We start from the raw sequence: 57671 nt of genomic DNA, 5'->3' as shown, positions 1-57671 counted from the left end.
ACCATACGTCCTGCGACATACATGGCGAAGGAAAAGGTAATGAATTTCTCCAGCTCGCCCAGTCCGCCGAATTGCCCCAGCATCAGCTCACCGAAGATCACCTCGCCAAGAGCCGCGCCAAGGGCAGCAATCATGGGGTGGAACAAAATGCAAAGTGTCAGCGGAATGAAGGCGAAGTACTCAACAGACAATTCAATCGGTCCAAGCTGGAGCTTGGGAATAAGCTCTGTGAACATGTTGGACAAGCCGTACAGTGACATGGAAAGCACAAACACCATCATTTTCTGTGAAGACGTCAGCGTGTAACGCTCAGTCATCTTCTTCATCGATACATACCTCCCTGAAAGTTGGTGATCATCATAGCCACAGTCTAGGGGCAGAGTATTAACGGGAAGGAGGACATTTGTAAATCGAATGTAATTTTTATTACACAATATAAATTTAATGAAAAAAATATTACATACATAAACGACTTCCTCTTCGTTCAACTGATATACTGAGTGCAGAGCGAGAAAAGGAGTGCATACGGAATGAATTTGTTTACTCATAAGGAACAGCTGTCACCCGGCCATCTAAAAATTGCTGATTTTGTTGAACGTAATCCGGAAGAGATTCTCTTCATGACAGAACAGGAGATTGCTGACAGGCTGGGGGTCAGTATTGCGACCGTATCCCGTTTCTGGCGTGCGGTTGGATATGATAATGCCAAATCATTCAAAATCAAGCTTCGTACATCCGAAGACACCACTCCTGCCCTAAAATTAAATAAAACCATATCCCGCATGGATACGGAAAGCCTTCCCGTTCAATTACTAGAGGCCTCGGTCAGCCATTTGCAGGAGACATTGTCCCATATGAAGCAGGGGGATCTGGAGCACGCAGCAACCATCTTTGCAGAAGCACGAAGAGTATACGTATATGCTCCAGGACCCTCCGCTGGTGTGGCGGAATTACTGTCCTTTCGGCTGTCCCGATTCGGATTGACGGTCGTCCACCTCGCCGGAGGTGGTCATGAATTATTGGAATCGCTGATGCACATGCAGCAGGAGGATGTTGTGCTGCTGATGTGTTTCACAAGACTCTTGCCTGAAGCAGAGGTCATTCTGGATTATGCCAGAGATACAGGCAGCAAAGCCGTACTTGTAACAGATCGGGAAGACCTGTTATATGGATTGGGGACGGAGTTATCTTTTTACGTCAGCAGAGGTGAGCTTGGAGAATTTCATTCCATGGTTACTCCGCTCCTGTTAATGGAGCAGCTGGTGCTGGCAGTGGGATTGATGCAGAAGGAACATGCGCTGTCCAAGCTGGAGCGGCTGGCTGATCTGCGTAGTCGTTATGCCGACAAGCTGCCGCGAGGTTAATCCAGGATAGCTAGGCGGAAGGAATGTTTGGAGCGGTGGCCGATAGGCCCCGCTTTTTTGGTGTGCAAAAATCGGGAATTATTGTGAGAAAGTAGGGAAACAATACACAGGGATACCAGGAAAGTCTAGATAACGGGGTGAGACAGATGTGGCAGAAAATATTCTCTTATATGCCGGAGTGGTCTACTTGGGGACAGGCCTTTTTATTATTTTTGATACCAATCTTGTTCTTGAAAGGATTCCAGTGGTTGCGTTCATCCGTAAAGAAAGGGACCTTTTCGAATAAAGATCAACAAAATCGGGATGCTGACTCCAATCCTTCTACGGGCGAAGAGACAGGGAGTTACGCAAATATAAGGCTTACCGGGAAGTATGCTACGGATCTGATTAGTGTAAAAGAAACGTTTGGTCAAAATGCAGACGTACATATACGGGAGTTTACGATAAGGGGAACCAATACGTCCGCGGCTGTCATGTACGTGGATGGATTGGTAGATCATGATCTGATCGATACGCACCTCTTCACACCCCTTATGACTGAGGGGATTCCCGAAACAGAGCGGGAAACATTTCAACACCCCGAAAATGCAAATGAACTCAAAGCTTATATAAGCAGTCAGCTGCTGCCTGTTAGTGAAGTTCAGGAAGCGGAGACGTTGCAACAAGCGGCACGGGCAGTTCTTATTGGCAAAAATGTATTGTTGATTGACGGGATGCCAGGAGCTATCCTTGTCGGATCAGCAAAGGGGAAAACCCGCAGCCTGGAAGAGCCGCTATCTGAAGCACTGCTTCGCGGGCCAAGAATCGGCTTCACCGAACGGCTGAGTGAAAATACCGGCATACTACGGCTATTCGGAGGTAACGAGGCTTTGTTTATGACCAAGCATCGGGTTGGTACCCGGATCAAAAAGGATCTCGTCATTGCGTATATCCAAGATATTGCAAGTTCCGATCTTGTCACTGAGGTTGAGAAAAGAATCCAAAGCCTGGACATGGATATGATGATGGAATCAGGTTATGTGGAACAGTTGATTGAAGACGATGAACTGAGCCCATTTCAACAGGTTCAGAATACAGAGAGACCCGACCGTGTAATCAGCGGGTTATTGGAAGGACGCGTAGCCATCTTACTGGATGGAACACCCTTTGCATTAATTGTACCGTCGACCTTCAGCATGCTGCTTCAATCCCCCGAAGACTATTACGAGCGCTGGATTCCGGGGACGTTTCTGCGTATGCTTCGTTTCCTTGCGGCCATGCTTGCCCTGTTCGCGCCTGCATTGTATATCTCCTTTATCTCTTATCATCCGGGTCTGATTCCAACGAAGCTGGCTCTAACCATTATTCAAACCAGACAGGGGGTGCCTTTTCCCTCCATTATTGAGGCGCTGATTATGGAAGTCTCCATTGAAATTTTGCGGGAAGCGGGAATTCGACTTCCGAAGCCGATCGGACCTGCGATGGGCATCGTTGGCGGTTTGATTATTGGGGAGGCCGCGGTGAAGGCCGGAATGGTCAGTCCATTTCTGGTTATAGTTGTGGCCGTCACTGCGATTTCTTCGTTCTCAATCCCCTCATATAGTGCGGGGATTACACTGCGTATATTACGTTTTTTTGGAATGTTCAGTGCGGCTGTCTATGGATTGTTTGGGGTAGTTATGTTTTTCTTGCTGCTCTGCAGTCATCTGGTTCGGTTGAAAAGCTTTGGAGTTCCTTACGTCACCCCGGCTGTGCCGTTCAGCCTGTCGGATTGGAAGGATTTCTTTATTCGGGTACCCTTACGAATGATGAGGCAGCGCCCAGGCATGATGAATCCGAAAGACCCTGATCGCAAAAAGTAGGCATATCCGATATTCAGGAGGTGGATCATGAATCCTAAAAAGGACCAGCTGACGACAGTTCAAGCCGCAGTCTTTATCATCAATTACATGCTCGGTGCAGGAATACTTACACTTCCCCGAACTACGGTAACGGCGGTCAAAACGCCTGATGTGTGGATTTCAATTATATTGTCCGGTCTGTTGGCTATGCTGCTGGGTATAATCCTGGTGACCTTGTGCCGAAGATTCCCAGGGAAGACCGTTTTTCAATTCACTGAGGAAATCACAGGGAAGTGGATTGCTTATATTTTGGGAGCTGCGATCATCCTGTATTTCCTTGTCATCTCTGCCTTTGAAATCAGGGTGATGGCTGAAGTCACCCGGTTATATTTATTGGAGGGAACCCCGGTGTGGGCCATTGTCATGGTGTTTATGTGGATCGGCTTTTATTTGATCTCAGGAGGGATCAACTCCATGGCGCGTTTGTATGAGATCATTTTACCCATTACGCTTATTCTTTTTGTACTGGCCATTTTTCTGAGCAGCAGTCTGTTTGAGATCAATAATTTGAGACCTGTGCTGGGAGAGGGGATCATGCCGGTGTTTAAAGGGCTGAAATCTTCGGTGCTTGCCTATACGGGTTATGAAGTCATGTTTGTGGTGATGGCATTTATGAAAAATCCAGAGAAGGGCAAGAAAGCCATGGTCTGGGGAATCCTTATCCCTATGGTGATCTACCTCATCACATTAGTTATGGTTGTGGGCAGTTTATCTATTGAAGGCATGAAAACAAGAACGTGGCCAACCCTTGATTTGATGCGCAGCTTTGAGATCGAGGGGTTGTTCTTTGAACGGTTCGAATCCCTGCTGCTGGTTATTTGGATTATGCAAATTTTCTCTACGTCTACGATCACGCATTATGGCGCTTCTCTTGGATGTTCGCAATTGTTCAAGAAAAAAATGCTGCCTTTTCTGATCATTCTGCTCCCGATCAGTTACATCACTGCTATGCTTCCGCAGAACGTGGACGAAACGTTCAAACTCGGAGATGCTTTGGGGAATACATCCATTTATTTGTTTGGTGTTTTGCCGCTATTACTTCTGTTGTTGAGCATGTTCCGAAAGAAAGGAGGCAAGTACAATTGAGCAGGATCAGAAGGCAATTAACCCTTTTGTCAACGGCGCTGCTGGTTTTTGTCTCAGGCTGCTGGAGCAGCAAAGAGATCGAGGATTTAAGTGTCTATGTGGGTCTGGGGCTGGACGTCGCTGAGGAAACGAAATTAGAACAGGACATTAATAAACAAGGAGGTCATTATCCCAAAAACAACGTATTTACAGCTACCGTACAGATTGTCCCACGAGTTGGGGGAAAACAGGAAAATCAAAGCAGTTCCAGTGGTTCTTCCGGCGGACAAACCTTTTTGAATGAACAGTTGACCGGAGATTCCCTTTTTCAGATCTTTCGTCAGTTTGCTCTAAGAAGAGACCGTCCGCTCATTGGTCATCATTTAAAGGTTATTGTCGTTTCCCAAGAGTTGTCGAAGAAATACAGCATGGAGCAGCTGCTTGATTTTGTTTTGCGGGACAATGATATCCGACCCAGTTCCCTTGTTTTGGTAAGCAAAGGACGTGCTTTAGATGCCCTTAGCTCCAAGGAGCCGGGAGAAATCCCAGTCTTTTATTTGAGGGGGTTGGTGAATAATGCATATCGTACCAATAAAATTCTTCCTCCTGTATCCCTCGCGAAACTTGATGGCAAAATGCAGTCAGGATCAAGCTTTTTGCTGCAAAATGTCCTTACTGCTGATGGGGAGCATAAATTCTCAGGCGCAGGCGTCTATAAAGGGAAAACGAAAAAGTGGATCGGCACCTTAAATCAGGTGGACCTTCAAGGATTGTCCTGGATCACTGGGGAGGCTAAGGGAGGGGCCTTAAAATCGTATGCACCGAAAAAGGGACATACGATAGTCTATGAAATCAAGTCTACTAAGAGCAAAATTGTGCCAAAAGTCCACGGAGATGACATTTCTTTTCATGTAAAAGTTGAATCAGAAGGTCAACTCATGGAAGATTGGAGTTCTCCGGAAATTCCTGCGACGGAAGAGTACATTGATGAATTGGAGGCTCAGTTCGCTAGTGCAGCCAAAGAACAAATGCAGCAGGTTATGAACAAAATGCAGCACACCTATCGGGTGGAAGTGGCCGGATTTGGAGAGCAGTTGCGGATCAAATACCCGAAAGTATGGAAAAAGGTCAAAAAAAATTGGGATGAAACCTTTAGTCAGATTCCCGTGACCTATGATGTGAAAATGAAAATCACAGATTATGGATCATCGACGGATTAAAGATGAGGGTGGAGATATTCCTTTATCCACAAATGGATGATGATATTTAATTGTTGACACAACCATGATAGATCGCTATATTTATAAAAAATCATTTTCTTATCCAGAGAGGTGGAGGGACTGGCCCTTAGAAGCCTCAGCAACAGATCTGAAGGATACTGTGCTAATTCCAGCGGGTGAACAGCCTGATAGATAGGAGCGTTTGTCTTTATTTGTCAGTTATGGCGCACTCTTCGGGAAGGGTGGGTCTTTTTGTTGTTCTGGATGAAGAAGTAGGGGAGCAGGCATGGATAACAACAAAGATACAGGGCATTTTCAGCGCAAAATGCAGGCACGGCATGTAGTCATGCTCTCACTTGGAGGAGTTATTGGTACAGGTTTATTTCTTAGCTCAGGTTATACCATTCAGCAGGCAGGGCCGATCGGGACTATTCTGTCTTACCTGATAGGAGCGATTGTCGTTTATCTGGTTATGCTTTGTTTAGGTGAACTGTCCGTTCATATGCCGGAGACTGGGGCATTTCATAGCTATGCGGCAAAATACATTGGGCCGGCAACAGGATACACTGTAGCCTGGTTGTATTGGCTAACCTGGACGGTTGCCCTCGGTTCCGAATTTACAGCAGCGGGACTGCTGATGCAACGCTGGTTTCCTTCCGTGAATGTATGGATCTGGAGTGCGCTCTTTGCGCTCATGATCTTCCTGTTCAACGCGCTGACGGTCAAATTTTTTGCAGAATCGGAATTCTGGTTCTCTTCGGTTAAAGTACTTACGATTTTGGTCTTTATTATTCTCGGTGCGGCAGCCATGTTCGGTATTATTCCAATGGCAGACTCGGAAACCGCCCCTTTTCTATCCAATATTACAGCGTCAGGCTGGTTCCCGAATGGCGCTTCTGCGATACTGATGACGATGCTTGCCGTAAACTTTGCGTTCTCGGGCACAGAATTAATCGGAATTGCTGCCGGGGAGACGGAGAATCCGGAAAAGACGATTCCGAAAGCGATCCATACCACGTTATGGCGCTTAATTATCTTTTTTATCGGAACCATTGTTATTCTCTCTGCGCTATTACCCATGTCGGATGCTAGTGTTCTCGAAAGTCCATTTGTAGCTGTAATGGAGCGAATTGGTGTTCCGTATGCAGCAGATATTATGAACTTTGTTATTCTGACGGCGATTCTCTCTGCTGCCAACTCGGGCCTATATGCTTCTTCGCGGATGCTGTGGTCTCTGGCAGATAAAAAGACGATCTCTCCATGGTTTGCCAAATTGACGAAACGCGGTGTACCGCTGAATGCCCTCCTGATCAGCATGGTTGGTGGCGCTTTGGCTTTGCTCTCGAGCATCATTGCACCAGGTACCGTGTATATTACGCTGGTCTCCATCTCTGGCCTTGCCGTTGTTGCCGTATGGATGAGCATCAGTGCTTCGCAGTATATGTTTCGCAGACAGTATCTTCGGGAAGGGCATGCGGTTGAGGAGCTGGTCTACCGGACGCCGCTGTACCCGGCAGTACCGATTATTTCATTTATATTATGTCTGGCTTCATGCATAGGCATTGCTTTTGACCCGACACAGCGCATAGCGTTGTACTGCGGTATTCCTTTTATTGTATTATGTTACGCAACGTATTATCTGACAGAACGTGTGAATAAGAAAAGAGGACTAGAACATGACGCAACCAAAACGCATTAATCCGTTGGAACAGATCCTGCGGGAACATCCGGTTATGATTCTCGATGGGGCACTGGCAACCGAACTTGAGCAGCAGGGGTGTGATCTGGATGATCCATTATGGTCAGCACGTGTCCTGCTGGAGAATCCGGAAGTTATCGTTCAGGTGCATGCGGATTACTTCCGTGCAGGAGCGGACTGCGCGATCACATCCAGTTATCAGGCAACAGTGGATGGCTTCGGCAAGAGGGGCATCGGAGAACAGGAGTCGCTGAAGCTGATTCGCAAGACAGTAGAGCTGGCGGCTCAGGCGCGTGATGACGTGTGGCAAGAAATCCAAGGTGGAGTCGCAGAGAATGTAATTGGGAATGAGTCAAAAGGTGAGAAACGACCTGCAGTTGCGATAGGGAAAGCGGCATCGGCTCGTCCACGTCCAATTGTTGCTGCATCCGTCGGGCCTTATGGTGCTTATCTGGCGGATGGTTCAGAATATGTTGGTCATTATGGTGTCTCGGATGAGAAGTTAACCGCTTTTCATCGTCCGCGGATCGCAGCACTGCTGGAAGCAGGGGCGGATATTCTGGCTTTTGAGACAATCCCATCCTTGCAGGAAGCACAGGTATTGGTCGCTTTATTAAAAGAGTTTCCTGACGCTTATGCATGGCTGTCTTTCTCATTACAGGATGGCAAAACGATCAGTGAGGGGACGCTCTTGGAAGAGTGTGCACGACAATTTGGCTCCGAGCCGCAGATTGCTGCGATTGGCCTGAACTGTGCTCCCATGGAAGTGGTGACGGAAGCGGTAGGTGTGCTGAGCCGTGCAAGCGACAAACCTGTCATTGTCTATCCGAACTCGGGGGAGATTTATGACGCTGAGACCAAAACGTGGAGCGGTCAAGGGTCATGCGGCAGCATGAGCGATGCATCGGAGCAGTGGGTTGCTGCGGGTGCCAAGCTGATTGGCGGCTGCTGCCGGACTACACCTCATCAGATTGGTGAACTGGCGAAGAAGTGGCGTAAGTAAGACCTGCTGCGTAAGCGCGTGGATTTCCACCAGCATGTAAAAAAGGTACATGAACAGCCCTTTCGTCCCCATGCATTGGGGGACGGGAGAGCTGTTTTATTTCTTTTGGCTATCGAAAATAATTAGTCAGGCTACAGAGCAGATACTCTTTCGTATTGTTATTCTTTCGCCCAGGTTATTCTATGACCAGCATACGAGGGGATGCTTCGCCAATAACCCGTGATGAGAACCAAGAGCCAAGAGCTGCAGCGCCAATGCTTAAGCAGGCGAACAGAATAATTCCACCCCAATTCAAAATTAATGGAAGCTGTACGATACCATATCCGGAGAGGATCATCTCCAGTAACACGGGGAGCACATATACCCCTATCACGCTTCCCAGTACTGCCCCAATGACAGATAGTACTGTCACTCCCATGGCAACCGATAATCGAATCCGACGAGATGTCATGCCTATGGATTTGTAGATGCCATAGGTTTTGTTTTCTTTGCGGATACTGATCCGGCAGGTACTGAAAATAATGATGAATGTAGCCAGAATAAACAACAGCCCAATCAGACTCATAGGATAGATCAGGATGTCAGCGGCTTCTGCATAAACCGAATCGAGCAGCGTTTTTTGGGTTACCACCGAAGCGGAAGACTTAAATCGCTCATTCAATTCATTGGCAACTGTATTCGCTTGCGTTGGGTCATTCACATTGATGAAAATGGCATCGAAATCACCGTATGCCGGGTTCACAGTTCTCACGGCATCCATGGTAATTCGACCTGATACGGACATGTTGGCGATGGCCTGATAGATACCAGTTATGATGAATGTGCGCTTTTCTCCTTGAATGTAGAGATCTATGAGGTCACCCCGATCCTTATTTAAGGTTTTGGCTACACTTACACCAACGGCAATTTCATTCTCTTGCTGAGGATTATTTCCTCGCAGGTTCTCAAACCCAAGCTCCTGATAACTTCCATCCAGTACACTCAAATATAGACTGATGGTTTGACCATGCATTTCTGAGGAAGATTCCGGACTGAATACTCCGGTAATGTTTCCTTGCCAGCCCACATATCTAATCCTTGAATCTTCTGCTAGCCCCTGCTTAAATTCATCCTTAGGAAATGTACTTTTGTTAACAACCACAGCTGCAATATTGGCATTATCATAACCCCACTTGGCGGCTGTCTGATAGATTCCGGTAATGCTAGTCAGCAAAACATACCCCAGGACGAGCACGGAAGAAGCCACGGTAGTCAGCAGGAACATCAGAATAGAACTTTTACTGTTCTTGATTAGATTGCGGATGCCAATAACCGCGAATACGGGCATTCGCCCAAAACCGATCCAGTTACCCAGTGGTGAGTGGATTCGGTTGGACATGCGGGTATGATCACTCTCTGACATTCCATAGCGGATTGCCTGTACCGGTTGAATGCTGCGTGCTTTTTTGGCATAGAGTACAACGAATAATATTACCAGGGCAAACAGGGAGACGCCGACCAGAATGGCCGCACTGATTCCTTTGATTGCAATATCACTGCTGCCTACCCGAAGGGAAGATACGGAGATATTAATGATGAATTTCGATACTAACACGCTCAGTGCGATTCCTGGGAGAATGGCGACCACGGATAGTAACGAGTATTGAATAACATATGTGCCTATGGTTCTGTTTGAGGTGAGTCCCAGTGATTTGAGAATGCCTATGGTTTGGTAGTTTGCAAGTATGGCATCCGAGATAGTGAATCCGATTGTGATCAGGGCAATCATCATCATCACGACACCAAGGAAAATCATGATGAATCCAACGATCTGACTAATGATCAGATAGAATGAGGCGATACTCTCAAACTCCATCTTGGTTTCCAGAAACGGAGCACCTGTCTCGCTGGCATAATGATCCCAGTAGTCAGAATTCATGCTGTAATCATTAAAATGAATGCCCATCATGTAAGTATCTTTACCTCCGAGTGAAGGGAAATCAGCTTGATAATCAGCAGGATTCATCCACACTCGTGCTGTATTGGTGAAGGGCGCTCCGTATGGAATGTCGACCACAATGCCGGATACCTTCAGATCAAGTGTGCTGGACCCGGTCTTAAAGCCTATCGTATCTCCTGCCGAGATCGTGTATGCATTCGCCATAGATGTGGGAATCCAGACCGAACCTTGTTCAGGCACAGCGCTCTGCAAACCACTGGAAAAAACAAGCTCATCTACCTTCCACGGTAGTCCAGGTGTATCCATCATGTATAGGTACAGGTTCGGGATATCGAGATCATTGAAAGCGATGCCTGATAGTGTACGATACCTCAGCAGTGTGGACACTTCGACCCCGTCTTGGGAAGCCCACCAGTCATACACGGCTTTGGGATCATTCAGTCCTTTGTCGAACGTCAGAATCTGATGCGAGCCATGGGTGCGCTCATGCATTTCCTTAAACTGATTGTCTGTGTTGGCTAGAATGATGACTGCTGTGGATACAAGGAGTGCAGAGAGTAGAATCAGCAGAGCAATCAACAGATTTTGTATTTTACTTCTGCTCAGGTAGGACAGGCTAAGTTTCAACATGGCAGCCATCGGTTACTCCTTCCCTGATACAAAAGCAAAGATCATTGATTCCCGATCCTGGATATGATGTTCGTTATATTTCTCAAACTCCAGAACACCGTCAACTTTGCCGTCCCGGATGAAAATAAGACGATCCGCCCGACAGGCTGCCTTGATATCATGTGTTACCATAACAACGGATTGCCCTTTCCGATTGATATTCGTCAGAATATCCAATACGGCTTTACCATGTTCGTAGTTCAAGCTTCCTGTAGGCTCATCGGCAAAGATGATGTCCGGTGAATTGATCAGTGCGCGTGCAATAGCCGCTCGTTGCTGCTGGCCCCCCGATGTTTGAGATGGAAGGCGTTTGCTTTGTCCGTCAATATCCATGGCAGCCATCAGTTGTGCGGCCCTTGCTGTTACCTCAGTTTTTTTGCCTCCAGCAATATATCCCGGCAAAGCAATGTTCTCTTTGATCGAGAGATCCGGCACCAGATTGATGCTCTGATAAATATAGCCGATCCTGTGAATACGGAATTGAGACATTTCATGTTCGCTGTAGGCATCAATTCGCTGGTTGTGAAAATAAACTTCGCCAGCTGTCACATGATCCAGCCCGCTCAGCAAATACAGCAAGGTTGATTTGCCAGAGCCGGAATTACCCATGATAACCGTAAAATCTCCTTCATAAATATCGAGATCGACATTGCGTATGGCATGATATTGTTCACTGCCTGTATTGTACGTCTTGCATAGGTTTTGAACACGGATGATGGATGTTTTGGTCAAGCGGATCACTCCCGATTCCAGTATAAGGTTCATTCTAAGGAAGGGATGTTGAAGAAGTCTTATCAAATTATGAATAAAGTATTACAGCCCTTGGGCAATGGATTGAGATGAAAAGAAGGTTGGAAATTAACTTCAATGCTCAGCTAATGGGGAGAGTGAACTGAAACAGGGTGCCCTGGCCCTCTTTGCTTGAAAAGGAGATATGTCCTCCGTGCGCTTCAATAATGCCTTTGCAGATGGAGAGACCCAGGCCTGTACCTTCAAGAGTATTGTCTGTGCGGGAAGTCTGGCCTCTGAAATAACGTTCAAATACAAAAGGCATGTCCTCTACTCGAATCCCCTGACCCGAATCGACAATGGTAACTTTGAAAAGCGCGTTTTCCAGTTCCGTGTTGATATGAATGGTGTCTCCCGGCGCAGTATGCTTAAGGGCGTTTGAGACGAGGTTGGACAGAACCTGTTCAATTCGTATGGGGTCCATTCGGATAAGGACATTGGGAATGTGCTCCGGCTCCCTATACTTCAGGCCGTTCATTTGTACGCTATGTCCGATGGGTTTCAACATCGTATTAATGGCGGAACGGCTATAGACCTCACGCGGCTCCACCGATATCTGGCCCAGTTCTTGCAGGGCATGTACAAGCAGGTCCTCGACAAGACGGGCAGTTTTGTCCGTATGGGTACGCATGATCTCCATATATTCCATCAATGTCTCCTCATCCGAGCACAACCCTTCAAGAATGGCTTCTATGTATGCTTTTATGGTCGTAATTGGAGTTTTAATGTCGTGAGATAGATTCGTAATCAGCTCTTTCTCTGCCTTTTCCTGTCTAATCCGCTGCTCACTCAAATGCATGATTTCGGATCGCATCAGATCCAGCATAGCGTACAGTTCACCCATCTCATCCGTCCGGTTATACTGAATCTGCTTATCATACTGTCCTTTGAGAATAGATTCCGTATGTTCCTTCAACTGATGAATGGGAGACAGCATCCGTTTTCTGATTTTGCGCTTCATGAATATGAGAAAAATAGCAAGGATCAGGGAGCTAACCAAGAGTACACCCAAAATAATATAAAGGGATGTCAACGTTTCATGAACAATAATCATAGACGTTGGAACCGTGAAGACCGCATTGCCGATCTGCCTTCCTTCAGGACCATCCATGACGGGAAAGGCGAAATTAAGCGAATCTTCTCCGTTTGTATTTTTCACGGTGTGGTTCAGATCATAATGCAGGACTGATCGCAAGTTGACTTGTTTTCCTTCAGTTGCAGGAGAGGAGGACAGTAAAACAACTCCATCCAACCCGATGTAGGATAGTTCGATCCTATTCTCCTTGGCGATGTTAAGCAGATGTTCTCGAATTCCGGGATCCTGCAGATGTTGATTGTTCTGCTCCAGATCAAGCAGAAGGGGATTGATCATAAGGCGTACCTTCTGGATGGATGGATTGGATCCGCTCGACTGCCTGTTTGTGCTCAGTTCATGAAATAACATCAGGCTGCATCCGATCAGAATAAGCAGGAGGATGAATGAAGTTCTTAGCCATCGTGTGGACCAGGTGTTCAGTGACATGTTGCCTCCTCCAATCTTGATTATTCATGATTGAATTTGTAGCCCACTCCCCATACCGTCTTCAGGATAGAAGGATGGGAAGGGTCTGCCTCGATTTTCTCTCTCAATCTGCGTATGTATACGGTAACGGTATTTTCATCTCCATAGGCTGCATATCCCCAGATCGCATCAAGCAACTGGGATTTAGAAAAAACCTGATTTTTGTGGCTTGCCAGATGAAATAGCAGCTCAAATTCCTTGGCGGAGAGAGAAACCTCATTTCCGTCAAGGGTAACCCTATAGGCTTTCTTGTCAATTTGGAGATTACCTAGACGCAATAGATGGGGGTGTTCTTGTTCTGCTGTCACGCTGTCATAACGTCTGAAATGAGCATTTATTCGGGCCAGTAATTCGCTCAGAGAGAAAGGTTTGGTCATATAGTCATCCGCGCCAAATCCCAGGCCGAGGACTTTGTCCGTATCATTTCCCCTTGCGCTCAGAATGAGAATGGGGATGTTATTTCGTCTCCGAATTTCGCGGCATACATCAATGCCGTCCATATCCGGAAGCATGATGTCCAGAATGATATAATCCGGTTGAAGCATGTCCATCATCTGCAACCCGTCCTGACCATTAACGGCTATTGCTGCTTCATACTGATTCTTCACCAAGTAGTCTCGCAGAATGCGCGAAATATCGTGTTCATCTTCGATAATAAGAATTTTGCGTGGATTAGCTTGCATATGTATCGCTCCAATACTATTAATGAAATCCATTTACCTGGATGAATTTGCAAGAAAGGCATTCCATATCAATTGTACAGATTTATAATGGCAGAGTCATGGGTGAATTTGGTAAAAAAAGATGGGACTGAGGAAGGGATGGAACTAAAAAACGCCGCAGTACCAAAGAGTGTACAAGCTACATTCTCTCGCAAGGCGGCGTTTCTTGTTATTGCTTGACTGTATTGAACTTGTGTATGGTTTGTTCGTTCGAGTTGACAGTTTTTTGTCGCATTAACAAGGGTATTATTGTTTCTGAGTGAGGGGGCTTATATTGAATCTCACACATGCTCCAGGTCAATAGATTGATGAGATTGGGATTTGAGATATTCTACTGGAGATGCGCCGAAGTGTGCCCGGAACACCCGATGGAAATAAGAGTAGCTTGCAAAGCCGCAAGTTTCGGAAATATGCTCAAGCGTCATATCGCTATATTTCATACGCTCCAGTGCAGCATTCAGGCGGATTTCAATCGCATACTGGATCATCGTTTTGCCATAATGCTCCTTGAACAGACGAACCGCACGGGACAGACTGAGTCCTGCATAACGTGCCGCTTCTTCGAGCTTGAAGGTAACCGTAGCATGCTCTTCAATGAATCGTTTCAGCTTCAGTGTCGAGGAAACCGACCGATCCGTCTGGATATTCTCCTTGATGGCCCGATCGATATACAGGCACAAACCGCGCAGCAATGCGTCACTCAGTTCTATATTTTCCTCCAGCGGCCCGCGCCGTTTCTCCAGAAGCATATTACGCCACAGATTAATCAATTTGTCATCCAGGCCGATGCGACTTACAGTGGACCGATGCTGCCGTTTCCACCAATTCTCAATCCATGTCCCTTCACAGAACACATAATAGTCTCCGCTCGACAATCTGCCCTCCTTGTGAGGTTCTTCGACCACGAGATGATAATCGTCTCCCGGCTTTAACAGCAGCAGGTCCCCGCCAGTCATTTTGAATTCTTCATCCTGTACATATACCTTGCAAGAGCCCTCCGTTTGCAGACGGAACAAATAAGTCTGCAACTCGCCCTTCATATTATGGTTAAACGCCTTGTAGTGATACGAGTAGTCGCAGATCAGTACTGAGGTTTCCAAAAGATGTATCCTCCATATTTAAAAAAATGATCAGATAGTTCATGTTCTGACGATATTGTATATGTTCATTCTAGCCTGTTTTGCGTTAGGATGATACCAGATAGAGCAATGAAAGCAAATTTGAGAGCAGAGGTGCATCTATTATGAAAAAACTTAATATTGGTTTGCAATTGTTTACGCTTCGTGATGAAACTGCAGCGGATTTCCGTGGAACGTTGCGCAAAGTAGCAGAGCTTGGTTATGAAGGTGTCGAATTCGCCGGATATGGTGATATTCCTGCCGAAGAAATGAAAGCGCTATTGGATGAGCTTGGGCTGAAAGGTTTCAGCAGCCACGTCTCATTGCATGCCATGCGTGAGGATCTGCAAAAACAAATCGATTACCTCAAAACGATTGGGGCTCAATATATGATCTGCCCTTACCTGATGCCTGAAGATCGCCCAGAGAATGCAGAAGGCTGGACCAAACTGTTCAACGAATTGCAACAATATGGTGCAGAAGCGACCAAACAAGGTCTGATCTTCGGTTATCATAACCATGATTTCGAATTCCACGGTCAGGTTGGCGACGATAATGCCTTTGATGCGATGTTTGCTCAAACGACACCTGAAGCCGTTCAAGTGGAAATGGACGTATGTTGGGTACAATTTGCTGGACAAAATCCGATTGAATATATTAATAAATATGCAGGCCGTCTGCCATTGCTTCACTTGAAAGACTTCAGCAAAGATGATCAAGGCCAGATGAAGACACTCGAACTGGGACAAGGTTCGGTTAATCTGCCAGCAGTAATTGAAGCATCTACAAATGCAGGTGTAGAGTGGTTGATCGTGGAACAGGACGTATGTCAGAATCCACCGCTTGAAAGCGTAGCCAACAGCTATAACTGGTTGAAAGAGAACTACCTGAACCAATTCTAATCTGAGCATTTTGCATAATTCCCATGAACGATAAGAATCGAATTATGCAAAATGCAAATCTATTTATTAAAGGGGATATCTGTACATGAGTAAAATTAAAGTTGCTGTATTCGGCTGTGGAGCCATTGCCGAGCGCAGACATATTCCAGAGTATGCTGCTAATGAGAACGTAGAACTTGTGGCTTTTGCCGATCCGATCGTGGAGCGTGCGGAGAAGATGGCTGAAACTTACGGTGGTAAGGCTTATTCCAGCTACGAAGAATTGCTTGCGAGCGAAGAGGTGGATGCAGTCAGCGTTTGTACGCCGAACTACCTGCATGCTTCGATGTCAATTGCTGCTGCTAATGCAGGCAAGCACGTGTTGGTGGAAAAGCCAATGGCAGTATCTACCGAAGAAGGCGAGCAAATGATCGAAGCTGCCAAGAAAAACGGCGTCTATCTGATGGTTGGACACAACCAGCGTTTGATGCCTCCACACGTGAAAGCCAAAGAAATTCTTGACTCCGGCAAACTCGGCAAAGTCCTGAATTTCCGTACTTCCTTTGGCCATCCGGGTCCGGAAGGCTGGAGCGTAGACGGAGCAGAGAGCTGGTTCTTCCGCAAAGAAGAAGCGATTATGGGAGCCATGGGAGACCTGGGCGTGCACAAGTCGGACTTTATCCGTTATTTGCTGGATGATGAAGTGTCCGAAGTTGCTGGTTTCATCAGCACATTGCATAAAGAAAACACGAAGGTGGACGATAACGCGACTTGCCTGCTGCGCATGAAGAGCGGTGCGATCGGTACACTGGTAGCGAGCTGGACACAATACAGAGCAGGAGATAACAGTACGGTTCTGTGGTGTGAGAATGGTGTGATGAAGATCGGAACGGTAGAAGGCGACGAGGTTATCGTTGAGTTGACTAACGGTACGGTGGAAACATACAAAGTTGGCGCGATGGCAACTAACGAGAAGCAAGTACCGAGCGGCGTTATTGACGCTTTTGTGGAATCGATTGTAACGCAAACACCTCCAAGCATTTCCGGTGAGGAAGGTCTGCGTTCCCTGCAAGTCATTTTGGCAGCATTTGAATCCGAGAAGACAGGTCAGATCGTGAAGCTGTAATCCGAATGATGAATAATTAAATTTATAAGATAAAGGGACTGACCACTTCGCTTATCGCGGAATAGTCAGTCCCTTAACACTTTAAGTAAGAATGAATGCGTGGAGGTCCGTATTAGACGCTAGGCTTCACATCACTGCCGAGATCCAGCCATGCCACTTCTTCAGGAGATAGAGTGATGCGTGATCCTTCGTCACAGGAGAGCAGCTCTGCCTGATTCTGGGCACCTATCAACGCACAGGTTGGAAACGGCTGATTCAATACATAAGCGAGAGCAATCTGGATCGGTGAAGTCTTCTTCGTCTCGGCCAGCTGTTCAGCCCGGTGCAACCGTTCCCAGTTACCATCACTGTAAAATACACGAACCAGATCTTCATTGTCCCGTACTTCAGGTGTGAACCGTCCGGTAAAGAAGCCGCGAGCTTGGGATGACCAGGACAGCAATGGCAATTGGGTCTGCTGATGCCATGCGAGCGTTTCGGCATCTGCTGATACACAGCCAGCCCAGAATGGTTCATTTGCTTTGGCAAGACTGAGATTCGGACTGCTGAATGTAAAACCTTTCAGGCCGTTAGCAGCTGCATATGCATTCGCTTCCTCCAGTCTTTGCCAAGTCCAGTTCGAAGCGCCAATCGCGCCGATTTTACCGGATTCAATATGTTCGTTCAGGGCTTCAAGAATAACACCAACAGGGATGTTTGGATCATCCCGATGCAGGGCATACAGCTCAACATGTTCTGTCTGAAGGCGCTCCAGACTTGTCAGTAAGTCACTGCGGATGGCATCAGCATTAACACGGGGTCCGTTTTGGTCATGATGCGCCCCTTTGGTCAAAATAACGATCTCGTTGCGGTTACCGCGTTCCTGCATATAACGTCCGAGCACTTCTTCACTTTGCCCGCCACAATAAATATGCGCGGAGTCAACAGTATTTCCGCCAATCGCAAGAAAGGCATCCATGTTCGTAGCTGCTTTCTCATAGGCATCATGGTAGAAATAATCCGTTCCTTTAATCAATCGGGAGATAGGTTTGCCTGCACCAGCAATCTCAATGTATTCCATAAATTAGTTCATCCTCTCTTCTTATAGTGTAATTCGTGTACGTTCTTCTGCCGAACGAAGACATGCTTCAAGTACCCTCATATTGGCAACTGCATCGGAAGAAGCGAAACGAAGGTCTTGACCTTGGAGCACAGCACGGGCCATATCGTCTCCCTGAAGAGAATAATGGTTTACCTGCGGGACTTCAATCTCCTTGCGTTCGCCGCCGGCTGTTACGAAGAAGTTTGAACTGCGGTCCAGATTGCTGATATATGCGGAAGGTACCTCGATAATGCCATCTGATCCAAGGATCTCAAGTGTGTTGCGGAAGGCAGCCCACATGCTGCTATCAAACGTTACCCCAACATGGTTATCGAATTCGAGCAGGCCGGAAGCCATCATATCCACCTGATCATGTTCAGGCGAGAACATGCCAATGACCGTTACCGCAGAGGGCTCTTGACCAAGCAGCAGCCGTGCTGCACTGATGGAATAACAACCGATGTCATAGAGGGCACCGCCGCCCCATTCACGCTTGAAGCGGACATTGCCGGACGAACCGGAATTGTTGAAGGAAAATGTACTGTGAATGCCGCGAATTTCACCAATTTCACCGCTGGAAATAATATCCTTGATCTGGTTATAACGTGGATGATGCCGGTACATAAACGCCTCGGCGAGGTGTACGCCAGCTTCTTCACAGGCTTGCACCATATCCTGAGCTTCCTGTTCAGTCAGTGCCAGTGGCTTTTCACACAAAATATGTTTTCCAGCTTCCGCGGCGCGGAGTGTCCACTCGCGGTGAAGATGGTTTGGAAGTGGAATGTATACAGCATCAATGGAATCGTCTTGCAGCAAAGCTTCATAGCTGCCGTATGCTTGGGCAATCCCGAGCTTGTCAGCGGTTTGTTTTGCTTTTTCTTCATCCCGGCTGGCAATGGCGGTCACTTCATTCAACTCCGATTGCTGCAAGCCAGGGATAACGGAGCCTACAGCAATGCTAGCGCTACCAAGAATCCCCCAGCGCAATTTACGTTCTGTATTCATTGTTGTCTCCTCCTGTTTATGAATGTATATTGTGATTATAAGTAATAGATCAATGAATTAAAATGATAATATATTGAATTCGGTTAACACAATATTGTTTAGAAAGGAGAAATCTCTATGATGAGACAAACGGTATTGCTTACCTTGCAGGATATTCCTTATTTTTGTTACCCGGAATCTGTTGGCCATTATATCGATCACCCTGAGCATATCGTATTACGAGAGGCCGGCGCTCTTAACAATTTCAACATTCACTACGTTGCTGCGGGCAAGGGATATGTGGAAGTGGATGGGGTGGTGCATGAACTTCGCGCAGGTCAGGCGGTATTATATTTTCCGCAGCAGCGGCAGCATTACTATAGCAGCGAAGATGATCCCTGGGATGTACGATGGGTTCATTTTTACGGTGAACGCCTGCATGATTATATGATCGAACGGGGGCTTCATCGCAATCTGCTGTGGACGTTACGCCAGCGGAATTCCTGGGAAGAAGCCCATATGGCTCTGTTGACGGAAGCTGAGCAGAACAGTATGCTTCGCCCAGCTCAATTATCCACGCTGACCTATGCTGTACTGGCCGAGTTCGTTCAGCATGCCATTCCGCTGAAAAGTACACGCACAAGCAAGGCGGAGAGTCGTATTCTGGGGCTGCTCCCACAGATGCAGCAGGAGGCCTGCCAGCCGTTTCTGCTCCAGGATTGGGCGGATATGGCGGGGGTCAGCTCATATTATTTCTGCAAGATGTTCAAGAGCGCGGTGGAGATGACACCGATGGAATTCATCACACGTTCACGGTTGCAGATGGCGAAGCAATGGCTGCTGGAACGGCCAACGGCCAACATTGGGCAGATCGCAGAGGAAGCTGGGTATCCCAATGCCAGTTATTTTAACCGCCAGTTTTTGGCGCATGAGGGCATGACACCTACGGATTATCGCGGGCTTTACCATAGCTAAGTTGCATGATATCGATTTGTTTCATTTGTCGGAATTCATGAAGTTTGACAGAGTGTTCGATCAAGTCTATTATAGATAAATTAAATCCGTATATAATGAGGTGCCCTCATGAAATATTCAAAAGCGACAAACTATGCGCTGCATACGATGCTTTTTCTGGTTGCGACTGAACCGGAACAACTGGTCAGTGTACATCAATTAGCAGACATGCAGAAGGTCTCTCCAACCTACCTGTCCAAAATATTGACCAAACTGGTCAAAGCTGGCATGATCGAATCGACTTCTGGTGCCAATGGAGGTTATCGGCTTAGCCGTAAAAATCCCGATCCTTCCTTTCTGGAGATTATCCATGCCATTGAAGGTCAGGCTTCGCTGTTCGAATGCTCGCAGGACCATAATGAAGGCTGCCTGATTCAGCAGGTGATGGTTCGTGCGGAGGAAGAGATGGAGAGCTATTTGAACAATAAAAAAATGTCCGAGCTGGCTGCCCAGATGAAAGCTGCACACTCCGTATAACCCTTATTACCAGAATCAGAAGTGAAATCAACCCTTTAGCCGAGCCGGTCCAAGGCCAAATTGATAATCTTTCCTTCACCTCCACAGAGGTATGGAAAGATTTTTTGTTTCCCCCGATTGGAAATCGTCAGGCATCCGGTCAAAGGAACCAGGGAGCGTCAGGTTCATTATTTAAGGATATTCTGAAGGTGTATACGAAGCGGGATGGATTTTATCTCTGTTATGTATTTCTGGCAGTTGGGCTCATGAATGCCATTGTGCCTAATTTGAGCGGAGTGGTACAATAAGGAAGAAATGTTGTTATTACATATTCGCTTACATCTTAGATTTCTGGAGGGACAACACATGAGCCAATCAATCATTACAGGACTGGAAAAACTGCTTGCACTGGAAGACATCCGCAACACCAAAGCGCGTTATTGCCGTTATATTGATACGAAGCAGTGGGATACATTGGGCGACGTGTTCGCACCGGACGCCGTAGCTGATTTCAGTTCAGAAGGCAATCCAATACCGGTATTAACAGGCCGTGACACCATCGTTCAAGTATTCCGCGATCTGGTGGATGCTGCCGTAACTGTGCATCATGTACATAGCGCCGAAGTTGAATTTGTATCCGAGAATGAAGCCAAAGTCATCTCCCCAATGGAAGATTGGGTGACGTTCCCTGAAGGCAATGAGAATAAATCGTTTCACGGATTTGGACATTACCATGAGACGTATGTCAGAATCGACGGTCAATGGCTCATCCAGCATACCAGCCTGAAGCGTCTTCGTCTGGATCTGTTTGAATAGTGTTTGTATTTATATAAGAGTATTAAAACGATAATAACTAAAGCCCCAAGAGCGCTATAGCTGCGTCCTTGGGGCTTTGTTTTGTTCAAGCTTTTACGTTCGCTCGGGCTTGCATTCGAGGATCTGATTATAGTGAAAGTGTCTGACGTTTCTCTTTTGAAAATTGTTGTGTGACAACAAGCATGCCGAACGAAAGCAGAACGAGCAGCAGACATACCCAATAGGAATTTCGGTAGCCCCACGCTCCAGCTGTCCATCCCCCCACCAGACTGCCAAATAATCTTCCCAACGTGGAGGCATTGGAATAGAGTGTTGACGCATAGCCGGGCATGGATGGAAGCAGATCCTGCATGTAACTGATGCCGATGGCCGAGATAACGGCGACGAAGAACGCGAGCAATAGTTGTCCGGCCAGCAAGTGCCACAGTTCCGTGGAGAACAGAACAATTACATAATAAGCGGCACCCATCAGGGAGCCCCATAACATGAGTGAGCGGTTGGGATACTTTGAGGCGAGCAGACCCAAGCCTAGCATAATGGGGATTTCAAGCCCTGCGCATAAACTGGAGATCCAGCCAACTTCGCGGGTTCCCTCGCCCAGATGGTGAATAATGAACAGTGATGCATTCAAATTATTCATCCAATGTGCCATATACAGGAGTGTAGTAATGAGAAAAGGCATATAAATTCTTGCATCCTGATGCAATTTCATGTGTATGCCACCCGTAGGTGCACGGGGGGGAGAAGGCTCGGGAGCCTTTTTTAACAGAAAGAAAAATAATAACGCATTGATCAAAAAAATAATACACGTTGAGCTGAAAATGCCGGTGTACCCAATATACGCAATCAATAAAGTTCCGATTAAAGGCCCCGTAATGAATCCTAGCGAGAAGGCGGAGCGCAAGGTTGAATTAGCCAAAGCATGATCTACGCCCGAAGCTGTATTGACAGCTTCTCTTGCAGCTGCAAACAACTGTGGCATGGCGGGAGCCCCGAATGCAGTCAGTACCGTCATATAGATAAATAATAAAGTGAAATCGTGAAGCCACAGATACCCGGCAAAAGCAAGAGCATTGCAGATCGTGGCACTCACCAGAATGACTTTGCGAGCACCGGGTTGATCCGATCGTCTGGCGATCCAGGAACTGAATGCCACACCCGCCATTAAAGTAACTGCAGTGAATAATCCAAATGTAGCAATGGATACTTCGAGGCGGGTTGTAAAGTAGACTGCCAGAAAGGGAGCGCTGATTGAAATAGCCATGCCCTGCAACAACATACAAAAGAGAAACAGTCGGTATGTAGGGATACGAAATAGTGATATAAACTTTTGAAGCTTCATGTGTGATTAGACATCCCCTTGGTTTTATCTTTTTCAAAAATACCTATACTATTTGGTTATAATATAAGAATAACAGAAAGTAATACTTATTGATTTCTTTTAGTCTAATAACAGACAAAAAAGCCAGAGATAGAGACCCCATCGGTCTAATCCCTGGCTTTCTTATATGAAGAGTCTACTATGAGATCTTTTTCAAACTGTTTAGTGTGAAGCAACGATTTTCTTCCTTGATTGCATTCTCAGATACACTTGGGAGAAAATAATGGATGCCAGAGCAACCACGGTCATGCCCCAGAAAATATTGGTGTAGGCTGATGCTAATGGCATTTGCTGCATCGCAGTCAGTGCCACGCCAGTGACGGCAACACTAAATGCACCGCTGAAGAACTGGCTAAGCTGGAACAATCCCATGCCAGCACCAACCTGATCCATCGTCAGATTGCCTGACAACTCATTGGACACACTCGTTGTTAGTGCCGAGAAACCTACGCTAAGCAAAATATATACGGCCATAATGGCATAGATGCTGTCGTCTGCAAATAGCGCGAACAAACCCGCAGCAGCGAGCAGCAGCCATGGTGCGAACTTGAGCAGCTGTGTATTGCCGTGCCGGTCAATCATGCGGCCGATCCGATTGGATAACAGCATGGACACGATTGCACCCGGGAAGATGACGAGCCCGGACTGGGCTGGAGTCAGGCCATACAGATGTGCCAAAATTTGCGGCAGCAGAAACAGTGTCGAGAAGTTGTTAATGTATGATACAATGCCCAGCGAGCTAAGCATCATGTACTTTTTGTTTTTGAACAGAGCTGGTTGAACGAATGGATCAGCCGCACGGCGAATTCGTAACCAGAACAGGACCAGTGCAGCCGCACCAACAACCAGAGTTACCCATTGTCGTGAGGTCAGGAATAACAGAATGCCGGTTGTTCCGATAGCGAGAAGCAGCGCGCCGAGCAAGTCAAACGAACCTTTTTTCGGCATTTCACTTGGAAGCAGCTTGAAAAATACAGGAATCAGAAACAGTGTTAACCCCGTAACGATAAACAGATCATGCCATCCAAGAAACTGTGTAATACTGCCGCCGATCACAGGTCCGAGTCCAAGACCCAGTGAGCTTGCAGACATGACGACAGCCATGGATTTACCCCGGCGATCGCTTGGAATATAACGAGTGATAAGAACAATGGCGAGACCCGGTACCGAAGCTGCACCCGCAGCCTGAATCAGACGCGCAATGAGCAGAATGATAAAGTGATTACTGAAGAAACCAAGTACGGATGCCGCACCAAGTAGTGTAAGTCCGGTCGTAAACAGGGTGCGAATCGGTACAAAATCCGATAGACGCGAGAATGTAATCGAGGAAATGGCAAATACGATGGAATATCCCGTGACAATCCAGGAAGAAGCCACAGATGTGAGCATAAACTCTGCTGCGATTTTGGGCAGGGCCAGATTGAACATCATTGTATTCATGACGACGAGTACAACCGTGAAGCCAAGCAGACTAACAATTAACCCTTCCTGTATTCCGGTCGTTCGTTCCCCGGATGATGCAGTTGCGGTGTTGTTCATAAAAACCTCCTAGATTGATGTGTATTGCGCAACATTTCAGAAACGGTGTGTAACATTTGCAAAATGTGGTATAGAGTGAATCCCCTTCTTGGCAGCAGGAGATATATAAACGAAATAAGTTTGTAAGTTCGATTAGTATCGAACGTTAGAAATATATCATGGAACTGTGCTAAAATACAAGGGAAGTCTGAAAAAAGGAGACTACAACATGAAAATTTTACATCATCCCCAAGTGGAAGATATTGAGCTTTCTTCTGTATTGTACGCGTTGAGTGACCCAATCCGTCTTGGCATTGTAGCGGAAGCAGCCAGAAGTGGTGAGCAGCCATGCAGTCATTTTCGTACACCTGTTGTGAAATCCACAAGGTCGCACCATATTCGGACCCTCCGGGAAGCCGGAGTCATTCGGGTGAGAGTACAGGGTACACAGCATTTCCTTACGCTGAGATCCGAAGATCTGGAAGCGCGGTTCCCCGGTCTTTTGCAGCCTTTGTTGCAAGCAGCGGCTCAGTCAAGCACCGATCATTCTTGAAACTTGTCCTTTCTTCAGGCCGAAGAGGGGACATTTTTTTTATTTTTACATATGCCCATACTGCTGCGACATTCTATGTCGTACCATACCCTCTATAATAACGGTGAACACACAAAACATATCGAAAAGAGGTTCACATACGTTGGCAAAAACAAAAAGAGGACGCGTCCTGTGGAATCTTCCTTCAAGGGGACGGGGAACATGCCCGGTGTGCAGCAGCACCCGAATTAAATTGTTATATTCGCAAACAAAAACAGATGGTACAACTCTGAAGGTATGCAAGAAATGCTTCAAAGCCGTGCAGTCCAGAGTGGACAAGGCAACCGTATAACACAACAGGCCTGTTCTTCGGAACGGGCCATGTCTTTTGGTATAATGAATATAGTAAATGGTGGGATTAAACAGGGGGCGGGAACATGAGCAATATGCATCGTATTCACTGGTTTGACGAGCAAATTCGGAGCGGACGTTTTCCGAACAGCAGCTGGCTTGCCCGTGAATTTGAAATATCCCGGCGTCAGGCTCAGCGCGATATTGAATATATGGCGATTTCCCTGCGTGCCCCCCTGTTGTATTTGGCAAAATATCGGGGGTACTGTTACGAGGATCAGACCTATCGGTTACCCCATTTATATATGACGGAAGAAGAACAAAGGGTGCTTAAGTATCTGGCACATCGTTATCGGCACTACAATTATGATCAGTCGGATGCTGTGAAGCGTGTCGCGCATTTGCTGGAGCGATTTACGCCTGAGGAACAACACACGGGGAATAGTCAGCTTCCCGTATTTATGGCGCGTCCGCAGCAGCTTCAGTTCTTTGAGTTACTGTCCCATGCGATTACTGAAACACGCAAAGTGCATATTCATTACAGGGATCATGCCGGAGAACGGCAATTCTCCTGGTGTCCCTTGAAGATGGTATCCCAGTATAATGCCGATTATGTAATCGGCTACGAGGCGGATTCTGTACAGCAAACGGCCGTCCGACTGGAGGGAATTATCCATGTATGGATCACGAATGAGACCTTTGAGTGTCAGACAGACGGGGTATTAGGTGGATGGGAAGAGGCGCTGCCTGTCCGTAAACCGTTTGTCGCTGAGATCAGACTGAAGGAAGAGCAGCAAACCGAGCTGTGGCATGGATATCGGATTCGGTCGAAGAAAGATCAGATTCTATCCATCGAATTTTATGACACGGATGCTTTTCTACAGCATTTGTTCATTAGCGAGTGGGAAGAGCTATTGTCTCCAGGATGGCTCAGGCGCAAGCTTGAAAGTCGTGTGAGTGGCATGATTGGCAAACTTGGGATGGAAGAATAAGTTTCTGAACGGGCATAAACGAACAGAGGCAGGTTGGTTATTTTTCAAGCAAAATATATAAGGAAACCACCACGGGGAGGAGAGTGTTCCTTGGCTGAAGTCATATTAGACAACTTAATGATGAAGCGGGAGTCCAAATCGTATGTAGATAGCCTGCACGGCGTATTGACTCATGCGGGTCTGTTTCAGGGTTCCAAATATGTGTTAGCCGGATATACGGGGTTGGCGTTCAAACTTTCGGTACATCGCAGACTACTGCCCATGTCGGTTACAGCCTATGGTCAATGGGGGGAATCCCATCGCCCTGGAATCGATAACTTGGGGATATTTACGATCTGGGATGGAGGACGCACGCGTCATTCCACCTTCGAATATTATCAGCGGGATGCGGTCAATTGGGTGAAGCGCAGTCTGGATGGAGGCATTGGGGTGATCTACTGGATTCCGGAATTTGGAGTCATTCATGGGTATGATGACCGTGATCGAATCTTTTATGTGCAAGACGGCTGGAGCAAGGAACCTCAGATTTTGCTGTATGACAATTTTGGATTAAACTTCACCGGATTCTGGTATTGTCAGATCTTTGGTGAGCAGGTACATATCCCTGAACAACAGATGCTGCTGGAATCACTGAGAATGGCAATTGAGGATTGGGATATTCCTTATCGACTGCTGCCTGATCGAAACATAGCTTCGGGCAGACTGGCGTATGATGTGTGGGTGGAGGCTCTTCGGAGTGGAGATTACGATGCATCAGGTGCTGCTTATATTTTGGAATCCTATTGCCAGTCCCGAACTGAAATTCAGATGTACTTGCAGGATGCGCGCGGAATATGGAACGAACTGGACCAAGCCTATGCATGCTATGAACAGCTTGGAGCGTTGATTATCCAGATGAAGGGGTGCATGGCCCAGCAGGAGAACAGATGGATGTTGCGGCTAGACGCAACAGAGAAGCTTGCACAGACTCTATTGGAAGCGAAAGCACTGGAAGAGCAGGCTGTTCATTATTTTCGCGTAATATCCCTGAAGTTTCCTGATCGTAAACGTTCCACTGTGCCACTGTGGGGGGCGCACTCTGCAAGGTAGGAAGAGGGAGGAACGGATGATGACAACCAAAGTACTACTGGATTTAATTCAATTCCCACGAGTTCCGGGTTATGCGTCTGAACACATAGCATGGAGCAGTGTGGGCTCGTATACAGATGCGATGTACCGCATTTTATTGCATAGAAAGTGGACGGATTTACCACGTCACATGATTGCAGGCATGACCGCAAGTGTGTTTCGATTAGTAGTGGATCGGTGTCTGACTATCGAATCGATCTCGGCGTATAACTGGATGGCTGAGAACTTTGTGGCGGCTGATTTCATTGGCATAACGACTGGACAACACGGGGGATTTTCGTTTGAGCCGACCTTTCCGCTCTATCAGAAGCAGGCCCTGCTGGATATCAAGGCTTCCATTGATCGGGGTGTAGGCGCTATTCTGTGGCATGACGAGTTTGTCATTTGTGCCGGATATGATGATGGGGAGCAGGTGCTGTTCATTAGTGAAAGTAACGGAAATGAAGTCATTCGTCTTCCCTATGATTCGTTTGGCAGGAACAGCACACCATACTGGTATTATCAGGTGCTGGAATCCCATAAATCCATAGATCTGTGGGAAGTATGCAAGGAATCATTAATTCAGGCCGTATACAAATGGGAGACCCATGATTACATGCTGCCGCACCATGATTATGCCTGTGGAGCGGCTGCGTATGCTGCCATTGCTGATGCTTTAGAGTCTGGAACATATGAAACTGATCATACCGCTACTGTCCTGCGCTATTATGCCAAATCAAGACTGGATATAGCCTCCTATGTTGCAGGGCTTGAGCATCTGTCGGATCAGATGGTCCATGTTATGCGGGAGTATGCGTTACTCGCAAATCTGTATTCGGAGATCATTGATGCAGTAGATGCTTCAATCTTATGGGATACGAAGCAACCGGATTGTGTACAAAGGGTGATTGAGTTTGTCCGGAAGGCAGGGGCTACGGAACAACGTGCCATTGATGCCATCAAACAAGCCTTCCCGGAGACGATTGGCAATCGATTTGAGGATATCGGATTAAGATAAATTGAACCTCAATTCGAGTTGCTCACACTTTACTGTGGCGGGGCAAGGGTCTTTACCACATTGTCAAAGACGGTATGCCAGTTGTTCGTGATGATGCTCCCGATGTATCCATCTGGACGAATCATCACTAACATGTCACTGGTGATACCGTAAATGCGAGTCAGTTTTCCAGTAGTGTCTTTGATGACGTTCTGATCTCCTTCGTTCCCGGTACTGACGACATAACGGTGCATCTCGGTCCCGCTCGTCGGCCAGATCAACTCAGGGAGAACCTTGGCAGCGCTAGCGCCGAAGGCTAACAAGGTAAAGTGAGGTCCTTGGAAGACATCGAACAGACGTTGTGCTCCTCCGGGTCCGATGCAGGGAGCATCTGGCGCCCGATCACCTACATGGAGGGTTCTGGTAGCTTTGGCTTGGTTGGAAGACAGTGGCCCACCCTGATACGAAATTCCAAGCTGGCGCTCCTCGTCTCCACGCTTAAGGCTGGCAAGACGATTTTTGTCCAGATTGGAGTAAAGTTCGCTGGATTTGCCAAGGACTCGTGCGGCAATCGGTTGACGTTCCGCCTCGTAGCTGTCAAGCAGGCTATCTGGTGCACCAGCGATGACTTGCCCTATTTTCCAGCCGAGGTTGTAGGCGTCCTGTATACCTGTATTGAGACCCTGGGCGCCGGCTGGAGTATGGACGTGAGCGGCATCGCCTGCAAGAAAGACGCGACCCGCGCGATAGTGCTCCGCAAGACGCACGTTGGGCCGGAATACGGAGGTCCAGGTAATGTCGCAGAGTCGGAACCCAGTCAGCTTGTGGAACAAAGCGGACAGTGCGGCTTCAGCAAGGTCAGGCGTCTCGTCCGGTGTCAGCCTGATCATAACCTGGAACTGATTGGAGTGTGGCAACGGGCACGCGCCGACAAACGTACCTTTGGTACGAGGCCACATATGCCACCGGCTGCGCGATAATCCTTCGATCGTGCCATCGATGATGAGCGTCCGATCTGAGTCGGTGGTATCTCCGACAAACCGAATCCCTGAACCTTTGCGAACGATACTCGAGCCCCCGTCTGCCCCTACCAGATACCTGCTGCGAACTCTCTCCCCGGAAGAGAGTGCCACCGTTACCCCATCGGCATCCTGTTCGAACCCCTCCACCGCGTTGTTAAATTCGATATGCAGCCCGTGACGTTCAAGCAGACGATGCAAAATGGCATCCGTGCGGTGCTGGGCCAGCAGAAGAATGTTCGGGTACGGTACGTCAGGCGTTGGCTTATTCCGCTGCTGCATGCGCCATGGCACAGTAAGTGGTCCAAAATGCAGACCGGCCAGAGGGTATGCACTTCCCGCAGCGTGAGTCTCATCTAGCACACCGAGGTCCTCCAAAACCTCCTGGGTGCGAGGCTGGATGCCTTTGGCACGAGAGCCCTTAAAGGAGTGTAATGCCTTGTCAACCACTCGGACACGAAGACCCCGTCTTACCAGATCTGCTGCTAGTGTGGAGCCTGTTGGACCAGCTCCAGCGACAAGAACGTCAATGTCGTAATGTTCAGTCAATTAAATTGCCCCCTTAATCATTCTTAATAAGAATTCGAATAGTTATCGTAAATATCATCTCCAACTGCCCTTCCTGAATTGGTTCAGATGTACATGCAGAACGTTTAGAAGTAACCAATCATAATATTTTCAATCTCAATATTGTTTCCGAGAAACAATATGGTTCCTTGGAATAATAGTAGTCTAATCATTATTTCTTGTCAATATTGTTTCCAGGAAACTTTAATTATGGACATGGCCTTGTTATACTGAAATGAAGCTAACTATCTTTGGAGGAACAATGAATGATTAACCAACCCCAAAATCCCAATAAAGATTACTTAATCGACGAAGTGCTGCATGTTGTGAAGGACCTACAGGTTAAATTCCAATCAGAAGATGACGAAGAGAAACAGTGGCTTATCCAGAATAGTCCGAATCCGGTGGTTGAAGAGTTGGTAAAAGAAATGACAGTTACGATGCTGCATGTGTTGGATGCGATCGGTACGCTGGAGCCTGTAAACGGCATGACCATTTCGAAGCAATTTGGCTTCTCCAAAGGAAGTGTCTCCAAAATCACGAGAAGGCTGATCCATAAAGAAATTATTCTCTCGGAATCCCTCCCGGGTAACAGAAAGGAAGTTTTGTTCCGTACCACACCGCTGGGGAAGGAGATTTATCGTTTACATCAGGCGATGCATTATCAAATTGATAACGGGGTGAATCGTTTTTTGCAACGGTATAATGAGGATGAGTTGCAATTTCTTGTCCGTACCTTGCGCGAGACCTTGCATACATCATGGTTTCATTCGGAGACCTCCGGGCAGTCGATTGCAACCGGTGAGATAGATGGGAACGCCAATGGGGATGCAGATTATCAAGAGACCATTCATTCTTTAAACGTTAAACAGGAAATGAACGAAATCATGGGGATGCTCAAAAAGCTGGATTCCCGCAACTTAAAGAAAGCCAAAACGATTCTTAACGATGTTTTTTTTGAAGTCTATGAGGACTAGCATCGTCCCATTGCTATCAGGTAAGCACAATAAACCGGAAAGGCCCCAGGAGCCAATCCGGTTTATTTGTTTTGCAGAAAAATATAAAATTTTAAATTTGGGGTAATCCACAGCTCCCTTTATTCCGAATATTATAATAGATGGTCTTTTTTGGATGGAGTATATTGAAGGACAACAGGGGGCGGGAGTATGGTGCATAATCCGGAAACCATTCAGGAATGTATAGAAAAGGCAAGGCAAAGGCTCTATCACATTGCAAATGCACATAAAGAGCTCTGGCATCCGGAAGTCATTCGTCAATCGATGGTGCTGGATGAGCTCATTAATCAATATAACAATGCCATTCGCGGGAAATCATCCCGAAGTAAATAAATGTTTTATAAACCTCGGGATGAAATGATGCGAAAGCATTGCGCTGGGTAACTTTATTCTTTTACAGCCCCAAGCACAATTCCCTTGACAAAGAATCGCTGCAGGAATGGATACACGAGCAGGATTGGCAGTGCACCGATAAAGATCTGTGCTGCGTTAACCGTACGCTGCGACATGTTCTGGAGCTGTGTTGCATCCACGTTCATGTTGGAGAAGTCCTGCTGCACGATAATCGTTTGCATCAACGTAGCGAGCGGATATTTGGCTGCGTCATTCATATAGATCAGTCCGTCGAACCAGGAATTCCACTGCCCCACCATGGTGAATAGGGAGATCGTAGCAATGGCCGGCATGGACACAGGCAGATAGATGCGGAACAATGTGGTGATATGGTTGGCACCGTCGATGAATGCCGCTTCTTCGAGCTCTTTGGGCACGTTACGGAAGAAGTTCATCATGAGAATCAGATTCCAGACCGCCACAGCCCCAGGTAAAATAAGGGCCCACAGGGTGTTGATCAGTCCCAGCTTTTGAATCAGGATATAGGAAGGGATCAGTCCGCCGCTAAACAGCATTGTGAAGATGAAGAACCACGCGTACAGCGAACGCCCCTTGAAATTCAAACTTTCCTTGGATAAAGGATATGCCGTCAAGATGACCAGCACCATGCTGAGCAGCGTACCGAAAACGGTACGTTGCACCGAGATCCAGAGTGCGCTCAGAAAGTTGCTGTTACCAAACGTTTTGGTATAGGCATCGACTGTAAAATCAATCGGCCAGAGTGTGACCAGATTGGCGGAAGCTGCCGCTTTACCGCTGAAGGAAACCGCCAGAATATGAACAAGCGGCAGCACACACAGCAGCGAGACAGCCGCGATGAAGAACAAGTTGAAGCCGTTAAATATACGGTATCCGGTCGTTTTGTGATACACCTTAATTCCTCCTTAGAAAATGCGGTAATTGGCGATTTTGTAAGCCATCCGGTAGGCAGTAATAACGAGGAACATGGCGACAAAGGATTTAAACAAACCAACCGCAGTCGCAAAGCTCATTTTGCCATTCAAAATACCCATCCGGTAAACAAATGTGTCAATAATATCGCCTTTATCATATACAAGTGGATTGTACAGGTTGAAAATCTGGTCAAATCCAGCATTAAGAATATTCCCCAGTGACAGCGTTCCCACCACAATGATCATCGGCACGAGTGCAGGCAGCGTAATGTGCAGAGTCTGTTTGAGTCGTGTTGCCCCGTCGACCTCGGAAGCTTCGTATAGCGCAGGGTTAATGCCCGCGAGGGCTGCAAGAAAGACAATGGTACCAAATCCAAATTCCTTCCATACATCACTAATGACTACGGTTACACGGAACCAGTCGCCATCTCCCAAAAAGAAGATTGGTTCAATGCCAACAGCCGCGAGCACCTGATTAATCAGTCCGCCTTCGGGGGAAAGCATATCCAGCAGGATGCCGCCCAGTACAACCCAGGACAGGAAGTGGGGAAGGTATACCAGCGTCTGTGAGAACCTTTTGAACGTGGAGTTCCGTACTTCATTCAGCAAAATGGCAAACACAACCGGGGCCACGAGTCCGGCCACAATCTTCATGGCAGCAATCAGTACGGTGTTCCAGATGACCTGAACACTATCCGGATATTCGAACATGAATCGGAAGTTATCCCAGCCGACCCATTTGGAACCGGTGAACCCCAGCCACGGTTTGAAATCCTGAAAAGCAATAATAATGCCGCCCATAGGCACATAGGCGAACAGCAATGTGAGCAGTACCGCAGGCAGAAGCATGAAATGCAGCGGCCATGTGCGTTTGAAATTCCACCGGGTACGTTTGCGTGGATTGTGTGTTGCCTGCCGCACCGGTGTATTGGTCGTTAGTGGTTGTTCCATAGCCATCAGGTCCCTCCTTTATATCGTCCAGCCTGTGCATCATGAGGCCAGCCAGCCTCTGCAAAAAGTGGAGCAACTGAATTATAGCAACGGAAACGGGCCGGCTATAGAACAACATTTCAAGGCGGATGTTGAAATATTAACTTGTTGATGGAACGTCAAACAGGAGCATCCGACCCGAAAGTCCAATGCTCCTGTTTCACGCTTCTGCTGGAATGTTGAATTATTTTACAATTGATCCATTATACTGCGTATCAACAGAACGAATCGCTGTCTGCACATCTTCAATGATACCTTCCCGCAGGGGAGACTCCTCTTCCAGAACAAACTGAATGGCAGACACACTGCCTGGTGTTAACGACACATTTTGAAGCTGCAGTTCAAACAGAAAGGAATCATCATAACCCATTCCATCCCGATCATGGTAACAATACAGACTGGAGATGTCTTCATCCACAATCTGTAAAACCCCGTGTTCTGTCCATTGCATCATACAACCCCCTCACGAAATGTTAATTCACTCCTAGTATAAGAGGATTACGAATCACAGGAAAGCGATATAACATAAAATCAGTATAGATATGTAAGGGGTTTCAAGATAAAATAGGACTTCGATGTGTATCTTTACTTTAATCCGGGACAGGGTGAAGCAATGAAATTTACAGTATTCTCAAAAACAGTTATGCTGCTTGTCTGTTTGCTGGTACCGATTCTGCTGCTCTATACCTACGCAAATCAGGCGAATGTGGACATGATCGTTGAGGAGAAACAACAGTCCAGCTTGAATCAGTTCAACTATTTTAGTTCTCAGGTGGATAAAAATATTGAGCAGCTCTCGCTTTATGGGCTTACTTTGCTGCGCGATCCAAGCATTTTGCACTATCGTTACATGACAGAATCGACCAGTCAATATGAGAAAAACAGCATCTATCTCGATATTCTCGACAAATTGTCGCTGTACCAGTCCACCAGCCGCTGGAAGAACGATATTACCATTGTGCTGCCTCAGGCAGAGTTGGTATTATCCACCAAGGCGAGTCGAACCGTCTACAATGAGAACATGTTGAAGTTTCCCCAACCTGGACAGTGGCAATTGGATCAGGCGGGGTTCACTTATTTCTTCACGGATAATTATGAATGGAATGCTAAGCCGGTGACTACGGGTGTTCGAACGGTGATGGAGATCAACTTTGATCCCATGAATATTGTAGCCATGCTGGACGACTTCAAGGAGGCGCAAGGGGGGGACCCTTTCCTTTATGTGCCGGGTAACGAACCGTTATTAAACCGCAGTGCGGACCCTGAACTGATGCAAGCCATCATGGAGGACATGCCGTTAAACGGACTGGGCAGCGAGGGTAACCATCAGCTGGAGGTGGGGGGCAAGCAGTACTTAGTCAGTTATGTGCTCTCCAAACAGCTGAACGGAATTTATGTTAACCCGGTTGTCCTGGATGATCTGCTCACGCCGATGGACAAGAGCCGGAATATGTTCATCACTTCCATTTTGCTCTTGCTTATACTCAGTATTGGCGCTGCGCTGTTGTTATACCGAAAGGTACAGGTACCGATACAACGTTTGATGAGAGGGCTGCAACAGATTCGCAAAGGACAGCTATCCACAAGAATTCCGGTTGATCACTCTCGGGATGAATTCGCGTATCTGACCCAGAGCTTCAATCACATGGCTGAGCAGATTCAGGAGTTGATTGAAAAGGTATATGAAGAACGCATTCGTTCACGGGAAGCGACGTTAAAACATCTGCAATCGCAGATTAATCCTCATTTCCTGTACAACTGCCTGTTTTATATTAAAAATATGACGCAGCTTGGCAACCGCGAAGCGGTTATTGCCATGTCGCTCAGTCTGGGTGACTACTATCGCTACATCACGCGTGATGAGAATGACATGACGACTGTGGAAGAGGAGATACGACTGCTGGACAATTATTTGTCCATCCAACAGATGCGCACCAATCGTTTGTCGTATGAGATTGCCGTACCGCAAGAATTGTTGCAACAGCATATCCCAAGGTTGCTGATCCAGCCTATTGTGGAGAATGCAGTCATTCACGGCATTGAACCGATGGAGGGCAGCGGTCACATCGTGGTTACAGGCATGGCAGCACAAGAGCAAATCGATGGAAGGCAATACACACGATACAGTCTGTTTGTCGATAACGACGGTGTCACCCTGACACCGGAAGAGATTGCGGGACTGGAACGGGAAATCAATGAACCCATGGGTGAAGAAATTGGCACAGGTACCTGGAATGTACACCAGCGACTCGTTACGCGATATGGTCATTCTTCGGGGCTTCATTTTGGAGCGATCCCATATGGGGGACTCAGTGTGGAAATACGATGGTTTGAGGAGGAACATCCTAATGATGAATCTAATGGTCGTGGATGATGAACATTCAGCGGTGGAATCGATTGCAGCCTCCATACCGTGGAGGGAACATGGGATTGGACATGTATATAAGGCTTACTCGGTCAAAGAGGCGTTGCAGCAAATGGCTGCACATCAGATCCATATTATCATCACCGATATTCGTATGCCGGGTTTGTCCGGTCTGGATCTGGTGAGTCATATTCGGCAGAAGTGGGAGCGAACCAAATGTATCATTTTATCCGGGCACGCTTCCTTTGATTATGCGAAGCAGGCACTCCGTCATGGGACGGTGAGTTACTTGCTGAAGCCAGTGCGGGATGAAGAGCTGATTGAAGCCGTGCAGCAGGCCTCCGTCCAGATCCGGCTGGAGGGAGAGAAACAATTGATGCATCAGCGCGCCATGTATTCGGTGAGGGAGCATTTACCGGAGAAGCGGGCGGAATTAATGAAGGATGTATTGCTTGGACATAAATTTGCGGAGAGCGAACTTGTGGAGAAGCTGGAGCAATTGGAGATTGGCTTTCGTCCCCAGGATAAAATGCAGCTGCTGCTCATTCGCTATGATGACCCGCAGCCAACACACAAGGCATTCCGGTTAATGAAATACGCCATCTCCAATGTAGTGGAAGAGATCTTTGGCAGCAGCTATCATCTCTGCCATACGGACGATGCGTATGACGATCTTGTCTTCATGGCAAGTCCGAAGCAGATACAGTCTGAACCCGAACTGCTGATGGGGCGGCTTGGGGAACGTCTGCTTCACAGTGTGAAGCAGTATTTGAACGCGACGATTTCACTGTCGGTCAGCCGGATAGGCCGTTTTCCAGAGCAGGTTCCGCAGCTGTACCATCAGGCCGTAAGTGCCTTGCGCAAGCAGGCGGAAGCGGGCAAAGGATTGCATCTCAATGCGGCTGCCGGCTCCCATGGGGCAACATTGAAATCCCTTGCGGCGCTGTATGAGCCACCCGGATTGACCTCGCTGCTGGAAGCAGGACGAATGGAGGATGCCAATCGCAAGATTGATTCCATTTTTGCCGAATTATCGGATAGTGTGTTCCCTGAACATGTGTATGTTGCTTTTCACTATCTCGCAGCTGCTTTCTCATACATGGCTCATCGGGAGGGCAGACAGCTGTCCGAGGTCCTTGGTGAACAGTATCAGCAGCTGTTGAAGGATGGTTACGGCGTGTCGCTTCGCAGTCTGGAAGCATGGACCCGGAGTGTGATGGAACAATGGGCTCACAGTACAACCGATACGGGCCAGGAAAGTGGATCAAGCATGATTAGACAGGTTCAACAGTGGATTGACCATCATCTGGGCGAAGATCTGTCCTTGCAGGTTATTGCCGGGGAGGTGCATCTGCACCCGGTATACTTGTCCAAAATGTATAAACAATCGACGGGTGAAGGTATCAGTGATTACATTATCCGTTCCCGAATGGAACGTGCGGTTCACTTGCTGAAGCACACGGCAATGAAGATTTATGAAGTCGGTCAGGAAGTGGGATATAACAATACCCCTTATTTCATTCAGGTATTCCGCAAACATTATGGTCTGACCCCGCAGGATTTTCGGAACGGTTAACAAATCAATATGAACATTGAAATTGTGATATATGTTTGCTTCCCCGGCTGCACTATCCTTTTCATGTAAGGGTATTCAAAGTGATTGAGGAGGGGTTTCATGTATAGAAAAATGATGACTGCATTGCTTGCACTGACGATGGTTGCCGTAACGGCATGCAGCTCGGGGGCAAAGGAAGAACCGTCCAAGGAAGCGGCTGCGCCACTTACGCTGCAAGACGGTAAGTACGAACCTGCGGTTCAGATGAGCTATCTGCGAGCCTGGAATGATGATACAAAGTTTAAGAACGGAGAGACGGCACAGAGCAATGTGCATACCAAATGGGCCAAAGAACGTTTGGGCATTGACCTGACCACACCGTGGGCTGTTTCCGTGACCAATGATGCCTTTTACACGAAGCTTCGCCTCTCCCTGTCGGCTAACGAAGAGCTGCCGGATATCGTCTCCATCCGTGGTGACTACAATCTGGTGCGAGAGTTGATTGAGTCGGGTAAATTCGCCGATGCAGGTGAGCTGTTCGACAAGTATGCATCCGATACATGGAAAGGGGCTGCGGAGTCCGCCTCGGAAGAGTGGTACCCGTACATGTATGAAGGCAAACGGTACGGTATCCCGATCTTCGACTATGCCTACAACGGTGACCCGGTGATGTTTATCCGTGAAGACTGGCTGAAGAAGCTGGGGCTGGAAGAACCGAAAACAATCGATGAGCTCGTTGCGGTAATGGATGCATTTACGAATAAAGACCCGGATGGTAACGGGAAGAAAGATACGTACGGTCTGACGGTCGGCATGAAAAATGCCCTCAATACCTGGATGACTGAATCCGGCTGGATCTTCGGGATGTATAACACGATGCCGGGACAATGGAATTTGAATGCAGAAGGAACGCTGGAATACGGCTCGGTTCAACCGGGTGTGAAAGAAGGACTTGCAACGATGAAAGACTGGTTGTCCAAAGGCTATCTGCCGAAGGAAGCCGGCGTATATGACGAGATTAAGGCTGCCGAACTGTTCACAGCAGGCAAAGCCGGAATCATTGTGGGACCACACTGGATGCCAAACTGGCCGATCGATGATGTGAAGAAAAATGTGGACGGCGCTACCTACAAAGCAATCGCTCTGCCGACCGGACCAACTGGCGAGAGCCATCACCACGGTTCAGGTGCAAGCAATGGGGTTGTGTTGATCAATAAAGATATGGCCAACCCGGAAATTTTCTTCACATATCAAAATTATTTGTTCGATAACTTTGCCAATCCAGAAGTGGGTGGGGAGTTCGAACATGGCTTTGCCCAAGGATATGACTTTGATATTGTAGATGGCAAAGTGCTTGGTGAAGCTGAAGTGAAAGACGGCGTATCTCCGCTGAAGTATACACTCACTTATGATGGTGCCCGTATTCCGAACCTGATGATGGATACGCTGGCTGAGCTTGCTTCGGGCAAGGAGCCTGAAACACCATTTGAGAAAAATACAAGCATTGCAAACAAACCGGAAGTGTTCGCTGCGGCCCAGGTCGTGGTAGCCCATAAGGATGATGCCATCAAGAACAAATTTACGGGTGCACCTACGGATACGATGAAGATGAAGAAAGACGCACTCGACAAGCTGGAGAAAGATACGTTCAGCAAAATCATTTATGGTCAAGTTGGCATCGATGAATTCGACGCGTTCGTGACGAAATGGAAATCCATGGGCGGCGATCAAATCACAACGGAAGTCAATGAATGGTTCAAAACAGTCAATTAAGTCTGTGAATGATTCACCGGATGAATCATACTAAAGTAATAAAGAAGGAAAAAGTATTTCGTGAATACACCGGATTTGGGCGGGAAATCGCCTGAATTCGGTGTTTTTGATTTGGTATACAGGCTGCATAGACATGTGCAGGAGAGATTATCCATTATTCTCTCGGCGTACAACCGTGCGTAAGACTTATTGTTTCGCTGATGCCTGAGAGAGTAAAATAATAGGTGATATACGAACATCAATACGTATTTTTGGCATACATGGTTTGAGGAATGATCTGACGAGAGCCAGGTGTTTGGGAAGCAGTCACTAATGGATAGTAGATAAATGGGAAGGTGGTCGAAGGATGAGTACATTCCATGATCAGGCAATGGAAGAGATGATTGCGGTAATTCATGAATGGTTTGATGAACAGGTGAAGCGGAGTGACCTTGAAAAGGCTGTCAAGCGAACAACGCTGCAAATGGGGATCTTTAATGATATTTTGCTGGATTACAGACCTGGACGGACCACGGTAGACAGTGTGGATCTTGGATTGGATGAGGGATTAAAATCGAAGAATCCCGGTCCCTTTACGGAAGAACAGGTGCGGAATGAAATCCAGCCCAAACTTGTAGAAGTCGTTCAAGAAAAAATAGACAAGCTGGCGGATACACCGTTGATCGACTATCGGTTTACCTTTCGCGGGAAATTCCCAACGACAGAAGGAAAGCTGCAAGTGACCATGCTCGAATATATCAACGAAGCGAAAAGGCAGCAGTTGCTTGAGCGCATTCATACATACGTGGACCAGAAGCTGCTGAAAGGTTCATATCCAACCAAGCCGTTGGAATCCTTTTTTCTGACGCGTCACCTGCTTGACCCGAAATTGTTCCCTGAACTGGACGTAGCGTGGACTATAACGCAATATGATCGCATACAGGAGTTAAACAAAGGGCGTCAGGAAGCCCTGGCGGAGCATCGTGGGGATATTATCCGTGCGATAACCTCATGGGCAGAGAATCATTTTTTGCCACGCTACTTTGATGTGCAGCCTTCTGCATACAGCGACAATAAATATACACTTAAGCCAGGTGCTTCTTTGGGGGGGGAGCAGTCTCCGAGTGAGCATGGGGAGCATGTGGCACAGCCCATTGATCTGCTGTTATATGTGGCCGTGATGATTCTCCGTTATGAACCTAGCTACAGTAAACCGAAGGGGCTCAACTTCCTGGAGCTGGCGAAACAGCTTGGCAGTAACCGAGCAGCGCGCATGATGACGGAAGGTAGCGGAACCTATGCCGAGGATGATATCCATTTGAAAAAGGAGCAGGTGGAATGCACAGCCAACGATGTGTTCTCGATGATTACCATCATCATTCGTAAGGAAGAAGCAGCTGCCTACGAACAAGCCATTGATTTTATTATCCGTTTGCTGAAGCAGGGCTTTCCGAAAAGTTACAAGATCAAGCTCAAATCCAGCGTGAAGCAGTATCTGCCTATTAAAGGTCTCGCGAAGTCGGATACGCATCGATTTTTCGCAAACGCACTGGAGTACCCGGAGCTGCATCCGCTGCTTGAAGAATATGCACGTGCAGCAATCGAAGAGTTCGAATTTTATGCGGATACAGAGGGTGAAAAGAACTGTATGCCAGGCAGTTATGCAACCTTTGGACTTGGACTGGCAGATGAGCGGTATTTCCCTTTGGTTGAATATTACATGGGTGTAGTGGATGATGAGCACCAGTTGGTACAGGATAAATTCACCGTTGCCTTTGCTGAGGTACATGGTGTAACGGCCAGCGTCATACCTGCATTAGTTGCCTGTTTGCGTCGTTCTACGGATTCCCTGAAGCTGAAGATCCAGCCAGAACTGGAGGATGAGGAGAAACTTGAACTTCTGGTCCAATCGCTGCATGGAATGAAAACCTATGAAGTGGAGCGTGTGCTGTATCCGATCTGGGGCAAGGTAGAGAAGCTTGCAACGTTATCACGCAAGGCTGAGGGTAGACGAAAAGAATTACTGTTGGAGCTGTTAATGGCCGCAGGGAAATAAGGATATGCCCGTGAGGGCTTACAAGGTTGAGCAGATGTATAAGGATACAGGTAAAGGTGGGGGAATGCATGGAAGTATTGAATCGTGAGGTATGGAAAGGGTTATCTGCTCAGGAAAAAGAGAAGTGTCTGTGTGGTATGGTCAGTCATTTTCCAACAGGTATGAAGTATGAAGGATTGGAGACATTTGAACGATTCGGTCAGCGAATCGAGACAGGTGTATTTTCGTATGATGAGCAGCGATTTGTGTTTGTGCCTGGGGATCGGGTTACACTCGGCTGGGATCGCTGGCAGAATGGGATGAATGAGGAAACCTCCGCAGATTTGCTGGAGACGGTCAGTGAGTATGGTGTGGAGGACGTGGATTCTTTTTTAAGTAGCCAGATGTCTCCGGTTAGGGAAGTGCACATTGCTCCCATGCTGGTGGAGTGCAGCAACCATTCAATGGGCTGGATTGAAGTGACAGAAGATGAAGCGATGGCTCAGGAGAATACCTATTTTGCCGAAGAGTTGGAGAAATTCAAGCTGTCCGATCTGAACCAGTATGAACTGCATCAAGAGTTCCGTCTGGTTCGTCAAGGTGAGGCAGTACAGATATTTTGGTTCAATGAAGATTTGACTTTGGAGTACCTTATCGAGGAAGAAGCAAAAGCGGGTTTTGAGTTGCTTACTGAAGATGAGTGGGAGTATCTGTACGGAGGGGGCTGCCGTACGTTATTTCCATGGGGAGACAGCTTTGACTACACGATGAAATTGAAGCATTTTGGAAGCCTCGGAGAGGTGGAGGGAATTGTGGATGAATCGGTAGAGCCGGCCCCTTCCCTATCAGCAGTGAAGGACCGTCCGTATGATCTGGAGCTGCCCAACTTTTTTGGTGTCCAGTTTATCGGAGATCCCTATAACTATGAATTGACGCTTGATACGTCTGGAAACATGATGCCCAAAGGAGGCGACGGTGGCGCGATGATCTGTGGCGGAATGGGTCCGTTGGTCGGTTTCCTGCCCGCTGCAGCCGTATACTATCGTGACGGTAATGCAGGCGAACTGGACTGGGAGGATATGATCGATTATATGAACTATCGGAGAGTGATTCGTTTAGCGGATTGGGCAAGGTGAATTTTATAGTGGACAACTTAGTAGGGGGACGGCGTCGTTTGCTGTGCCTCTATGCATTTTTGGGTAAATATAATCAGGTTGTTCCCCCCAATATCAGGAGCGTGGGCGCATTGAGCGCAGTTGTATAACCTTTTACAATAAAATGATAGACTTTTCCATAACATGTTTAACCCTATACTAAGGAAAAGAGGGAATGACTTGCCTTCATATACATCGTTTGAATGTTCCGGCCGAGAGGCCTTGTTTCTGTTTCAATTGATGAATATTCCCGAAGCGGACCAGCTTATCAGGGATCTGAATGATCCTTCATTGGAGAGGGAGCAGGCGGAGTGCATGCATAAACAAGTTGTTAACCGTCTGGTTAACGATAGTGTCATTGAAGTAGAGGATGGACAAGTCACTATAGATCCGCAAGTACATAACTTGCTGAGGGGGTGTAAGCTCAGTAGTGCAGTTACCCGACTGGATCTGCATATAGCGGATGGTGAATCGTCTGTGACTTATGGTTTTTTGTCAGGCATGCAAATTGTTGAATGGGTATGGATACCCGCACGCGATCAGACGGTACTGTCTTCTTTCGAAGAATTGCAGGATCTGTTCCAACTCATGGGAAACCGGATCGAGTTGCCCGATACGGAAGAGGAAATGTTGCGTACACCCATTCAGGCAGAAACGTTGCAGCAACTATCCGCGTTACCGATCGGATCAGACGTCAAGACCATTCAATCGATTTTACAGCAGGACCATTATCTCAATGAATCATTGATCAACGAGTTATCCCATGCTTTCGCGACGATCCAGAGATGGGGGCAATTTGACGTGTACACTCGTGGCACGGAGGGGAAGTCGCAAACCATTTATTTTCTGGGCAGCACCGATGGGAATTGGTTATTCCTGAAAGGGGAAGAAACAGATCTGACCGCATTCAAGGTGACCGAAGAAGAGGTGGTACAGAGTCTGTTCTTGCTAACGACACGTTCATTGTCTATGTTGCCTGCGGTCTAAACACATGGAATCATCTACGTAAGTCGAAGGAGGAAGTCCAGTTGACTAAAATTATCATGAAATCGGAGTACCTGAACTCCCTCGCACTGCAGATTGAACAGGTTACCGCACAGCTTCAGCAGGTAGATGGCGCTCTGCAACGTTCTATTCAGGGTGCAGCTTGGCAATCTGGGAATCGTCAAACCATCATTGGGTTATACCAGACACACCAGCAGCGGTTTCAGAACGCTGGAGAGAATATGCAGCAACTGGCGGCATTTGTGAAAACCACCCGTGAGCGAATGGAACAGGAGGATCAGTCAGGTGGTACATTTGGGTTGACCGGAATTAATCCATTCGCTCCATTCGATGGACCAGGAAGCACAGTAGGAACACTGACAGGAGCCGCTGCTGTTGCCAGGTTGGGATATCGTGTGAAAAACGGATTTATGGTCAAACCGCAGCTGGACCGGAATACGCCACGTATTTTGGTTCGTGAAAGTTACGATTCGGTCAAAGATAACAAGATTGTGAACGGAAGACCCAGAGACTACAAAATTCATTATGTCCGTGACATTGAAGCCAAACTTGCCAATGGAACCGCTACCCCGCAGATCAAGGAAATAGCCTCTATGGTCAAGCCGGGTTATGCGGTCAAATCTGCATTAACGGACAAGCTGGGATGGGCAAGTGTTGGCATTGATGTTTTCACAGATACTCAGGAGAACATTAGCCAGAATGCATCTAGTGACAAAATCGCTGGCGATATCATCGGTAACGTTGTTGTCGGCGGGGCAACAACCGTTGGCGCAACACTCCTGACAGCGGCTATTCTGCCTGCAGCAGCACCTGTGTTGGCAGTAGGCGCAGTTGGTTTGGGCGTATCCGTAGGCCTGACTTATCTTGCGGAAGGAGTAACGATGAATATGGATCTGGATGGCGATGGGAAGGATGATTCTATGAAGGATGTCGTTAAGCATGGTGCAAAGAAAGCCTGGTCTACAGTGGCGGGGTGGTTTAAATAAATGGCAAGCAAAAAACGTAAAAACTCAACGACCGGTACCACGGTTTCTGCAAGGGTTGAAGGAACCCCCTATCACCGGGAGGCGTTCGAAAACTATCTGGCTGTATATGCGGTAGATGGCATTCGGTTCAGTGCGGGTACGCTGGTACTTTTCTTTCTTAACCTATTTCTGTTGATTCCCGTGTTCAGTGTTCCGTTCCAACCCGTATACGCCTATATTCTCCTGCCGCTGCTGGTGGTGATGAATGTGTGGGCCATCGCCCTGATCGTGACACCACGAAGGCTGCAGGTGAATTATGTCCTGTTTCGGGGTGTGTTTGGGATCGTCTGTTCTTTGGGTTTTATGGTCATTGTGCAAAAGTTTGCATATGGCATGTTGGGCCTCACAACGCCGTGGTACGCCATTGGATCGTTTGTCTTATATGGATTTGCCTTATATCAGTATGCGAAGTTTCATTTGCGTAAACTGCAACAGTCCCCTCACCGAAAAAAAGGGGACATGGGCGCCAGAATGCCAGTCGCTCTGTTAACGATGCTAACGGGAGCTGGATATCTTCTGGCCAACATTTCACTGGCCTTTGTTACGCAGCAGACGGTAGCTGTTGTGCTCATGTGTGTGTACATTATGCTGGCTTTTGTCGTATTTCACTTTATTATGGATGTGCACCGATACTACTGGCTTCGCCGGGTGTTGAACAAGTCAGATGAGGTTCATGCCAATAAAAACATAAATTGATAAAGGAGGAGGATCACTATGGAAAAAGAAACATCCACTTTACTACCCAATGGCTCCGTCATTCTTTTAAAAGAAGGCACCAAAAAGCTGGTCATCTATGGACGCAAGCAAATGTTGATGACGGAGCCACCACGTCAGTTCGATTATATTGGCTGTTTGTACCCGGAGGGGTATATCAATGCGGATTATACGTATGTATTTAATCATGAAGATATCGAAGAGATCATTTTCAGGGGTTATGCAGATGAGGAAGAAGAGGCGTTTGCTGTAAGTTTGAGTGAATCATAGAAATTGCAAAAAGCCATGGCCTTGAAGGAATGATAAATCATCTTCAGGTACATGGTTTTTTTGATGCTATGTGATGTTGACATGTGCGGTTGCTTTATCGGGACTGATCCGCTTCACGAAAACGGGTCGCCGTCTGCTGAAGACTATTGCTTGTCTCCTGCAAACCACGCAAATAATGGCTCACAGACGTCATGCTATCATTCATTCGTTGGAGAAACTCACGCTGACGCTCACCCTCCCACTGACCTTCAGACTGGTCAATCATCGTTTTGAGCTGCGCAAGGATATCATGCCCGTTCTGCGAGGCCTTGTTGAATTCACCTGCAAGCTGCTGCAGTTCCTCCGGGGATAGATCGATCCGCTGGTCCATGATTTCCACTCCTTATCTTTTCTTCGGTTAAATGCAGTATACTTCATTATAACGTGATTCAAAATGAAATGAATCCGGACAAAAGCCTTGTTTTTAGAATCATAGAGATCATCTTAAATAGGACAAAACACACATCGAGTCTGTCCCTCATCACAGGAAGAACAGAATGATGTGTGTTTGTTATGTTGTATGATTCAGTGTGTTTCCGTGATCCCAACTGAAAAATTATTTCACTTTTTGCACAGATACAGCCATTTGCTCCAGCTGTGTGTGAGTCAATGCGTTATTTGCCGAGCTCAGGGTAACATAGCGATCATCCAGTTTAAACGTCAGCATGTCGGTTTGATCCGGTGTGTACCACTTGGCGGTAACGCCGTTAGGCAGTTTAACATTTTTGCCATCATAGCTGAAGGAATAGTCTTTAGGTGACACAGTGACATTCATGTGATTGAAGACAAAGTTTACACCATCACCGCCAGCAGCCACACTTTTGAATGTATCCCCGGCAATCATGTGTTGTGGTGCGTAAGCAGTCTCGAATCCTTGGAATTTCGCAAAAGCTTTGCGGATAGCAGATGACTGTTCTTGGGTATATTTCACATCAGCGAAGCCCGTAACGCCCTGATCGTTGCCTTGAACTTTTTGCACAGATACAGCTACTTGCTGCAACTGGGTCTGAGACAGCTTATGGTCCGGTGAGCTTATTGTGACATAACGATCATCCAGTTTGAACGTGAGCATACCCGTTTGATCCGGTGTGTACCATTTGGCTGTGACACCATTGGACAGTTTAACGTCTTTGCCATTGTAACCATCCGAATAATCTCTTGGAGACACATCCACTTTCATATGGTTAAAAGTAAAGCTTACTCCATCGCCGCCAGCGCCTACACTTTTAAAAGTATCACCTGCAATCATCTGTTGAGGAGCGTATGCTGTCTCGAAACCATCGAACTGTGCAAATGCCTTTTGGATGGCTTCTTTTTGCGCTGCGCTATAGGTTACATTGCTCAAAGTGGAAGGATTGCTTGTAGCTTCTCCGATGATGACCTGTCCTTTTTTGCCATCGTATGATACAGGTACATGCAGCGCATCAGCAATGGCACGTACAGGCAGATAAGTTGAATTGTTGTAAGTGATTGGAGCCAGTTTGTTGCCATTGCCATCCGTTGGTGAGTACGCCGCACCGTCTACATTGAAGCTGATCCCATGGTTGAGATATACCGAAATTTTCTCCAGCTGAGTGCCTGCGAATACGCCCGTTGCTCCTGTTAATGTCATACCCAGTACCATCATCGTTGCTGCGGATTTCTTTAGGTTTTTTTTCATCATATATCTCTCCTTTAAATTGTGTTATTTGTTATTTATAGTGGCTTGCTGTCCTTATGGCTTTATATTACCCGCTGAACATATCCAGAATAATTCCGAATTATCTCCAACTTGTAAACATGTGCATGAACGCGGCAAAATATCATTTTGCCCATTGAATAGATCATTGGAGAAATAAACAGGCAATGGGGTGTAACCTTGATAGACATCGATTTTGTAGCAGAGCATTACGATATTGGGAATATTCTAGACTGCCACGCCATACCGCAAGGCAACAGTTCAAAGGCGATGCTGGTTTGGGCTTCATACGGGAAGTTCGTACTGCGTAAATTGAGGAATGAACAACAGGGGTGGACTGAATATGAAATATATCGGGCATTGGCATCCGCAAATATCACCCCATCCATGATACATGCCAAAGACGGCCTTCCATTTATCACGGACAATCATGAAGTCTTTAATCTGCAGACTTATATAGAGAATGTCCTTCCACGTCACCAGACTAACGTGAATTTCATTCGGTTAGGTCGGTTGATCTCTCTTTTTCATCGTGTGACGAGTCATCTTGAGATTTCCGAACAGGCAGATCGCTTCGCGTTGCCCCGATTATGGAGGGAAGTTTCCAGAGAAGTAACAAGCTCAACATCGGAATGCATACATTCATTGCAACAACATACAGAGCAGTGCATGGAATACAAGGAACAGTATAAAGCAATCATTCACGGGGATCTTGGCATTTGGAATTTGTTATTTTCAGAGGAGAGCATTCACATTATTGATGTTGGAGAAGCAAGGAAAGGGGATATTCATTTCGATTTGGCAGCCGCGCTGACTTCCTCCATTCCTCCATCGGTTACAGAGAGAGAATTAGAAGAGATTGCAGCTGACTTTGAGCAGGGATATACACAGGAAGGTAATTCTTTCAGCAGGAAAAGTCTTTATGAACAAATGCATTTGTGGGTGATACGTGGACTCTTGGCCATCATAAGAGAGAGGGGAATGGTTCGCCAAACCATCCCATATGTACAACGAAACCTTGAATTACTCGAAAAGTTCAAACATGTACTTTGCTGAGAGTAAGGCTATTCAGTTGAATAAATACAGGACGAAACCTCCTATGCCGAGAACGATGGCACCAACGTATACATAGGTAAGTTTGCTCAGATTTTGCTTGGTCCTGCGATCATATTCGGGGTTGCTGGTCTGATTGGCTTTGGAATTCCCGATAATCATCGTAGCGATTCCACCGAACAGGGCAATGCCAACAATTAAAATATAGGGCAGCAATGTCATGCGATGACCTCCTTCATTGAAATCAATCGTTCTGTTCATTGTACTTCAAGTTTACCTTGGATGTAAGTTTTTATTGATAAATTAAGGAAAATAAAGTTCTTCACTTACAGTATGTATGCAGTGTGGATTACTATAATTTTAAAATTTTAAATTTGAAATAAACCTTGTTGTGACGCGCATTTGCGGCTTCCCTGGACGGAGGCTGCGATTTTTTTTGCCCAGAGAGGTGATCCAGATTGAAGAACCCTGCGTTACACCCTATGAAGACGACGAGGAAACAAAGGATGAACCAAACTAACCGGGGAGTGAACACGTAATGAAAACGAAAATGAAGAAATTTATCGCACCCATGCTGAGCTTGACGCTATTGATGCCAGGAATCGCCGGGGCTGCAGCAGCACCACAGACACCAATGACTACAATGAAGGCAAGTGTCAATACACCTGCTGCTGGCCTGAGAGCGAGCCTGGATCACCTGTTATCCGAACACTTTGCGCTTGCAGTAACCGCAATGGCGAAGGCATATGACGGAGCACAAGATGCAGACGCAGCTTACAAAGCACTCGACCAAAATGCATTGGATATGCAGCCGGCCATCGCTTCCCTCTACGGTGATGCAGGAGCCAAAGAATTTGAACGTATCTTCCGCGCTCATAACCAATATACAGACGATCTTGTGAAAGCAACTAAAATGGGTAACCAGGCTGGGATCAAACAGGCACAAACAAATATCAACGGTTTTGTAGAAGAATTCTCCACATTCCTGAGCACAGCAACGGAAGGCAAGTTGCCAAAAGCAGCAGCCCAAAATGCGTTGAAAGTACATGAAGATCTCGTGCAAAAAGTATTTGATGAATATGTCGCTGGTGACTACACCGATGCATACAAAGCTTACCGTGAAGGTTTCAAAGAAATGTTCGACGTGAGTAAAGCACTTTCCACTGCAATCACAACACAAATGCCTGAGAAATTCGAGAATAGCAAAGCGGATACCCCAGCAGCTGACCTGAGATCTGCATTGAATCACTTGGCTTCCGAGCACTTCGCACTGTCGGCTCTGCAAATGCAAGAGCAGTATGATGGCCGCACAGCAGCCTCGAATGCACTGGTTACAGCTGAAGCTGGAAACACAGCGGATTTCAAAGCAGCGATCGCTTCCATTTACGGTAATGATGGTGCCAATGCGTTCGAGAAAATTTGGGTAACCAACCACGTGAATGCACAAAGCGACTATGTAACAGCAGTTAAAAATAATGATGCAACGGCTCGTGCAGCTGTGGAGAAACGTATTGATGGATTCACGACGGAGTTCGCAACATTCCTGGATTCCGCTACAGCGGGTAACCTGCCAAAAGCTGCCGGACAACAAGCATTGACTACACATGAGAAGCAAGTGCAACAAGTGTTGGATCAATACGCTGCGGCTAACAACGATCATTCGTACACGACTAATCGTGAAGGATTCAAAGTTATGTTTGGTGTGGGTCAGGCCCTCGGCAATGCAATTGTGACTCAATTCAATGATAAATTCCAAGAGCAACCCGCTACACCGACAATGCCTGAAACCAATACAACAACGGTATGGATGCAGCTGAACAGCAAAATGTTGAAAATCAATGACAAAACAACCAACATGGACACCACGCCAATGCTTTGGAAAAACACAACCTACATTCCATTGCGCTTCCTGAGCGAAGGAATTGGTGCAACCGTGAAATGGGATAAAAAAGCACAACAAGTAACGGTAATGGCTGGCAATGATACACTGAAGTTCTGGGTGAACAACAACGTTATGGAAGTTAACGGTATGAAGAAAAATGTGGGCGCAACGGTCTTTGTTAACAAAGATGGACGTACGCAAGTGCCACTGCGTTTTATCGCTGAGCTTCTTGGCTGGGATGTAAAATGGGTGCAAAAAGATGGCTCCATCACGCTGACTAAATCGATGTAATCGTAAAACTCAAATAGGACAGTCAGGCAAACACAACCAAAAAAAGCTGCCCCATACGGCAGCTTTTTTGGTTGTTATCATCAGGAGGAAATGGTGTTTCGATACATAATCTTATGAACAGGGTGACGTACCGTCTGATGTCCACTTTTCGTACCTTTGCCTATGGCGATCAGCATGACATCCAAATATCTATCGGAAATATTCAGGCTGGCTTTTAATTGAGCGGAATCATAACCTGACATGGTAATGGTTTCGAAACCGGCTTCATTTGCGAGTAAAATAAATGACATCGATGCAAGGCTTACATCTCGGGTTAGCTCCATCTTCAGCTCTTCTTTGGATTTAGTTGCGTAGTACTGTATTGCAGCATTGGCCAGATAGTCTCTGAGGGATTCATCAAAAAAGCCTGCCTGGAAGCCTTCTTCGTGGATTTTGATGATGTTATCTTCCTCAAATGCCCGATAATCTCCCAACATGACCACCAAAGCTGAAGCATCTATGACTTGTTGTTGATTAAAAGCTATAGGCAGCAATGCCCTTTGCAAGTCGGGTTCATCAATAATGAGGTACCGGGTCGCTTGAATATTATTCCCATTCGGTGACTTGCTTGCAGATTCAATTAAAGAAGCTAGCACCTCTGGTCGTATCGTATAACTTGAATCAAAGTGCCGAACAGAACGTCTTTTTTCCAAAATGGTTTGTACACTCATATGATCATCTCCATCGTTGTTATTTATTGCTCTTTTGAATTATAGTAGGCTATAACAAATGAGAAAATAACGCACAAAAAGGTGGTATAGCCACTTTAAAGTATCTATTGGGGAGGAACGGCACTTTGGTTAAATTCAATACTGGAATAAATATTTTTATGGATATCGCCGGCGGGAAATGGAAGTGTCTTATCCTTTTTTTTCTGAGTCAACAATCGGTAAGAACCAAAGAATTCTACGAATTGATACCTGGAATCACGCAAAAGGTCTTAACTGATCAATTGAAACAGCTGGAGAACGATGGACTTGTCCATAGAGAAATATTCAAGGAGGTTCCGCCCAAAGTGGAATATAGTTTGACTGATCTTGGACGATCTTTTGTTCCGGTATTGAACACGATGTGTGACTGGGGGAATACATACGCAAGGTCAACAGGAATGGAACAGGATGAACAAATTCAATGCGATCATAAATGAACCTAAAATATCAAATATTTGGTATAATCATCGTGTAATGCCCTACATAATGGCTTGAATATCCCTTGGTATCATGAATCATGTATGATCATTCGGTATGCAAAATGGCAGAGGAGGACAGATGAATGAGTACACCTGTAGAGCCCGAGCGTCCGGCGAGAAATGTGGACACGCGGTTATTTATTGCCTGGGCCGTATCGGTCATTGCGACTGGAGGCAGCCTTTATTTTAGTGAGATTAAGGGATATATTCCTTGTGATCTGTGCTGGTTTCAACGTATTTTTATGTACCCTCTCACGATTTTACTGGGGATTGCCTATTTCAAGGATGATGTGGGCATCACCAAATACGTCCTGCCGCTTAGCTTCATTGGAGGCGGGATCTCGTTGTACCATGTAACGATTCAGCGTATTTATTCGGCTACGGGTAATTCAGTGGCATGTGGACAGATCCCGTGTTATACCGATTATTTGAACTGGTTTGGTTTTATTACCATTCCTTTGCTTGCACTGATCGCGTTTATCATCATTATTGTTATGCTGTGGGGAATTGGCAGAACACCAAAATCTTCTTCATAAGAAAGGACAGATGATTGATGAGCGGACAAGTCCGTTGGTTCATGTCCTTAATCATTCTGGTCCTACTGACTGTAGGCTGCTCCAATCAGGAGCAGTCCCAGACGGGTGAGATGCCAGAGATGATTAAAGTCGAGCTCATGGTGCCGGAGAAGGTGTCCCTCCATAAGCCTGTGTCATTGGAAGTGAAGCTTATGCAAGGGGGGAAGCCGTTAATTCATGCGGATCAGGTTCAATTCCAGATCTGGAACAAGCTTGACGAACCCCAGGCTGTTTCCCCGGAACTGGGCATGATGACAGCAGAGAAGCTGGAGGAACAGGGAGCCTTGAAAGCGAGCGAAGCCGGTGAGGGGATCTACGAGGTAAAGTACACATTTGAAGAGCCAGGTACCTATGTGGTTCAGGCTCATGTAACACATGGAGCGATGCACAGTATGCCTAGAGCGACAGTTGTAGCGAAATAGAGAGCAGCGGGCGTGCCATTGGTTGGAGAAAGCAAGCAGGTTGTATAATATATAATGGTATTAATCATTAAGAATGTTGTAGGAAAAGAGGTTGTTATGGCAACAATTCATGATGTTGCACTCAAAGCAGGGGTTTCCGTAACTACCGTTTCTCGGGTATTGAATAACCGGGGTTACATCAGCCAGAAAACCCGGGATAAAGTGTACCAGACGATGAACGAATTGAATTATCGTCCCAATGAGATTGCCCGTTCCCTACTGCGCAAACAGTCAAACGTCATCGGTTTGATTATTCCGGATGTATCGCATCCTTTTTTTGGCGAGCTGGCGAACTATATCGAGTACTATGCGTACCAGAATGGATTCAAAATCATGCTATGCAACTCGCATATGGAGCCCTCCAAAGAGCGAGAGTATGTGGAAATGCTTAAAGGTAATCGGGTTGATGGAATTATTATGGGCAGCCATACCCTTGAAGTGGATGAGTATATGAATCTGAATTCACCGATTGTGACCATTGACCGGCAGATTGGCGCAGACATTCCGTATATTTCCTCCGATAATTATCAGGGTGGTGTGATGGCAGCCGAGTTGTTGCTTGCCAAGGGAAGAAGGAAACTCGCACATATATGCGGCAATCTTGAACTGCAGATGCTGTCCAATCGGAGAACAACAGGCTTTATGGACAAGCTGGAGGCACATGGTGTTAAGCCGGTAACGATGCATGAAACCGATCTGAATGTGTTCAGTCAGCAACAGTATACGAAGTTGGTTGAACGACTTCTTGTGGAGCACCCCGATGTGGATGGTCTGTTCGTCACCAGTGATCTCATCGCGATTCATGCTTTGAAGCAAATTGTAGCCCATGGGCGTAAAGTTCCTGAGGATATTGCGATTATTGGTTATGATGATATCCGGGCAGCAGGCTACGTGTTGCCAGGCATTACTACGATAAGACAACCCGTTCAGGAATTGGCTGAACTGGCGGTGGACCTCATCCGTCGTCAGATTGTTGAAGAAAAGATTGATATGGAGAATGTTTTACCCGTTACACTGGTGGAGAGAGAGACGACCTGAACGAGGGTCGTTCTTTTATTTTTATTTATGTCAAACGATTGACATGTCAAACCTTTGACACTATAATCGATTTTGTAAGCGGTTCCTTTTATATTAATGAACGGGGGCAATGACAGATGAGAACAGAACAGAAATGGATGAAATTATTGCTTTTATCCTTGGCTATGGTTGTTATTCTTACGGCATGTGGAGGTGCAAAGTCAGGGACGGGAACAGAGGCTTCCACCACATCCGGTGATAACGTCAAAATTACACTTCTTAATTCCAAATCAGAAATAAACAGTCAGTTGGAGCAGGCTGCGAAGGATTTTCAAACGAAAAATCCTGATATTTCACTGGAGATTATACCCGTAGGCAGCGGACAATCGCCATTCGAGAAGGCATCGGCGTTGTATGCATCAGGCAATCCGACCACCATGATGATGCTGGATACGGGAGATGTGGAGAAATTCAAGGATCGTGTCCTGGATCTCACCTCCGAGAAATGGATGAAGGACGCCGTCGAGAATAGCACCACAGCTACAACATTTGATGGGAAAAATTATGCCTTCCCGTTTTCCATTGAAGGATATGGATTCATCTACAACCAACAGGTGCTGGATCAGGCTGTGGGTGGTACGTTTGATCCGAACTCGGTTCAAACGACAGATCAGCTTGAAGATTTGTTCAAAAAGATTACAGCTATCGGCAAATCGCCATTAATCGTATCGCCAATGGATTGGTCGCTTGGAGCTCACTATCTTGGACTTGCATATGGCGGACAATCACCAGATCGTGCCAAAGTAGATCAATTTATTACCGACCTGAAGGCAGGCACGGTGGATTTGGCCTCCAATGCTGTTTTTAACGGGCTGATGGATACGTTCGATCTGATGAAGACCTATAACATCGATAAAGCCTCACCACTGTCTGGAACGTATGAGCGCGGACCAGAAGTGCTTGGCAAAGGTGAGGTTGGCATCTGGTTTCAGGGCAACTGGGCATGGCCACAGATTCACAGCTTTGATACGGCCAATGGGAAGTACGGGTTCTTGCCTGTTCCGGTAAGTAACAATGCGGAAGATTTCGGCAACACACAAATCTCCGCAGCCGTGTCCAAGCGCATATTAATAGACAAGGAGAAAAGTACACCAGCACAGCAGGAAGCTGCGAAAAAATTCCTGGACTGGATGGTCTATCAGGACAAAGGCCAGGATTTCCTGGTGAATCAGGCCAGTGTAATTCCAGCATTCAGCAACATTACCCTTGAACCGGCTGATCCGCTTGGCAAGTCGATTGGTGAATACATCAAGGCAGGCAAAATTGAGGAATCGATGAGTACTCTTCCAGCAGATCATTGGTCCAAATTAGGCGCTTCTATGCAAAAATACTTGGCTGATGTCATTGATCGCCAAGGACTTGCTCAGGAAATCCAGGCGTACTGGACTAACGTAAAATAAAGGGGAGTAGCAACGGGCACAGGAGAAGGACTATTCCTCCCTGTGCCAATCGGGGCCCCTATGACAGTAGAAATAGTGATATGCCTGGTAAGATGAATGGGCCGGAGGCGTGCCTCCGCGCCTCCTTTGTCTTCGGGCAAACGCTGTAGAAACCTTTGGATAGAGTGGAGGATGACGATGCTGACCGAAAAAGGATTATGGACTCGTTTGCGCACCCGGCTCATCTTCACTGGTCCGACGCTTTTGGCGTTTGCGACGGTCATGATTATTCCGTTTTTGTACGGGATCTATCTGACGTTTACGGACTGGGATGGCATTGCCGTGACGCAAAATCTCGTGGGCTGGGACAATTATATTGGCGTTTTCAAGGATACCGTGTTCTGGAAATCATTCGGGATGACACTGGAATACGTATTTATTACCGTGGTTCTGACCAATGCGGTTGCATTTCTGCTTGCCTATGCGGTAACACGGGGTATGAAGGCGCAAGGCTGGTTCCGGGCTGGCTTTTTTCTGCCCAATCTGGTCGGCGGCATTGTGCTTGGCTTCATATGGCAATTTATTTTCAATCAAGTGCTGGTCTTTGCTGGTCAAAAAATGAACCTTCCACTGTTCGGAGCTTCGTGGCTAGCCGACCCGGACAAGGCTTTCTGGGCACTAGTAGTGGTCACTGTCTGGCAATACGCAGGGTACATGATGGTGATCTATATTGCAGGACTGATGAATGTGCCTAAGGATGTGATGGAAGCGGCCAGTATTGACGGAGCAAGCAACCGCAGGATGCTGGCACGGATCGTGTTACCACTCATGGTACCGTCGTTTATTGTATGCATTTTTCTGTCCCTCCAACGGGGCTTTATGGTTTACGATCTCAATGTCTCCCTCACTAGCGGAGGGCCGTTCAAAAGCACAGAAATGGTATCGATGCATGTGTATGAGCAGGCCTTCCTTGCACGTGATTACGGGCTTGGTCAAGCGGAGGCGTTTGTTCTGTTTATCCTGGTCGCTACCATTACCTTGCTCCAGGTCTATTTCAGCAAGAAATTGGAGGTGGAAGCATGATGGCGGGACAATCTCGCATGCTGGGCTGGGCGAAGCTGGTCTCTTTAATCGTAGCGATGATGTTGTTCATTTTTCCATTTCTGCTGCTCATCACGAATTCATTTAAGGCCAATCAGGCCATCACTTCCGATCCGCTCGGCCTGCCAGCGTCCTTTCAATGGGATAACTACGTTAGCGCTTTCGATAAAATGGGGTATATGTCTGCCTTCGGCAATTCATTGCTAATTACGGTGGCAGGTGTGTTGCTGATCGCGCTGCTTGCAGCGATGACGGCTCATTATTTTGTACGGCACAAAAGTAAACTTAACCAATATCTTTTTTTCCTGATGGTTGCAGCGATGATTATTCCTTTTCAGGCCATCATGATTCCGCTCGTGAAAATATACGGCTCACTCGGGATGCTGGACAACAAATGGTCACTCATTTATATGTATATCGGTTTTGGCAGTCCGCTTGCGGTATTTATCTATCATGGTTTTATCAAGAGTATCCCGCTGGAATTGGAAGAAGCAGCACTGATGGACGGCTGCGGTCGAGTGCAGACCTTCTTTCGCATCGTATTGCCAGTGCTGCTGCCAACAAGCGTTACGATTACCGTACTGAACGTTCTATGGATCTGGAATGACTTCTTGCTGCCTTCCCTGGTACTGACTTCATCCGAACAGCGCACGCTGCCATTATCCACATTTTATTTCTATGGTACGTATACGGTCGATTACGGCCCGCTAATGGCGGGGCTTGTACTGACACTCTTGCCTGTACTGATCGTATATCTGTTCGCGCAAAAATATATTATTCAGGGTGTAATGCAAGGCTCCATTAAATAGACGAAGTTCATAGATAGAGAGACAGGAGTGAAATAAGATGGATCATGGGCAGACAGGAGAAAACGTGCAAGATAATGTACATGCAAGACCAGAAGAGAAGCTTACGCGGGAGCGTGCAAATACCTACATTAAGCAACATCGGCATGAGGTCAATCCGGCATACAGGCTGGAATATCACCTAATGCCCGAGGTGGGCTGGATGAATGATCCCAACGGGTTCATCTATTACCATGGAGCGTACCATCTCTTTTACCAGTACTATCCTTATGCCCCGGTCTGGGGACCAATGCATTGGGGACATGCGGTGAGCCATGATCTGGTAAAATGGGACCATATGCCGGTAGCTCTTGCTCCGGATCAGACTTATGACAGCGGGGGCTGTTTCTCGGGGAGTGCAATCATTAAGGATGGAAAGCTCGTGCTGATGTATACCGGGCATGTTGTAACCGGACCAGACAAAGATCATGATTATCAGCAGACACAAAATATAGCTGAATCGAACAACGGCGTCGATTTTGTCAAGAGCCTACAGAACCCTGTCATTGACTTGAATCAGATTCCAGCGCACACCAGTGCGAAGGATTTCCGTGATCCCAAGGTTTTCGAACGAAACGGGATGTACTACACTGTCCTCGGATCGAATGATACAGCAGGAAAAGGAGCCGTATTGCTGTACCGTTCAGCGGACCTGCAGCAATGGAGCTACGTAAACGTATTGGCCCAAAGTGATGGAACTCTTGGCGACAACTGGGAATGTCCGGATCTGTTTATACTGGATGACCGGGACGTGCTTATCATGTCTCCCCAACGCATGCCCGCTCAGGGGGACAACTACCGTAATCTGCATTCCACGGTCTACATGATGGGAACGCTGAATGAAGACCAGGGAGTATTGGAATACGAACAGTATTATCCGCTCGACTATGGTTTTGATTTCTATGCCCCTCAGACCATGGAGGATGCACAGGGACGACGGATTATGGTTGCTTGGATGGAGACGTGGGAAACCGATATTCCGACACAATCATCCCATAAGTGGGCCGGTGCCATGACATTGCCGCGCCAACTGCTCCGGAGAGG

56 protein-coding genes and 1 riboswitch (2 of these 57 cut by a window edge) are annotated in these 57671 nt (G+C 46.9%); of the genes, 38 read left to right on the top strand and 18 right to left on the bottom strand.

Annotation, left to right across the window (positions count from 1 at the left end; all coding sequences use genetic code 11):
• On the bottom strand, nucleotides 1-326 hold the 5' portion of the coding sequence (locus ACFTRD_RS29115) for a DUF8171 family membrane protein (RefSeq protein WP_379386082.1). It extends 562 nt beyond the left edge of the window; the window shows 326 of its 888 coding nt (coding positions 1-326); it begins with the start codon at nucleotides 324-326; its stop codon lies off the left edge, out of view.
• Between the two features lie 204 nt (nucleotides 327-530).
• Here ACFTRD_RS29115 and ACFTRD_RS29110 point away from each other — a divergent pair, with 204 nt between their 5' ends.
• The 6 genes from ACFTRD_RS29110 (at nucleotide 531) to mmuM (ending at nucleotide 8231) form a co-directional block, all read left to right on the top strand.
• Nucleotides 531-1364, top strand: coding sequence for a MurR/RpiR family transcriptional regulator (locus ACFTRD_RS29110; protein ID WP_379386080.1), 834 nt, complete (start codon nucleotides 531-533; stop codon nucleotides 1362-1364).
• A 146-nt stretch (nucleotides 1365-1510) separates the two neighbouring features.
• A complete protein-coding gene (locus tag ACFTRD_RS29105) occupies nucleotides 1511-3205 on the top strand; it encodes a spore germination protein (protein ID WP_379386078.1) in 1695 nt (564 codons plus the stop codon).
• Nucleotides 3206-3232: 27 nt separating this feature from the next.
• The gene (locus ACFTRD_RS29100; protein ID WP_379386076.1) at nucleotides 3233-4330 is read left to right on the top strand and encodes a spore germination protein; all 1098 of its coding nucleotides are present in this window, start codon (nucleotides 3233-3235) and stop codon (nucleotides 4328-4330) included.
• Nucleotides 4331-4335: 5 nt separating this feature from the next.
• Nucleotides 4336-5529, top strand: a complete 1194-nt coding sequence (locus ACFTRD_RS29095) for a Ger(x)C family spore germination protein (protein ID WP_379386141.1) — start codon at nucleotides 4336-4338, stop codon at nucleotides 5527-5529.
• A gap of 96 nt (nucleotides 5530-5625) precedes the next feature.
• Nucleotides 5626-5728: riboswitch (SAM riboswitch) on the top strand.
• Nucleotides 5729-5815: 87 nt separating this feature from the next.
• Entirely contained in the window at nucleotides 5816-7228 is a 1413-nt protein-coding gene (gene mmuP / locus ACFTRD_RS29090; RefSeq protein ID WP_379386074.1) for an S-methylmethionine permease, read from the top strand.
• Nucleotides 7206-8231, top strand: coding sequence for a homocysteine S-methyltransferase (mmuM, locus tag ACFTRD_RS29085; protein WP_379386072.1), 1026 nt, complete (start codon nucleotides 7206-7208; stop codon nucleotides 8229-8231). Before mmuP ends, mmuM begins: the two co-directional genes overlap by 23 nt.
• Nucleotides 8232-8406: 175 nt before the next feature.
• Here mmuM and ACFTRD_RS29080 read toward each other — a convergent pair whose 3' ends face one another.
• From ACFTRD_RS29080 to ACFTRD_RS29060, 5 genes are all read right to left on the bottom strand, one after another.
• Nucleotides 8407-10809, bottom strand: a complete 2403-nt coding sequence (locus tag ACFTRD_RS29080; protein WP_379386069.1) for an ABC transporter permease — start codon at nucleotides 10807-10809, stop codon at nucleotides 8407-8409.
• 3 nt (nucleotides 10810-10812) lie between these two features.
• Nucleotides 10813-11571 carry an ABC transporter ATP-binding protein gene (locus ACFTRD_RS29075; protein ID WP_379386067.1) on the bottom strand — a complete coding sequence of 253 codons (759 nt, stop codon included), beginning with the start codon at nucleotides 11569-11571 and terminating at the stop codon, nucleotides 10813-10815.
• A 139-nt stretch (nucleotides 11572-11710) separates the two neighbouring features.
• Complete coding sequence (locus tag ACFTRD_RS29070; protein WP_379386065.1) at nucleotides 11711-13150, bottom strand: sensor histidine kinase; 1440 nt, start codon at nucleotides 13148-13150, stop codon at nucleotides 11711-11713.
• Between the two features lie 20 nt (nucleotides 13151-13170).
• Nucleotides 13171-13872: a response regulator transcription factor gene (locus tag ACFTRD_RS29065; RefSeq protein WP_379386063.1), complete on the bottom strand. Its 702-nt coding sequence runs from the start codon at nucleotides 13870-13872 to the stop codon at nucleotides 13171-13173.
• 320 nt (nucleotides 13873-14192) lie between these two features.
• Complete coding sequence (locus ACFTRD_RS29060) at nucleotides 14193-15011, bottom strand: helix-turn-helix domain-containing protein (RefSeq protein ID WP_379386061.1); 819 nt, start codon at nucleotides 15009-15011, stop codon at nucleotides 14193-14195.
• Nucleotides 15012-15154: 143 nt separating this feature from the next.
• Between ACFTRD_RS29060 and ACFTRD_RS29055 the strand changes: the two genes are divergently transcribed.
• Together ACFTRD_RS29055 and ACFTRD_RS29050 are read left to right on the top strand one after the other, a co-directional pair.
• Entirely contained in the window at nucleotides 15155-15931 is a 777-nt protein-coding gene (locus ACFTRD_RS29055) for a sugar phosphate isomerase/epimerase family protein (protein ID WP_192270979.1), read from the top strand.
• An 85-nt stretch (nucleotides 15932-16016) separates the two neighbouring features.
• Nucleotides 16017-17036: a Gfo/Idh/MocA family protein gene (locus ACFTRD_RS29050; RefSeq protein ID WP_379386059.1), complete on the top strand. Its 1020-nt coding sequence runs from the start codon at nucleotides 16017-16019 to the stop codon at nucleotides 17034-17036.
• 112 nt (nucleotides 17037-17148) lie between these two features.
• Here ACFTRD_RS29050 and ACFTRD_RS29045 read toward each other — a convergent pair whose 3' ends face one another.
• Nucleotides 17149-18096 (bottom strand): aldo/keto reductase, encoded by a 948-nt coding sequence (locus ACFTRD_RS29045; RefSeq protein ID WP_379386057.1) that lies wholly within the window; start codon nucleotides 18094-18096, stop codon nucleotides 17149-17151.
• Between the two features lie 21 nt (nucleotides 18097-18117).
• Nucleotides 18118-19122, bottom strand: a complete 1005-nt coding sequence (locus ACFTRD_RS29040) for a Gfo/Idh/MocA family protein (protein WP_379386055.1) — start codon at nucleotides 19120-19122, stop codon at nucleotides 18118-18120.
• A 117-nt stretch (nucleotides 19123-19239) separates the two neighbouring features.
• Here ACFTRD_RS29040 and ACFTRD_RS29035 point away from each other — a divergent pair, with 117 nt between their 5' ends.
• The 3 genes from ACFTRD_RS29035 (at nucleotide 19240) to ACFTRD_RS29025 (ending at nucleotide 21387) form a co-directional block, all read left to right on the top strand.
• Nucleotides 19240-20076 carry an AraC family transcriptional regulator gene (locus ACFTRD_RS29035; protein ID WP_379386052.1) on the top strand — a complete coding sequence of 279 codons (837 nt, stop codon included), beginning with the start codon at nucleotides 19240-19242 and terminating at the stop codon, nucleotides 20074-20076.
• A gap of 108 nt (nucleotides 20077-20184) precedes the next feature.
• Nucleotides 20185-20592, top strand: coding sequence for an Rrf2 family transcriptional regulator (locus ACFTRD_RS29030; protein WP_379386050.1), 408 nt, complete (start codon nucleotides 20185-20187; stop codon nucleotides 20590-20592).
• Nucleotides 20593-20937: 345 nt separating this feature from the next.
• Nucleotides 20938-21387, top strand: coding sequence for a nuclear transport factor 2 family protein (locus tag ACFTRD_RS29025; RefSeq protein WP_379386048.1), 450 nt, complete (start codon nucleotides 20938-20940; stop codon nucleotides 21385-21387).
• A 127-nt stretch (nucleotides 21388-21514) separates the two neighbouring features.
• Here the strand turns inward: ACFTRD_RS29025 and ACFTRD_RS29020 are convergent, their stop codons facing one another.
• Both ACFTRD_RS29020 and ACFTRD_RS29015 read right to left on the bottom strand, forming a co-directional pair.
• Nucleotides 21515-22729: a sugar efflux transporter gene (locus tag ACFTRD_RS29020; RefSeq protein WP_379386046.1), complete on the bottom strand. Its 1215-nt coding sequence runs from the start codon at nucleotides 22727-22729 to the stop codon at nucleotides 21515-21517.
• Between the two features lie 201 nt (nucleotides 22730-22930).
• Nucleotides 22931-24307 (bottom strand): MFS transporter, encoded by a 1377-nt coding sequence (locus ACFTRD_RS29015; protein WP_379386044.1) that lies wholly within the window; start codon nucleotides 24305-24307, stop codon nucleotides 22931-22933.
• A 208-nt stretch (nucleotides 24308-24515) separates the two neighbouring features.
• Here ACFTRD_RS29015 and ACFTRD_RS29010 point away from each other — a divergent pair, with 208 nt between their 5' ends.
• From ACFTRD_RS29010 to ACFTRD_RS28990, 5 genes are all read left to right on the top strand, one after another.
• The gene (locus tag ACFTRD_RS29010; RefSeq protein WP_379386042.1) at nucleotides 24516-24839 is read left to right on the top strand and encodes an ArsR/SmtB family transcription factor; all 324 of its coding nucleotides are present in this window, start codon (nucleotides 24516-24518) and stop codon (nucleotides 24837-24839) included.
• 142 nt (nucleotides 24840-24981) lie between these two features.
• Nucleotides 24982-25170 (top strand): hypothetical protein, encoded by a 189-nt coding sequence (locus ACFTRD_RS29005; protein ID WP_082704262.1) that lies wholly within the window; start codon nucleotides 24982-24984, stop codon nucleotides 25168-25170.
• 85 nt (nucleotides 25171-25255) lie between these two features.
• Nucleotides 25256-26161 (top strand): helix-turn-helix transcriptional regulator, encoded by a 906-nt coding sequence (locus ACFTRD_RS29000; RefSeq protein ID WP_379386040.1) that lies wholly within the window; start codon nucleotides 25256-25258, stop codon nucleotides 26159-26161.
• A gap of 90 nt (nucleotides 26162-26251) precedes the next feature.
• The gene (locus ACFTRD_RS28995) at nucleotides 26252-27250 is read left to right on the top strand and encodes a cysteine peptidase family C39 domain-containing protein (protein ID WP_379386038.1); all 999 of its coding nucleotides are present in this window, start codon (nucleotides 26252-26254) and stop codon (nucleotides 27248-27250) included.
• 16 nt (nucleotides 27251-27266) lie between these two features.
• The gene (locus ACFTRD_RS28990) at nucleotides 27267-28286 is read left to right on the top strand and encodes a hypothetical protein (protein WP_379386036.1); all 1020 of its coding nucleotides are present in this window, start codon (nucleotides 27267-27269) and stop codon (nucleotides 28284-28286) included.
• Nucleotides 28287-28315: 29 nt separating this feature from the next.
• On the opposite strand, the gene ACFTRD_RS28985 is transcribed toward ACFTRD_RS28990, so the two are convergent.
• Complete coding sequence (locus ACFTRD_RS28985; protein WP_379386034.1) at nucleotides 28316-29833, bottom strand: FAD-dependent monooxygenase; 1518 nt, start codon at nucleotides 29831-29833, stop codon at nucleotides 28316-28318.
• Nucleotides 29834-30117: 284 nt separating this feature from the next.
• Here ACFTRD_RS28985 and ACFTRD_RS28980 point away from each other — a divergent pair, with 284 nt between their 5' ends.
• Together ACFTRD_RS28980 and ACFTRD_RS28975 are read left to right on the top strand one after the other, a co-directional pair.
• Nucleotides 30118-30828: a MarR family transcriptional regulator gene (locus ACFTRD_RS28980; protein ID WP_379386032.1), complete on the top strand. Its 711-nt coding sequence runs from the start codon at nucleotides 30118-30120 to the stop codon at nucleotides 30826-30828.
• Between the two features lie 189 nt (nucleotides 30829-31017).
• Nucleotides 31018-31200 (top strand): aspartyl-phosphate phosphatase Spo0E family protein, encoded by a 183-nt coding sequence (locus ACFTRD_RS28975; RefSeq protein ID WP_379386030.1) that lies wholly within the window; start codon nucleotides 31018-31020, stop codon nucleotides 31198-31200.
• Nucleotides 31201-31253: 53 nt separating this feature from the next.
• Here ACFTRD_RS28975 and ACFTRD_RS28970 read toward each other — a convergent pair whose 3' ends face one another.
• The 3 genes from ACFTRD_RS28970 to ACFTRD_RS28960 form a co-directional block, all read right to left on the bottom strand.
• Nucleotides 31254-32132 carry a carbohydrate ABC transporter permease gene (locus tag ACFTRD_RS28970; RefSeq protein ID WP_076291187.1) on the bottom strand — a complete coding sequence of 293 codons (879 nt, stop codon included), beginning with the start codon at nucleotides 32130-32132 and terminating at the stop codon, nucleotides 31254-31256.
• A 12-nt stretch (nucleotides 32133-32144) separates the two neighbouring features.
• Entirely contained in the window at nucleotides 32145-33104 is a 960-nt protein-coding gene (locus tag ACFTRD_RS28965; RefSeq protein ID WP_379386139.1) for an ABC transporter permease, read from the bottom strand.
• Nucleotides 33105-33327: 223 nt separating this feature from the next.
• Nucleotides 33328-33597: a hypothetical protein gene (locus ACFTRD_RS28960; RefSeq protein WP_379386028.1), complete on the bottom strand. Its 270-nt coding sequence runs from the start codon at nucleotides 33595-33597 to the stop codon at nucleotides 33328-33330.
• A 159-nt stretch (nucleotides 33598-33756) separates the two neighbouring features.
• Between ACFTRD_RS28960 and ACFTRD_RS28955 the strand changes: the two genes are divergently transcribed.
• The 10 genes from ACFTRD_RS28955 to ACFTRD_RS28910 all read left to right on the top strand — a co-directional run bounded on the left by ACFTRD_RS28955 (nucleotide 33757) and on the right by ACFTRD_RS28910 (nucleotide 45018).
• Nucleotides 33757-35517, top strand: a complete 1761-nt coding sequence (locus ACFTRD_RS28955; protein ID WP_379386026.1) for a sensor histidine kinase — start codon at nucleotides 33757-33759, stop codon at nucleotides 35515-35517.
• On the top strand, nucleotides 35492-37084 hold the full coding sequence (locus ACFTRD_RS28950) for a response regulator transcription factor (protein ID WP_379386024.1): 1593 nt from the start codon (nucleotides 35492-35494) through the stop codon (nucleotides 37082-37084). Before ACFTRD_RS28955 ends, ACFTRD_RS28950 begins: the two co-directional genes overlap by 26 nt.
• Nucleotides 37085-37183: 99 nt before the next feature.
• The gene (locus ACFTRD_RS28945) at nucleotides 37184-38836 is read left to right on the top strand and encodes an extracellular solute-binding protein (RefSeq protein ID WP_379386022.1); all 1653 of its coding nucleotides are present in this window, start codon (nucleotides 37184-37186) and stop codon (nucleotides 38834-38836) included.
• A 60-nt stretch (nucleotides 38837-38896) separates the two neighbouring features.
• Entirely contained in the window at nucleotides 38897-39019 is a 123-nt protein-coding gene (locus ACFTRD_RS28940; RefSeq protein WP_379386020.1) for a hypothetical protein, read from the top strand.
• A gap of 163 nt (nucleotides 39020-39182) precedes the next feature.
• Entirely contained in the window at nucleotides 39183-40871 is a 1689-nt protein-coding gene (locus ACFTRD_RS28935) for a DUF6138 family protein (RefSeq protein ID WP_379386018.1), read from the top strand.
• A 68-nt stretch (nucleotides 40872-40939) separates the two neighbouring features.
• Nucleotides 40940-41986 (top strand): hypothetical protein, encoded by a 1047-nt coding sequence (locus ACFTRD_RS28930; protein ID WP_379386016.1) that lies wholly within the window; start codon nucleotides 40940-40942, stop codon nucleotides 41984-41986.
• A gap of 198 nt (nucleotides 41987-42184) precedes the next feature.
• Nucleotides 42185-42991: a hypothetical protein gene (locus ACFTRD_RS28925; RefSeq protein ID WP_379386014.1), complete on the top strand. Its 807-nt coding sequence runs from the start codon at nucleotides 42185-42187 to the stop codon at nucleotides 42989-42991.
• Nucleotides 42992-43032: 41 nt separating this feature from the next.
• On the top strand, nucleotides 43033-43995 hold the full coding sequence (locus ACFTRD_RS28920; protein ID WP_379386012.1) for a hypothetical protein: 963 nt from the start codon (nucleotides 43033-43035) through the stop codon (nucleotides 43993-43995).
• The gene (locus ACFTRD_RS28915) at nucleotides 43996-44730 is read left to right on the top strand and encodes a hypothetical protein (RefSeq protein WP_379386010.1); all 735 of its coding nucleotides are present in this window, start codon (nucleotides 43996-43998) and stop codon (nucleotides 44728-44730) included.
• An 18-nt stretch (nucleotides 44731-44748) separates the two neighbouring features.
• Complete coding sequence (locus ACFTRD_RS28910) at nucleotides 44749-45018, top strand: DUF4176 domain-containing protein (protein WP_192270941.1); 270 nt, start codon at nucleotides 44749-44751, stop codon at nucleotides 45016-45018.
• A 94-nt stretch (nucleotides 45019-45112) separates the two neighbouring features.
• Here ACFTRD_RS28910 and ACFTRD_RS28905 read toward each other — a convergent pair whose 3' ends face one another.
• Nucleotides 45113-45388: a WXG100 family type VII secretion target gene (locus tag ACFTRD_RS28905; protein WP_379386007.1), complete on the bottom strand. Its 276-nt coding sequence runs from the start codon at nucleotides 45386-45388 to the stop codon at nucleotides 45113-45115.
• A 225-nt stretch (nucleotides 45389-45613) separates the two neighbouring features.
• A complete protein-coding gene (locus ACFTRD_RS28900) occupies nucleotides 45614-46720 on the bottom strand; it encodes a stalk domain-containing protein (protein ID WP_379386005.1) in 1107 nt (368 codons plus the stop codon).
• Nucleotides 46721-46915: 195 nt separating this feature from the next.
• Between ACFTRD_RS28900 and ACFTRD_RS28895 the strand changes: the two genes are divergently transcribed.
• A complete protein-coding gene (locus tag ACFTRD_RS28895) occupies nucleotides 46916-47791 on the top strand; it encodes a phosphotransferase enzyme family protein (protein ID WP_379386003.1) in 876 nt (291 codons plus the stop codon).
• Nucleotides 47792-47803: 12 nt separating this feature from the next.
• Here ACFTRD_RS28895 and ACFTRD_RS28890 read toward each other — a convergent pair whose 3' ends face one another.
• The gene (locus ACFTRD_RS28890; protein WP_053780164.1) at nucleotides 47804-48010 is read right to left on the bottom strand and encodes a hypothetical protein; all 207 of its coding nucleotides are present in this window, start codon (nucleotides 48008-48010) and stop codon (nucleotides 47804-47806) included.
• 316 nt (nucleotides 48011-48326) lie between these two features.
• Here ACFTRD_RS28890 and ACFTRD_RS28885 point away from each other — a divergent pair, with 316 nt between their 5' ends.
• Nucleotides 48327-49961, top strand: a complete 1635-nt coding sequence (locus ACFTRD_RS28885) for a copper amine oxidase N-terminal domain-containing protein (RefSeq protein WP_379386000.1) — start codon at nucleotides 48327-48329, stop codon at nucleotides 49959-49961.
• 80 nt (nucleotides 49962-50041) lie between these two features.
• Here ACFTRD_RS28885 and ACFTRD_RS28880 read toward each other — a convergent pair whose 3' ends face one another.
• Entirely contained in the window at nucleotides 50042-50671 is a 630-nt protein-coding gene (locus ACFTRD_RS28880; protein ID WP_379385998.1) for a nitroreductase family protein, read from the bottom strand.
• A 125-nt stretch (nucleotides 50672-50796) separates the two neighbouring features.
• Here ACFTRD_RS28880 and ACFTRD_RS28875 point away from each other — a divergent pair, with 125 nt between their 5' ends.
• The 8 genes from ACFTRD_RS28875 to ACFTRD_RS28840 all read left to right on the top strand — a co-directional run.
• Complete coding sequence (locus ACFTRD_RS28875) at nucleotides 50797-51147, top strand: winged helix-turn-helix transcriptional regulator (protein WP_379385996.1); 351 nt, start codon at nucleotides 50797-50799, stop codon at nucleotides 51145-51147.
• Nucleotides 51148-51272: 125 nt separating this feature from the next.
• Entirely contained in the window at nucleotides 51273-51725 is a 453-nt protein-coding gene (locus ACFTRD_RS28870; protein WP_192270931.1) for a disulfide oxidoreductase, read from the top strand.
• 17 nt (nucleotides 51726-51742) lie between these two features.
• A complete protein-coding gene (locus tag ACFTRD_RS28865; RefSeq protein ID WP_379385994.1) occupies nucleotides 51743-52186 on the top strand; it encodes a FixH family protein in 444 nt (147 codons plus the stop codon).
• Nucleotides 52187-52282: 96 nt separating this feature from the next.
• Nucleotides 52283-53263 carry a LacI family DNA-binding transcriptional regulator gene (locus ACFTRD_RS28860; RefSeq protein WP_379385992.1) on the top strand — a complete coding sequence of 327 codons (981 nt, stop codon included), beginning with the start codon at nucleotides 52283-52285 and terminating at the stop codon, nucleotides 53261-53263.
• 116 nt (nucleotides 53264-53379) lie between these two features.
• Nucleotides 53380-54702 (top strand): ABC transporter substrate-binding protein, encoded by a 1323-nt coding sequence (locus ACFTRD_RS28855; RefSeq protein WP_379385990.1) that lies wholly within the window; start codon nucleotides 53380-53382, stop codon nucleotides 54700-54702.
• Between the two features lie 177 nt (nucleotides 54703-54879).
• Nucleotides 54880-55764, top strand: coding sequence for a carbohydrate ABC transporter permease (locus tag ACFTRD_RS28850; protein ID WP_192270923.1), 885 nt, complete (start codon nucleotides 54880-54882; stop codon nucleotides 55762-55764).
• Entirely contained in the window at nucleotides 55764-56591 is an 828-nt protein-coding gene (locus ACFTRD_RS28845; protein WP_192272920.1) for a carbohydrate ABC transporter permease, read from the top strand. The genes ACFTRD_RS28850 and ACFTRD_RS28845 overlap by 1 nt, the downstream gene beginning before the upstream one ends.
• 37 nt (nucleotides 56592-56628) lie before the next feature.
• Nucleotides 56629-57671, top strand: the 5' portion of a protein-coding gene (locus tag ACFTRD_RS28840) for a glycoside hydrolase family 32 protein (protein ID WP_379385987.1). The gene runs 484 nt beyond the window's last position; the window shows 1043 of its 1527 coding nt (coding positions 1-1043); the start codon lies at nucleotides 56629-56631; its stop codon lies off the right edge, out of view.

This window comes from Paenibacillus sp. NPDC056933, assembly GCF_042674385.1.
GTDB lineage: Bacteria > Bacillota > Bacilli > Paenibacillales > Paenibacillaceae > Paenibacillus.
This window is presented reverse-complemented; position numbering and strand designations above follow the sequence as displayed.

Bases quoted from the DNA above. Each gene is read 5' to 3' on its own strand.
- ACFTRD_RS28860 (WP_379385992.1), top strand. From the start codon at position 52,283: ATGGCAACAATTCATGATGTTGCACTCAAAGCAGGGGTTTCCGTAACT.
- ACFTRD_RS29045 (WP_379386057.1), bottom strand. From the start codon at position 18,096: ATGGAATACATTGAGATTGCTGGTGCAGGCAAACCTATCTCCCGATTG.
- ACFTRD_RS28945 (WP_379386022.1), top strand. From the start codon at position 37,184: ATGTATAGAAAAATGATGACTGCATTGCTTGCACTGACGATGGTTGCC.
- ACFTRD_RS29100 (WP_379386076.1), top strand. From the start codon at position 3,233: ATGAATCCTAAAAAGGACCAGCTGACGACAGTTCAAGCCGCAGTCTTT.
- ACFTRD_RS28880 (WP_379385998.1), bottom strand. From the start codon at position 50,671: ATGAGTGTACAAACCATTTTGGAAAAAAGACGTTCTGTTCGGCACTTT.
- ACFTRD_RS29030 (WP_379386050.1), top strand. From the start codon at position 20,185: ATGAAATATTCAAAAGCGACAAACTATGCGCTGCATACGATGCTTTTT.
- ACFTRD_RS28960 (WP_379386028.1), bottom strand. From the start codon at position 33,597: ATGATGCAATGGACAGAACACGGGGTTTTACAGATTGTGGATGAAGAC.
- ACFTRD_RS28845 (WP_192272920.1), top strand. From the start codon at position 55,764: ATGGCGGGACAATCTCGCATGCTGGGCTGGGCGAAGCTGGTCTCTTTA.
- ACFTRD_RS29110 (WP_379386080.1), top strand. From the start codon at position 531: ATGAATTTGTTTACTCATAAGGAACAGCTGTCACCCGGCCATCTAAAA.
- ACFTRD_RS28950 (WP_379386024.1), top strand. From the start codon at position 35,492: ATGATGAATCTAATGGTCGTGGATGATGAACATTCAGCGGTGGAATCG.
- ACFTRD_RS29080 (WP_379386069.1), bottom strand. From the start codon at position 10,809: ATGGCTGCCATGTTGAAACTTAGCCTGTCCTACCTGAGCAGAAGTAAA.
- mmuM (WP_379386072.1), top strand. From the start codon at position 7,206: ATGACGCAACCAAAACGCATTAATCCGTTGGAACAGATCCTGCGGGAA.
- ACFTRD_RS28900 (WP_379386005.1), bottom strand. From the start codon at position 46,720: ATGATGAAAAAAAACCTAAAGAAATCCGCAGCAACGATGATGGTACTG.
- ACFTRD_RS28870 (WP_192270931.1), top strand. From the start codon at position 51,273: ATGAGTACACCTGTAGAGCCCGAGCGTCCGGCGAGAAATGTGGACACG.
- ACFTRD_RS29105 (WP_379386078.1), top strand. From the start codon at position 1,511: ATGTGGCAGAAAATATTCTCTTATATGCCGGAGTGGTCTACTTGGGGA.
- ACFTRD_RS29035 (WP_379386052.1), top strand. From the start codon at position 19,240: ATGATGAGACAAACGGTATTGCTTACCTTGCAGGATATTCCTTATTTT.
- ACFTRD_RS28915 (WP_379386010.1), top strand. From the start codon at position 43,996: ATGGCAAGCAAAAAACGTAAAAACTCAACGACCGGTACCACGGTTTCT.
- ACFTRD_RS28965 (WP_379386139.1), bottom strand. From the start codon at position 33,104: ATGGAACAACCACTAACGACCAATACACCGGTGCGGCAGGCAACACAC.
- ACFTRD_RS28885 (WP_379386000.1), top strand. From the start codon at position 48,327: ATGAAAACGAAAATGAAGAAATTTATCGCACCCATGCTGAGCTTGACG.
- ACFTRD_RS28975 (WP_379386030.1), top strand. From the start codon at position 31,018: ATGGTGCATAATCCGGAAACCATTCAGGAATGTATAGAAAAGGCAAGG.
- ACFTRD_RS28865 (WP_379385994.1), top strand. From the start codon at position 51,743: ATGAGCGGACAAGTCCGTTGGTTCATGTCCTTAATCATTCTGGTCCTA.
- ACFTRD_RS29050 (WP_379386059.1), top strand. From the start codon at position 16,017: ATGAGTAAAATTAAAGTTGCTGTATTCGGCTGTGGAGCCATTGCCGAG.
- ACFTRD_RS28905 (WP_379386007.1), bottom strand. From the start codon at position 45,388: ATGGACCAGCGGATCGATCTATCCCCGGAGGAACTGCAGCAGCTTGCA.
- ACFTRD_RS29070 (WP_379386065.1), bottom strand. From the start codon at position 13,150: ATGTCACTGAACACCTGGTCCACACGATGGCTAAGAACTTCATTCATC.
- ACFTRD_RS28855 (WP_379385990.1), top strand. From the start codon at position 53,380: ATGAGAACAGAACAGAAATGGATGAAATTATTGCTTTTATCCTTGGCT.
- ACFTRD_RS29010 (WP_379386042.1), top strand. From the start codon at position 24,516: ATGAAAATTTTACATCATCCCCAAGTGGAAGATATTGAGCTTTCTTCT.
- ACFTRD_RS29065 (WP_379386063.1), bottom strand. From the start codon at position 13,872: ATGCAAGCTAATCCACGCAAAATTCTTATTATCGAAGATGAACACGAT.
- ACFTRD_RS29055 (WP_192270979.1), top strand. From the start codon at position 15,155: ATGAAAAAACTTAATATTGGTTTGCAATTGTTTACGCTTCGTGATGAA.
- ACFTRD_RS28990 (WP_379386036.1), top strand. From the start codon at position 27,267: ATGATGACAACCAAAGTACTACTGGATTTAATTCAATTCCCACGAGTT.
- ACFTRD_RS29040 (WP_379386055.1), bottom strand. From the start codon at position 19,122: ATGAATACAGAACGTAAATTGCGCTGGGGGATTCTTGGTAGCGCTAGC.
- ACFTRD_RS28980 (WP_379386032.1), top strand. From the start codon at position 30,118: ATGATTAACCAACCCCAAAATCCCAATAAAGATTACTTAATCGACGAA.
- ACFTRD_RS29020 (WP_379386046.1), bottom strand. From the start codon at position 22,729: ATGAAGCTTCAAAAGTTTATATCACTATTTCGTATCCCTACATACCGA.
- ACFTRD_RS29015 (WP_379386044.1), bottom strand. From the start codon at position 24,307: ATGAACAACACCGCAACTGCATCATCCGGGGAACGAACGACCGGAATA.
- ACFTRD_RS29000 (WP_379386040.1), top strand. From the start codon at position 25,256: ATGAGCAATATGCATCGTATTCACTGGTTTGACGAGCAAATTCGGAGC.
- ACFTRD_RS28890 (WP_053780164.1), bottom strand. From the start codon at position 48,010: ATGACATTGCTGCCCTATATTTTAATTGTTGGCATTGCCCTGTTCGGT.
- ACFTRD_RS28935 (WP_379386018.1), top strand. From the start codon at position 39,183: ATGAGTACATTCCATGATCAGGCAATGGAAGAGATGATTGCGGTAATT.
- ACFTRD_RS28955 (WP_379386026.1), top strand. From the start codon at position 33,757: ATGAAATTTACAGTATTCTCAAAAACAGTTATGCTGCTTGTCTGTTTG.
- ACFTRD_RS28930 (WP_379386016.1), top strand. From the start codon at position 40,940: ATGGAAGTATTGAATCGTGAGGTATGGAAAGGGTTATCTGCTCAGGAA.
- ACFTRD_RS28850 (WP_192270923.1), top strand. From the start codon at position 54,880: ATGCTGACCGAAAAAGGATTATGGACTCGTTTGCGCACCCGGCTCATC.
- ACFTRD_RS29025 (WP_379386048.1), top strand. From the start codon at position 20,938: ATGAGCCAATCAATCATTACAGGACTGGAAAAACTGCTTGCACTGGAA.
- ACFTRD_RS28910 (WP_192270941.1), top strand. From the start codon at position 44,749: ATGGAAAAAGAAACATCCACTTTACTACCCAATGGCTCCGTCATTCTT.
- mmuP (WP_379386074.1), top strand. From the start codon at position 5,816: ATGGATAACAACAAAGATACAGGGCATTTTCAGCGCAAAATGCAGGCA.